Source organism: Streptomyces griseorubiginosus, from assembly GCF_017614965.1.
GTDB classification, from domain to species: Bacteria; Actinomycetota; Actinomycetes; order Streptomycetales; family Streptomycetaceae; genus Streptomyces; species Streptomyces griseorubiginosus_B.
Genome location: NZ_WVUG01000024.1, coordinates 1 through 52607 on the forward strand (window position 1 = coordinate 1; position 52607 = coordinate 52607).

At 72.5% G+C, this 52607-nt stretch carries 55 protein-coding genes and 1 pseudogene; 23 read left to right on the plus strand and 33 right to left on the minus strand.

Annotation, left to right across the window (positions count from 1 at the left end):
- Both GRC12_RS07335 and GRC12_RS07340 read right to left on the minus strand, forming a co-directional pair.
- Positions 1-194 (minus strand): annotated as a pseudogene (locus tag GRC12_RS07335) (flavoprotein); the annotation flags it as partial.
- Between the two features lie 41 nt (positions 195-235).
- Positions 236-697: a nuclear transport factor 2 family protein gene (locus tag GRC12_RS07340; protein ID WP_208778273.1), complete on the minus strand. Its 462-nt coding sequence runs from the start codon at positions 695-697 to the stop codon at positions 236-238.
- 134 nt (positions 698-831) lie between these two features.
- Here GRC12_RS07340 and GRC12_RS07345 point away from each other — a divergent pair, with 134 nt between their 5' ends.
- Positions 832-1383: a TetR/AcrR family transcriptional regulator gene (locus tag GRC12_RS07345; RefSeq protein ID WP_208778275.1), complete on the plus strand. Its 552-nt coding sequence runs from the start codon at positions 832-834 to the stop codon at positions 1381-1383.
- Positions 1384-1386: 3 nt separating this feature from the next.
- Here GRC12_RS07345 and GRC12_RS07350 read toward each other — a convergent pair whose 3' ends face one another.
- From GRC12_RS07350 to GRC12_RS07360, 3 genes are all read right to left on the minus strand, one after another.
- Positions 1387-1593, minus strand: coding sequence for a ferredoxin (locus tag GRC12_RS07350; protein WP_208778277.1), 207 nt, complete (start codon positions 1591-1593; stop codon positions 1387-1389).
- A gap of 13 nt (positions 1594-1606) precedes the next feature.
- Positions 1607-2806 carry a cytochrome P450 gene (locus tag GRC12_RS07355; RefSeq protein WP_208778278.1) on the minus strand — a complete coding sequence of 400 codons (1200 nt, stop codon included), beginning with the start codon at positions 2804-2806 and terminating at the stop codon, positions 1607-1609.
- A 165-nt stretch (positions 2807-2971) separates the two neighbouring features.
- Positions 2972-3313, minus strand: a complete 342-nt coding sequence (locus GRC12_RS07360; protein WP_244372241.1) for a nuclear transport factor 2 family protein — start codon at positions 3311-3313, stop codon at positions 2972-2974.
- A gap of 122 nt (positions 3314-3435) precedes the next feature.
- On the opposite strand from GRC12_RS07360, the gene GRC12_RS07365 reads away from it, so the two are divergent.
- The gene (locus tag GRC12_RS07365) at positions 3436-3888 is read left to right on the plus strand and encodes a nitroreductase family deazaflavin-dependent oxidoreductase (RefSeq protein WP_208778279.1); all 453 of its coding nucleotides are present in this window, start codon (positions 3436-3438) and stop codon (positions 3886-3888) included.
- A 102-nt stretch (positions 3889-3990) separates the two neighbouring features.
- On the opposite strand, the gene GRC12_RS07370 is transcribed toward GRC12_RS07365, so the two are convergent.
- Complete coding sequence (locus GRC12_RS07370) at positions 3991-4959, minus strand: cation diffusion facilitator family transporter (RefSeq protein WP_308286491.1); 969 nt, start codon at positions 4957-4959, stop codon at positions 3991-3993.
- Positions 4960-5057: 98 nt separating this feature from the next.
- Between GRC12_RS07370 and GRC12_RS07375 the strand changes: the two genes are divergently transcribed.
- Both GRC12_RS07375 and GRC12_RS07380 read left to right on the plus strand, forming a co-directional pair.
- Positions 5058-6068, plus strand: coding sequence for a glutathione S-transferase family protein (locus GRC12_RS07375; protein ID WP_208778281.1), 1011 nt, complete (start codon positions 5058-5060; stop codon positions 6066-6068).
- 17 nt (positions 6069-6085) lie between these two features.
- A complete protein-coding gene (locus GRC12_RS07380; protein WP_208778283.1) occupies positions 6086-6388 on the plus strand; it encodes a DUF4235 domain-containing protein in 303 nt (100 codons plus the stop codon).
- 15 nt (positions 6389-6403) lie between these two features.
- Here GRC12_RS07380 and GRC12_RS07385 read toward each other — a convergent pair whose 3' ends face one another.
- Both GRC12_RS07385 and GRC12_RS07390 read right to left on the minus strand, forming a co-directional pair.
- The gene (locus tag GRC12_RS07385; protein WP_208778285.1) at positions 6404-6796 is read right to left on the minus strand and encodes a VOC family protein; all 393 of its coding nucleotides are present in this window, start codon (positions 6794-6796) and stop codon (positions 6404-6406) included.
- Between the two features lie 80 nt (positions 6797-6876).
- The gene (locus GRC12_RS07390) at positions 6877-7341 is read right to left on the minus strand and encodes a pyridoxamine 5'-phosphate oxidase family protein (RefSeq protein WP_208778287.1); all 465 of its coding nucleotides are present in this window, start codon (positions 7339-7341) and stop codon (positions 6877-6879) included.
- Positions 7342-7781: 440 nt separating this feature from the next.
- Between GRC12_RS07390 and GRC12_RS07395 the strand changes: the two genes are divergently transcribed.
- Genes GRC12_RS07395 through GRC12_RS07405 form a run of 3 tightly spaced genes read left to right on the plus strand, consistent with a single transcriptional unit; the run spans position 7782 to position 9986 of the window.
- Positions 7782-9017, plus strand: a complete 1236-nt coding sequence (locus tag GRC12_RS07395; RefSeq protein WP_208778289.1) for a PucR family transcriptional regulator — start codon at positions 7782-7784, stop codon at positions 9015-9017.
- A 46-nt stretch (positions 9018-9063) separates the two neighbouring features.
- A complete protein-coding gene (locus GRC12_RS07400) occupies positions 9064-9426 on the plus strand; it encodes a DUF1304 domain-containing protein (protein ID WP_208778290.1) in 363 nt (120 codons plus the stop codon).
- The gene (locus GRC12_RS07405) at positions 9423-9986 is read left to right on the plus strand and encodes a TetR/AcrR family transcriptional regulator (RefSeq protein ID WP_208778293.1); all 564 of its coding nucleotides are present in this window, start codon (positions 9423-9425) and stop codon (positions 9984-9986) included. Before GRC12_RS07400 ends, GRC12_RS07405 begins: the two co-directional genes overlap by 4 nt.
- Before the next feature lie 51 nt (positions 9987-10037).
- Here the strand turns inward: GRC12_RS07405 and GRC12_RS07410 are convergent, their stop codons facing one another.
- Entirely contained in the window at positions 10038-11000 is a 963-nt protein-coding gene (locus GRC12_RS07410; RefSeq protein ID WP_208778296.1) for a GlxA family transcriptional regulator, read from the minus strand.
- 71 nt (positions 11001-11071) lie between these two features.
- On the opposite strand from GRC12_RS07410, the gene GRC12_RS07415 reads away from it, so the two are divergent.
- Complete coding sequence (locus GRC12_RS07415) at positions 11072-12022, plus strand: NADP-dependent oxidoreductase (RefSeq protein WP_208778298.1); 951 nt, start codon at positions 11072-11074, stop codon at positions 12020-12022.
- Between the two features lie 100 nt (positions 12023-12122).
- On the opposite strand, the gene GRC12_RS07420 is transcribed toward GRC12_RS07415, so the two are convergent.
- Both GRC12_RS07420 and GRC12_RS07425 read right to left on the minus strand, forming a co-directional pair.
- Complete coding sequence (locus GRC12_RS07420) at positions 12123-13229, minus strand: NAD(P)-dependent alcohol dehydrogenase (RefSeq protein WP_208778300.1); 1107 nt, start codon at positions 13227-13229, stop codon at positions 12123-12125.
- 39 nt (positions 13230-13268) lie between these two features.
- A complete protein-coding gene (locus tag GRC12_RS07425) occupies positions 13269-14723 on the minus strand; it encodes an aldehyde dehydrogenase family protein (protein WP_208778303.1) in 1455 nt (484 codons plus the stop codon).
- 103 nt (positions 14724-14826) lie between these two features.
- Here GRC12_RS07425 and GRC12_RS07430 point away from each other — a divergent pair, with 103 nt between their 5' ends.
- Both GRC12_RS07430 and GRC12_RS07435 read left to right on the plus strand, forming a co-directional pair.
- Positions 14827-15264 carry a MarR family winged helix-turn-helix transcriptional regulator gene (locus GRC12_RS07430; RefSeq protein WP_208778305.1) on the plus strand — a complete coding sequence of 146 codons (438 nt, stop codon included), beginning with the start codon at positions 14827-14829 and terminating at the stop codon, positions 15262-15264.
- 159 nt (positions 15265-15423) lie between these two features.
- Positions 15424-15804: an anti-sigma factor antagonist gene (locus GRC12_RS07435; protein ID WP_208778308.1), complete on the plus strand. Its 381-nt coding sequence runs from the start codon at positions 15424-15426 to the stop codon at positions 15802-15804.
- A 63-nt stretch (positions 15805-15867) separates the two neighbouring features.
- Here the strand turns inward: GRC12_RS07435 and GRC12_RS07440 are convergent, their stop codons facing one another.
- Positions 15868-16821, minus strand: coding sequence for a ribose-phosphate diphosphokinase (locus GRC12_RS07440; protein ID WP_208778310.1), 954 nt, complete (start codon positions 16819-16821; stop codon positions 15868-15870).
- Between the two features lie 208 nt (positions 16822-17029).
- On the opposite strand from GRC12_RS07440, the gene otr(A) reads away from it, so the two are divergent.
- Positions 17030-18892, plus strand: a complete 1863-nt coding sequence (otr(A), locus tag GRC12_RS07445; RefSeq protein ID WP_208778312.1) for a tetracycline resistance ribosomal protection protein Otr(A) — start codon at positions 17030-17032, stop codon at positions 18890-18892.
- Between the two features lie 327 nt (positions 18893-19219).
- Here the strand turns inward: otr(A) and GRC12_RS07450 are convergent, their stop codons facing one another.
- Complete coding sequence (locus GRC12_RS07450; protein WP_208778314.1) at positions 19220-20410, minus strand: cytochrome P450; 1191 nt, start codon at positions 20408-20410, stop codon at positions 19220-19222.
- 148 nt (positions 20411-20558) lie between these two features.
- Here GRC12_RS07450 and GRC12_RS07455 point away from each other — a divergent pair, with 148 nt between their 5' ends.
- Entirely contained in the window at positions 20559-21221 is a 663-nt protein-coding gene (locus GRC12_RS07455) for a DUF4230 domain-containing protein (RefSeq protein WP_208778316.1), read from the plus strand.
- Here the strand turns inward: GRC12_RS07455 and GRC12_RS07460 are convergent, their stop codons facing one another.
- The 6 genes from GRC12_RS07460 to GRC12_RS07485 are packed head-to-tail and all read right to left on the minus strand — an operon-like array spanning position 21222 to position 24959.
- Positions 21222-22982: a complex I subunit 5 family protein gene (locus GRC12_RS07460; RefSeq protein ID WP_208778317.1), complete on the minus strand. Its 1761-nt coding sequence runs from the start codon at positions 22980-22982 to the stop codon at positions 21222-21224.
- On the minus strand, positions 22982-23329 hold the full coding sequence (locus GRC12_RS07465; RefSeq protein ID WP_208778378.1) for a sodium:proton antiporter: 348 nt from the start codon (positions 23327-23329) through the stop codon (positions 22982-22984). The genes GRC12_RS07460 and GRC12_RS07465 overlap by 1 nt, the downstream gene beginning before the upstream one ends.
- 8 nt (positions 23330-23337) lie before the next feature.
- Complete coding sequence (locus tag GRC12_RS07470; RefSeq protein ID WP_208778320.1) at positions 23338-24078, minus strand: MnhB domain-containing protein; 741 nt, start codon at positions 24076-24078, stop codon at positions 23338-23340.
- On the minus strand, positions 24075-24335 hold the full coding sequence (locus GRC12_RS07475) for a Na(+)/H(+) antiporter subunit B (RefSeq protein WP_208778322.1): 261 nt from the start codon (positions 24333-24335) through the stop codon (positions 24075-24077). The genes GRC12_RS07470 and GRC12_RS07475 overlap by 4 nt, the downstream gene beginning before the upstream one ends.
- Complete coding sequence (locus GRC12_RS07480; protein ID WP_208778324.1) at positions 24328-24780, minus strand: monovalent cation/H+ antiporter complex subunit F; 453 nt, start codon at positions 24778-24780, stop codon at positions 24328-24330. The genes GRC12_RS07475 and GRC12_RS07480 overlap by 8 nt, the downstream gene beginning before the upstream one ends.
- On the minus strand, positions 24777-24959 hold the full coding sequence (locus GRC12_RS07485) for a hypothetical protein (protein ID WP_208778326.1): 183 nt from the start codon (positions 24957-24959) through the stop codon (positions 24777-24779). The genes GRC12_RS07480 and GRC12_RS07485 overlap by 4 nt, the downstream gene beginning before the upstream one ends.
- Before the next feature lie 246 nt (positions 24960-25205).
- Here GRC12_RS07485 and GRC12_RS07490 point away from each other — a divergent pair, with 246 nt between their 5' ends.
- Together GRC12_RS07490 and GRC12_RS07495 are read left to right on the plus strand one after the other, a co-directional pair.
- Positions 25206-25889: a VanZ family protein gene (locus GRC12_RS07490; RefSeq protein ID WP_244372236.1), complete on the plus strand. Its 684-nt coding sequence runs from the start codon at positions 25206-25208 to the stop codon at positions 25887-25889.
- Between the two features lie 139 nt (positions 25890-26028).
- Positions 26029-27255: an RICIN domain-containing protein gene (locus GRC12_RS07495; RefSeq protein ID WP_208778328.1), complete on the plus strand. Its 1227-nt coding sequence runs from the start codon at positions 26029-26031 to the stop codon at positions 27253-27255.
- A 9-nt stretch (positions 27256-27264) separates the two neighbouring features.
- Here the strand turns inward: GRC12_RS07495 and GRC12_RS07500 are convergent, their stop codons facing one another.
- The 3 genes from GRC12_RS07500 to GRC12_RS07510 are packed head-to-tail and all read right to left on the minus strand — an operon-like array spanning position 27265 to position 29384.
- Positions 27265-27510 (minus strand): hypothetical protein, encoded by a 246-nt coding sequence (locus GRC12_RS07500; RefSeq protein WP_208778330.1) that lies wholly within the window; start codon positions 27508-27510, stop codon positions 27265-27267.
- Between the two features lie 37 nt (positions 27511-27547).
- Positions 27548-28570, minus strand: a complete 1023-nt coding sequence (locus tag GRC12_RS07505; protein WP_208778332.1) for a DNA topoisomerase IB — start codon at positions 28568-28570, stop codon at positions 27548-27550.
- A 10-nt stretch (positions 28571-28580) separates the two neighbouring features.
- Entirely contained in the window at positions 28581-29384 is an 804-nt protein-coding gene (locus tag GRC12_RS07510; RefSeq protein WP_208778334.1) for an SDR family oxidoreductase, read from the minus strand.
- A gap of 100 nt (positions 29385-29484) precedes the next feature.
- On the opposite strand from GRC12_RS07510, the gene GRC12_RS07515 reads away from it, so the two are divergent.
- The 4 genes from GRC12_RS07515 to GRC12_RS07530 all read left to right on the plus strand — a co-directional run bounded on the left by GRC12_RS07515 (position 29485) and on the right by GRC12_RS07530 (position 33725).
- Entirely contained in the window at positions 29485-30525 is a 1041-nt protein-coding gene (locus tag GRC12_RS07515) for a PHP domain-containing protein (RefSeq protein ID WP_208778336.1), read from the plus strand.
- A gap of 37 nt (positions 30526-30562) precedes the next feature.
- Positions 30563-31219: an HAD family hydrolase gene (locus GRC12_RS07520; protein WP_208778338.1), complete on the plus strand. Its 657-nt coding sequence runs from the start codon at positions 30563-30565 to the stop codon at positions 31217-31219.
- Between the two features lie 91 nt (positions 31220-31310).
- Positions 31311-32474 carry an FUSC family protein gene (locus tag GRC12_RS07525; RefSeq protein ID WP_208778341.1) on the plus strand — a complete coding sequence of 388 codons (1164 nt, stop codon included), beginning with the start codon at positions 31311-31313 and terminating at the stop codon, positions 32472-32474.
- A 285-nt stretch (positions 32475-32759) separates the two neighbouring features.
- On the plus strand, positions 32760-33725 hold the full coding sequence (locus tag GRC12_RS07530) for an SDR family NAD(P)-dependent oxidoreductase (RefSeq protein ID WP_208778343.1): 966 nt from the start codon (positions 32760-32762) through the stop codon (positions 33723-33725).
- Between the two features lie 33 nt (positions 33726-33758).
- On the opposite strand, the gene GRC12_RS07535 is transcribed toward GRC12_RS07530, so the two are convergent.
- A complete protein-coding gene (locus GRC12_RS07535) occupies positions 33759-34589 on the minus strand; it encodes an alpha/beta fold hydrolase (RefSeq protein ID WP_208778345.1) in 831 nt (276 codons plus the stop codon).
- A gap of 138 nt (positions 34590-34727) precedes the next feature.
- On the opposite strand from GRC12_RS07535, the gene GRC12_RS07540 reads away from it, so the two are divergent.
- Complete coding sequence (locus GRC12_RS07540) at positions 34728-35756, plus strand: SDR family oxidoreductase (protein ID WP_208778346.1); 1029 nt, start codon at positions 34728-34730, stop codon at positions 35754-35756.
- A 39-nt stretch (positions 35757-35795) separates the two neighbouring features.
- On the opposite strand, the gene nrfD is transcribed toward GRC12_RS07540, so the two are convergent.
- The 7 genes from nrfD to GRC12_RS07575 form a co-directional block, all read right to left on the minus strand.
- The gene (gene nrfD / locus GRC12_RS07545; protein WP_439959872.1) at positions 35796-36692 is read right to left on the minus strand and encodes an NrfD/PsrC family molybdoenzyme membrane anchor subunit; all 897 of its coding nucleotides are present in this window, start codon (positions 36690-36692) and stop codon (positions 35796-35798) included.
- Between the two features lie 56 nt (positions 36693-36748).
- Positions 36749-37591 carry a 4Fe-4S dicluster domain-containing protein gene (locus tag GRC12_RS07550; protein WP_208778350.1) on the minus strand — a complete coding sequence of 281 codons (843 nt, stop codon included), beginning with the start codon at positions 37589-37591 and terminating at the stop codon, positions 36749-36751.
- A complete protein-coding gene (gene fdh / locus GRC12_RS07555) occupies positions 37588-40833 on the minus strand; it encodes a formate dehydrogenase (RefSeq protein ID WP_208778352.1) in 3246 nt (1081 codons plus the stop codon). The genes GRC12_RS07550 and fdh overlap by 4 nt, the downstream gene beginning before the upstream one ends.
- A gap of 18 nt (positions 40834-40851) precedes the next feature.
- Positions 40852-41079, minus strand: a complete 228-nt coding sequence (locus tag GRC12_RS07560; protein WP_208778354.1) for a hypothetical protein — start codon at positions 41077-41079, stop codon at positions 40852-40854.
- A gap of 106 nt (positions 41080-41185) precedes the next feature.
- Positions 41186-42475: an ROK family transcriptional regulator gene (locus GRC12_RS07565; protein WP_208778356.1), complete on the minus strand. Its 1290-nt coding sequence runs from the start codon at positions 42473-42475 to the stop codon at positions 41186-41188.
- 116 nt (positions 42476-42591) lie between these two features.
- Positions 42592-43563 (minus strand): phosphotransferase family protein, encoded by a 972-nt coding sequence (locus GRC12_RS07570; RefSeq protein WP_208778358.1) that lies wholly within the window; start codon positions 43561-43563, stop codon positions 42592-42594.
- Between the two features lie 352 nt (positions 43564-43915).
- The gene (locus GRC12_RS07575) at positions 43916-44956 is read right to left on the minus strand and encodes a LacI family DNA-binding transcriptional regulator (protein WP_308286492.1); all 1041 of its coding nucleotides are present in this window, start codon (positions 44954-44956) and stop codon (positions 43916-43918) included.
- Between the two features lie 135 nt (positions 44957-45091).
- Here GRC12_RS07575 and GRC12_RS07580 point away from each other — a divergent pair, with 135 nt between their 5' ends.
- The gene (locus GRC12_RS07580; protein ID WP_208778361.1) at positions 45092-46756 is read left to right on the plus strand and encodes a glycoside hydrolase family 13 protein; all 1665 of its coding nucleotides are present in this window, start codon (positions 45092-45094) and stop codon (positions 46754-46756) included.
- A 66-nt stretch (positions 46757-46822) separates the two neighbouring features.
- Here GRC12_RS07580 and GRC12_RS07585 read toward each other — a convergent pair whose 3' ends face one another.
- Together GRC12_RS07585 and GRC12_RS07590 are read right to left on the minus strand one after the other, a co-directional pair.
- Positions 46823-47701 carry a DUF3626 domain-containing protein gene (locus tag GRC12_RS07585; protein ID WP_208778364.1) on the minus strand — a complete coding sequence of 293 codons (879 nt, stop codon included), beginning with the start codon at positions 47699-47701 and terminating at the stop codon, positions 46823-46825.
- 40 nt (positions 47702-47741) lie between these two features.
- Entirely contained in the window at positions 47742-48740 is a 999-nt protein-coding gene (locus GRC12_RS07590) for a quinone oxidoreductase family protein (protein ID WP_208778365.1), read from the minus strand.
- A gap of 139 nt (positions 48741-48879) precedes the next feature.
- Between GRC12_RS07590 and GRC12_RS07595 the strand changes: the two genes are divergently transcribed.
- Positions 48880-49464, plus strand: coding sequence for a CGNR zinc finger domain-containing protein (locus GRC12_RS07595; RefSeq protein WP_208778367.1), 585 nt, complete (start codon positions 48880-48882; stop codon positions 49462-49464).
- Positions 49465-49474: 10 nt separating this feature from the next.
- Here the strand turns inward: GRC12_RS07595 and GRC12_RS07600 are convergent, their stop codons facing one another.
- On the minus strand, positions 49475-50068 hold the full coding sequence (locus GRC12_RS07600) for a TIGR03086 family metal-binding protein (RefSeq protein ID WP_208778368.1): 594 nt from the start codon (positions 50066-50068) through the stop codon (positions 49475-49477).
- A gap of 139 nt (positions 50069-50207) precedes the next feature.
- Here GRC12_RS07600 and GRC12_RS07605 point away from each other — a divergent pair, with 139 nt between their 5' ends.
- Together GRC12_RS07605 and GRC12_RS07610 are read left to right on the plus strand one after the other, a co-directional pair.
- On the plus strand, positions 50208-51479 hold the full coding sequence (locus GRC12_RS07605) for an FUSC family protein (protein ID WP_208778370.1): 1272 nt from the start codon (positions 50208-50210) through the stop codon (positions 51477-51479).
- A 27-nt stretch (positions 51480-51506) separates the two neighbouring features.
- Positions 51507-52535, plus strand: coding sequence for a hypothetical protein (locus GRC12_RS07610; protein WP_208778372.1), 1029 nt, complete (start codon positions 51507-51509; stop codon positions 52533-52535).
- Positions 52536-52607 lie beyond the last annotated feature (72 nt).

The window sequence follows — 52607 nt, forward strand, 5'->3', positions numbered from 1 at the left end:
GAGCGTACGGGACGGCCGGTGCGCGCCTCGACGGCCGCGGTGTCGAAGAAGCCGTTCATGGCGACCGGGGTGGCGATGACGCCGACCTCCCAGTCCCGTTCCTGTGCGGCGGTGATCAGCCTGCCCACGTCCGCGGCGACCCCGGCGGCACAGACGACGACGTAGAGGAAGGGCTTCCCGGCCTGTTCGGTCATCCCGAGACCCTACTGAACGGGGGCCCTGCTGAACGGAATCCCTACTGGAGCGGGAAGGTCTCCCCGCGTTCGGCCTCGGGGCGCGGGCCGTGGATGCGGCGGTCCTTCTCCTCGATGGGCACGTCGTTGATGCTTGCCTCGCGCCGGGTCATCAGGCCGTGCTCGTCGAACTCCCAGAGTTCGTTGCCGTAGGAGCGCCACCACTGGCCGCCGGCGTCCCGGCACTCGTACTGGAAGCGGACGGCGATGCGGTTGCCGTCGAAGGCCCACAGGTCCTTGCGCAGGGCGTAGTCCAGTTCGCGCTCCCACTTCGCGGTGAGGAAGCCGACGATCTCGGCGCGTCCGGTGACGAAGGTGTCGCGGTTGCGCCAGACCGAGTCCTGCGAGTAGGCGAGCGCCACCTTGTGCGGGTCGCGGGTGTTCCAGGCGTCCTCGGCGGCCTGGACCTTCTGCGCCGCGGTCTCGCGGGTGAAAGGGGGCAGGGGCGGGCGGTCGGCGGCCATGGGTTCCTCCTCGGCGGATGGACGGGCAGCGGCGGAGAACGAGCGTTCTCCGGCTCGGCTGCTACCGTAGGAGAACGCTCGTTCTCACGTCAAGGAACGCCGCGCACGAGGAGGTCGTACACCGCATGGCCGTCATGGACAGCGCAGTCGCCCGGGAGCAGGCGCTGGACGCCGCCGAGGAGTTGTTCTACGGGCGGGGCGTCCAGGCCGTCGGCATGGACGACATCCGGGGCGCCTCCGGGGTCTCCCTCAAGCGGCTCTACCAGCTGTTCCCGGCGAAGGAGCAGTTGGTGGAGGCGTATCTGGAGCGGCGGGACGTGCGCTGGCGGAATCGGCTGGCCGCGTTCGTGGCGCGGCGCGAGGATCCCCGGGAGCGGATCCTCGCGGTGTTCGACTGGCTGGAGGAGTGGTTCGGCGAGGACGGCTTCCGCGGGTGCGCGTGGATCAACTCCTACGGCGAGCTGGGCGCCACGTCGCCCCGGGTGGCGGCCCAGGTGCGGGCGCACAAGGATGCCTTCCGGGCCTATCTCGCCGGGCTGGTGGCGGACGCGGGGCTGCCCGGCGCGCTGGCCGGGCAGCTGTTCCTGCTGGCGGAGGGCGCCATGGTCACCGCGGGCATCACCGGGCAGACCGGGCCCGCACGCGAGGCCCGTGAGGCCGCGCGGCTGCTGGTGCGGGCCGGCTGAGCCTCACCCCTCGGCCACGGTGATCGCGCTCACCGGGCAGGCGCGGGCGGCCTCCCGGACCATCGGGTCGCCGCCGCCGTCCTCGCGGCCCGGCAGCAGTGTGCTGAAGCCGTCGTCGTCCTGGGTGAAGACCTTCGGGGCGGCGAGGGCGCACTGGCCGGCGCCGATGCAGACGTCCCTGTCGATCTCGATACGGGTGTCGGTGTGCATGGCCTTGAGCCTCTTACCAGGTCCCGGGGAGTTCCAGCATCCCCTGGATGGTGTCGCCGGGCTTGAAGGGGATCTCCTCGGGCGGGGCGGCCAGGCGCAGTCCGGGCAGCCGGTCGAAGAGGGTGTGCAGGGCGATCTCCAGCTCGGCCCGGGCCAGGTTCTGGCCGAGGCACTGGTGGATGCCGAAGCCGAAGGCGACGTGGTGACGGGCGGGACGGTGCCAGTCGAGGGTGTCGGGGGCGGGGTAGACGTCCACGTCGCGGTTGATGACCGAGGTGGAGAAGACCACGCCGTCACCGGCCCGGATGGTCGTGGAGCCGGCCTCGATGTCCTCCGTGGCCCTGCGCAGCAGCCCGTCCGCGATGGACAGCAGGCGCAGCAACTCCTCGACGGCGTCCGGGAGCAGTCCCGGGTCGGCCCGCAACTCGGCCAGTCGCCCCGGGTGTTGGAGGAGGGTGAAGGTGCCCAGCGAGATCATGTTGGCGGTCGTCTCATGGCCCGCGACCAACAGGATGGTCGCGAACGAGATGACTCCCCGGCGGTCCAGCACGCCCTCGCGCAGCTGCCCGTGGACGAGTTGGTCCAGCACCCCGTCGCCGGGCTCGGACTGCTTCTGCTTGCGGTCGATCAACTCATCGAAGTAGCCGTCCAGTTGATCGCGCGCGTCCTGGACGTCCGTGACCGCGGGGCCACGCAGCAGCCGCCGTGACTGCGCCTCGAAGAAGTCGTGGTCCTCGTACGGGACGCCGAGCAGTTCGCAGATCACCATCGACGGCACGGGCAGCGCGAAGGCGCTCACCAGCTCGGCGGGCGGCCCCTTCTCGGTCATCGCGTCCAGCAGCCCGTCGACGATCCGCTGGATCCGCGGCCGCAGTTCGGCGGCGCGCCGGAGGGTGAAGCTGGGCACCATCATGCGCCGCTGGGCATGGTGCTCGGGGTCGTCGACGCCGAGCAGCGCGACCCTCCGGTTCTTCACCGCCGCGAAGCGCTCGGTGGGCGCCGGGAAGCCGGGATGGCTGCGGTCGGTCGACAGGCGGGGGTCGGCGAGCAGTTGGCGGGCCAGGGCGTGTCCGGTCACCAGCCAGGCGGGACGGCCGTCGTAGAGGGTGACGCGGGCGAGCGGGCGGGCGGCACGCAGGGCGTCGTAGCCGGTGGGCGGGTGGTAGGGACAGGTCCGGTCCTGGGGGAAGGCCACAGGTTCCGTTTCCGTCATGGAAGACCTCGCAGACGATGAGTGCGTCGTGCAGATCCTCATTAGATGCCCGGGGCATCCATGGGGCGACGAACAGTTCGGCCAGATCGGTGACGCGGGGATTCTGGCCGAGGACGCTCGCTCGGGCTCCGGCGGCCCGGCCGCGCTCGGGGACCGGTGGGCTCCTCAGCCGAACGCCCGGCTGACGGCGAGGCCGTCCTCGTGGACGTGGTGACGGGTGATACGGCCGTGCGCCGCCGTGAGGTGCAGCGCGAACCTGGCCTGATAGGGGCGTCCGGTGGGCCTAGCGGTCTGCCGGATCCCGCCGAGTACGACGGCGTGCTCGCCGTCGACCGGGATCCGCTCGATCCGCGTCGCCGCGCGCTCCGGGACGTGCTGGGCGGCCAGTTCCCGGTGATGGGCGGCGGCCTCGGCGCGGGTGGCGCGGTGGCGGATCCAGGGCGTGGCGGCGCGGCCGTGCTCGTCCTCCGGCCGGTTCACCAGCCAGTCGACGTCGGGAGCGTACAGCCCGTGACCGGCGGGGCCATGGTGTGGTTCCGCGGGCGGTGCGATAGGGATGAACCATACGGGCACCTGTGTTGAAGCACAGTGCCAGTCGAGCACCAGAACACGACGATGGGACGGATGCCATGCCTCTCGAGGGTGAGTACGTACCGAGTCCGGAGCAGTGGGTTCGCGATCAGGTGGAGCTGTACGAGAGCTCCGGTGGCACGAAGGGCACGACGCTGATGGACACCGGGATGCCCGTCATCGTGCTGACCACCCGCGGCGCGAAGAGCGGCAAGATCCGCAAGACGCCGTTGATGCGTGTCGAGCACGACGGGCGGTACGCGGTGGTGGCCTCCAAGGGCGGTGCTCCCGAACACCCCGTCTGGTACCACAACGTCAAGGGCGATCCCCATGTCGAGCTCCAGGACGGGCCGGTGAAGCGTGACTACACGGCCCGCGAGGTGACCGGCGCGGAGAAGGACGAGTGGTGGGAGCGCGCGGTCGCGGCCTATCCGCCGTACGCCGACTACCAGAAGAACACCGACCGGGAGATCCCTGTGTTCGTGCTCGAACCGCGCGACGCGAACGGATGACGCGGGCCCGGCCCGGTCGCTGGTGAACCGGGCCGGGAGAAAATCTCGGGGAATTTATCCGGGAGAAGACGCATGGTCCGGTGAGTGCCGGGCACGCGTGCGTCAGGCCCCGCCGCGTTCCCCCGTCGCGGCGGGGCTCTCCCATGCCTCCTCGGCCGGCCGGTCGGTGATGTCGAGGAAGATCTGGTCGGCCTCCGGCACGCTGCTCGCCACGGACCGCTTGATGCGTACGGCGACCTCCTCCACCCGCTCGCTGTCCAGCCCGGGCACCAGGTCGACCCGGGCGGCGACGAGGGCCTTGTCGAGGCCGGTCTTCATGGTGAACAGCGCCTCCACGCTGTCGATCTCGGGCTGTGCCTCCAGCACCTCCCGGATCCGGTCGGCCGACTCCGGGTCGGCGGCCTCCCCGATCAGCTGGTCGCGTGCCTCACGGCCCAGGTGGTAGGCGACGTACACGAGCAGCGCGCCGATCAGGATCGAGGCCGACGCCTCCCAGACCACCTGCCCGGTGACCATGTGCAGCGCCATGCCGACGGCGGCCACCGTCACACCGAGCACCGCCGTGCCGTCCTCGGCGACCACCGTGCGCAGCGCCGGGTCGCGCAGCCCGCCCTTGCCGCCCTGTCGGCGCACCTGGTGCAGGGCCCGCAGCAGGGAGGCGCTCTCCGCGAGGAAGGCGACGCCGAGCACGACGAGGCCCGCCACATAGCCGCTGATCTTCTCCTCGGCGCCGTTGCGGAGTGCCTCGACGCCCTGGAAGAAGGAGAAGCAGCCGCCCATCACGAAGATGCCGACGGCCGCCAGAAGGGACCAGAAGAAGCGCTCCTTGCCGTAGCCGAAGGGGTGGCGCCGGTCGGCCGGCCTTCTGCTGCGGCGCAGCGCGGCCAGCAGGAAGACCTCGTTGAGGCTGTCCGCCACCGAGTGCGCCGCCTCCGACAGCAGAGCCGGCGATCCGGCGATCAGGCCGCCCGCCGCCTTGGCCGCCGCGATCACGAGGTTGGCCGCGAGCGCCACGAGTACCGTGACGCGTGTCCTTCGATCCGCCTGGTTGTCCGAGGATGTCCTACTCACCTTCGCCGACTGCCCCTGACGGTTGGGATCACACCGTGCGGGCGGCCGAATTCGGGGAACGCGGTTGTCAGAGCACCGGCGCAGTGGGAGGAGGAGGCATGGGTGGGGGCAATGAGGCGTACGGCACGAAGCCCTTCAAGCGGTCCAAGAGCCATTTCACGGACCGGATCACCGCGGACGGCCGGGACGGCTGGCCCGTGGAGGCGGGGCGTTACCGGCTGGTGGTCAGCCGTGCCTGTCCGTGGGCGAGCCGTGCGGTGATCTCGCGCCGGCTGCTGGGTCTGGAGGGCGCGCTGTCGATGGGCATCGCCGACCCGATCCAGGACGACCGCAGCTGGCGCTTCACCCTCGACCCCGACGGACGTGACCCCGTCCTCGGCATCCACTTCCTCAGCGAGGCCTACGACCGGCGGGAGAGCGGCTACCCGGGCGGGGTCAGCGTGCCCGCGATCGTCGACGTACCCAGCGGGAAGCTGGTGACCAACGACTACCAGCAGCTCACCCTGGATCTCGCCACCGAGTGGACGGCCCTGCACCGCCCCGGCGCGCCCGACCTGTATCCGCAGGCCCTGCGCGACGAGATCGACACGGTGATGGCGGACGTCTACGAGGACGTCAACAACGGTGTGTACCGGGCCGGTTTCGCCACCGACCAGGAGGAGTACGAGGCCGCCTGCGCCGGGGTGTTCCGGCGGCTGGAGCTGCTGGTGCCGCGGCTGGAGCGGCAGCGCTATCTGGTCGGGGACACGATCACCGAGGCGGACATCCGGCTGTTCACCACGCTGGTGCGGTTCGACGCCGTCTACCACGGCCACTTCAAGTGCAACCGCTGGAAGCTCACGGAGAATCCGGTGCTGTGGGCCTACGCCCGCGACCTCTACCAGACGCCCGGCTTCGGTGACACCGTCGACTTCGATCACATCAAACGCCACTACTACCAGGTGCACACCGGTATCAACCCGAACCGGATCGTGCCCTTGGGCCCGGACCCGTCCGGCTGGCTGACGGCCCATCACCGCGAGGAGCTGGGCGGCCGGCCGTTCGGTGACGGCACGCCGCCGGGACCCGTGCCGGCAAACGAGCGGGTCGCTGCGACCGGGCGCCCCTGACGACGAAGGAGTAGGACATGGCCAAGAAGAAGAAACTGAAACTGCCCCTCGCCTACAAGCCGCTCGGTTTCGCGCTCGGCTGGGTGAGCGGATCCCTCGCGGGGCTCGCCTTCCGCAAGACGTGGATGGCGATCCGGCACGAGGAGGACGCGCCCGACGCGCTGGACAAGGACCGCGGCTGGGGGGAGATCCTGCTGGCCGCCGCGGTGCAGGGCGCGATCTTCGCGGTGGTGCGCAGTGCGGTGGACCGCGGCGGGGCCAAGGCCATCGAGCGCTCGACGGGCGTCTGGCCGGCCGCCGAGGACGGCGGCCGGGACTGACGCGGCCCCTGTGCCTCAGCCCTGCTTCGGGGCTGTCGGCGTGGTGCGGCGCAGGGTGAAGGAGTGGCCGGCCGGGTCGGCGTACCCGCGTTCCTCGTACGGCCCGGCGGCGTCCTTGGTCTCCAGCGGGCGCCCGCCGAGCTCCACCACCTTGCGCTCGGCGGCGTCCAGGTCCGTCACGACGAAGTCGAGATGGGCCTGGAGCGAGTTCTCCGGGCGCGGCCAGCTCGGCGGTGTGGCGTTCACATCGCGGCGGAAGGCCAGCCGGGAGCCGTCGGCGCTCCTGATCTCCACGCGGTTGGCGGTCGCGTCCGTCTCCTCCGCCTCCAGCAGTTCCTTGTAGAACACGGCGAGCTTCTCGGGCTCGGCACAGTCGAGCACCACGTAACCCGCTTCGACCAGTGGCATGTCTCCTCCGAAGGGTCCCGGGCGCGGGGCAGGTCGTGTCCCGCCGCCCTCACCCTCTCGGATATCCCGCGCCCGCCGATTCAGTCGGCGACCAGCCACTCCCCGTCCCGCATCACCTCCCGTCCCTGGAGCTCGTCGGCCTCCCGCCAGGCCTGGATGCGGCTCGGCCGGACGCGGAAGTACAGGTAGGGCGTGGAGAGTTGCCGCGGGTCGAAGCCCGTCCTGGCGGCGAAGAGGTCGCCCTCCTCCGGGCTCAACTCGGCCTGGGACACGGTCAGGACGGTGCCCTCGACCATCACGACGTCCCGGGTGGGTCCGATCCCGAGGCGCGCGGTGCCGGTCGCCCGCAGGTTGCGGCCGGTGGGGCTCGCGGCGGGGGTCGCGAACAGCAGGCTCTCGCCGTCCCAGCGGTAGGAGAGCGGTACGAGGTACGGCGCTCCCCCGTCGGCGCCGGCGCTGGCGACCCAGGCGTCGACGTCGTTCTCCAGCCGGTGCAGGGTGTCCTTCTTGCGCTGCTCGGGGGTGCGTGGGGCGGGTGCGGTCATGGTGCGGGGCCTCCTCGCGGTCCTGGTCACCTGGCCAGTGTGGTCGGAGATCGTCTCCGGCGCCTTTCTTTCCGCGAGCCGGGCCGCCGCCGCGTCCAGCACCCGGCGGCACGCTGCAGGAGGGGGCGATGCAGTTCGCCGGACGGCTCGCCCCGCCGGCCACCGCGGCCGACCGGCTGGCGGCGCTGCTGCACGGCGCGACGGTAATCATCCAGCCGTTGTGGGCCGCGCACGAACCGCAGATGGAGGAGCTGACCATCCCCTTCCCCCGACGCCGACGGCGCACCGGCGTTCCTGCCCGCCGAACGGCTCTCCCTCAAGTGATCCCTTCGCCGGGCCGCCGGAGGTGCCGGCCTGTTGTCGCCGGCCGACAATCCGCGGGTCCACGACTGTGCGCCGGTGATAAGCCCCGCCGTATTACCGGCGGGTATCGTCGCCGGATGCCGAAGAGAGCCGCTGTGACCGAGGACGATCCGGGCGGCCCGTTCAACGCCCTGCCACCGGACCTGCACCGCCATCTCAGACCCTTCTTCGCCGACATCACGGAGGAGGTCGTACGGGCGATCCAGACCGAGATCCCCGAGTACGCGCGGCCCGCCGACGACACGTATCTGCAGGGGGTGCACCGGGGTGTGGACCACGCGCTGCGGGGGCTGCTGGAGCGGATGGCCGAGCCGGACACGGACTGGGAGCCGGTGAAGGCGACGTACCGGCGCATCGGTCGCGGGGAGGCGGAGGAGGGCCGCAGCCTCGACTCGTTCCAGTGGGCGCTGCGCCTCGGCGCCCGGGTCACCTGGCGGCGGGTGAACGCGCTGGTCGACGCGGACCTGCTGCCGCGCAACGTACTGGCGGCGTTCGGCGAGGCGCTGTTCCTGCACCTGGACGAGATGGCGGCCGCGACCACGGCGGGGTACACGGAGGCGCGGCTGCGCGAGGCCGGCGAGCTGCAGCAGCGCCGGTCGCGGCTGGTCGACCTGCTCACGGCCGATCCCCCGGCCTCCGCCGAGGCCATCGCGGAACTGGCGCACGGCGCGCGCTGGCCGGTGCCGCGGGCGCTGGCCGTCGTCGCGGTCGACCAGGGGCCGCGGCGCGGCCGGCAGCCCATCGTGGCGCCGGAGTTCCTGTCCCGCTTCGATGTCAGTCCGGCCGTGGTGGTGGTGCCGGATCCGGAGGGCCCGGGCCGGGCGCGGGCGGTGGCCGCGGCCCTGCACGGGCTGCGGGCTGCTATGGGGCCGACGGTTGCCCTGCACGAGGGTGCGCGGTCGCTGCGCTGGGCCGCCCAGGCGCTCGACCTGGTCCGCCGTGGTGTGCTCACCGACGAGGGGATGGTGCGCTGCCAGGACCACCTGGCGACCCTGCTGCTCCTGCGCGACGACACCCTGATCGACGCCCTGGCCGCGCAGCGGCTGCGGCCGCTGGGCCGCGTCCGCCCGCCGCAGCGCGAGCGTCTCGCCGAGACCCTGCTCAGCTGGCTGCAGTGCGGGCACAACGCGAGCGAGGTCGCGGTGCGGCTGGCCGTGCACCCGCAGACGGTGCGCTATCGGATGCGGCAGCTGGACGATCTCTTCGGCGCCCAACTGCACGACACGGCGGCCCAGTTCGAGATGCAGCTGGCCCTGCGGGCACTGGAGCTGCGCGGGGGCACCGTCACTTCCTGGACGGATGTCCAGCTATAGTGGACACCTGTCCAGGAAGTTGGTTCGGAGAACTCGGAGCCCGGCAATGCAGACGGTCGCGAACGTGCTGGTCGGCCTGGTGGCCGCCCTGCACGCCTACATCCTCGTGTTGGAGATGTTCCTCTGGCAGAAGAAGCCCGGCCGGGCCCTGCACGGGTTCGACCGGGAGATGGCGCGGGCGACCGCTCCGATGGCCGCCAACCAGGGCCTCTACAACGGCTTTCTGGCCGCCGGGCTGGTCTGGGGCCTGATCGCGGCGGACCCGACGGGTTACCGTGCCCAGGTGTTCTTCCTCTCCTGCGTCGTGGTCGCGGGCGTCTTCGGCGCCGTCACGGCCAACCGCCGCATCCTGTTCGCCCAGGCCCTGCCCGGCGCGCTCGCCCTGGCCGCCGTGCTGATCGCACGGTGACCCGGCCGGCGCCCGAGGACCCGCGGGCCGCGCGCACCCGGGCGCGGCTGCGCCAGGCCCTGCTCGCGGAGTGCGCCGAACGCCCGCTCGCGGAGGTGGGGGTGGCGGCGCTGGTGCGGAGGGCCGGGGTCGGCCGGGCGACGTTCTACGTCCACTACGCCGACCTGGAGGCCCTGGCGGTCGACGCCTGCGCGGATGTCGTACGGGAGGCCGTGGAGGCGCTGCACTCCTGGGCGGGCCGCCCCGACCCGGTCCACGCGCCGCCCGCGCTCGGGGAGTTCTTCGCCTCGCTCACCCCGCACGCCGGTCTGTACCGCGAGTTGCTGACCCCGGGCGGCGGCGGTCCGCTGGGCCGGGTGCTCCACCGGGATCTGCGCGCCTTCAGCCTGCGCGAGCGTGAACGCGCGGGCGCGGCGGACGCCCCGCTGGTCGCCTCGGCGGTGGCCGCCACCTTCGCCGGGGTACTGGCGGACTGGCTGCACGGCCTGTTGGACGCGGACGCGGCTGCGATCGCCGATCAGGTGTGGCAGCTGCTGGTGGCGCTGCACGCCAGCCGCTGAGCGCCGAGCCGGAAGCACCGCGATGTGACGATCGGCTGTCACCCGACCTGCTCAGCCGACGGCCGCCGCCTGGAACGTGCGCCGGTACGCCTGTGGCGACACCCCGATCGCGGCGTGCAGATGCTGGCGCAGGGAGGCACCGGTGGCGAAGCCGACCTGGCCGGCGATCTGGTCGACGGGCAGATCGCTGGACTCCAGCAGGTGCCGGGCGCGGGCGACGCGCTGCTGGATCAGCCACCGGCCCGGGCTCAGGCCCACCTCGTCGTTGAAGCGGCGGGCGAAGGTGCGCAGGCTCATCCGGGCGTGCGCGGCGAGGTCCGCCAGGGTGAGCGGTTCGTCGAGGTGCTCCAGGGCCCACGCGCGCGTGGCGGCCGTGCTCGCGGCGCCGCTTTCCGGCACCGGCTGCTCGATGTACTGGGCCTGGCCGCCGTCCCGGAACGGGGGGACGACACAGCGCCGGGCCACGGCGTTCGCCAGTTCGCTGCCGTGGTCGGTGCGCACGATGTGCAGACAGACGTCGACACCGGAGGCGGCACCGGCCGAGGTGAGGATGCGGCCGTCGTGCACGAAGAGGACGTCGGGGTCGAGGTCGATGTGCGGATAGCGGCGCCGGAAGGCGTCGGTGACCTGCCAGTGCGTGGTGGCCCTGCGGCCGTCGAGCAGGCCGGCCGCGGCGAGCACGAAGGCGGCGGTGCAGATGGAGACGATCCGGGCGTCCGGGCGGATCCGGGCGAGCGCGGCGGCGACCTCGGCGGGCAGCTCCGCGGGGATGTGCGAGGGCGTCATGGAGGCGACCACGACCGTGTCGGCCGTGGCCAGGATCTCGGGTCCGTGCTGCACGCCGATGGTGAAGTCGGCGCAGCTGCGCACCGGTTGGCCGTCGACGCTGCACGTCAGCACCTCGTACCGGCCGTCGGCCGCGCCGAAGATCCGGCTGGGGATGCCCAGCTCGAAGGGGTACACACCGTCCAGGGCCAGCACCACGACCCGTTCCACCCGCCGCTGATCACTCATGGCACGATCCTATCGAAGGTTGGCAATCGTGCCATTTTCCTGGCGGGCGGACCCCGGCAGGCTGGTTCACCATGAGCGATGTGAAGACGATGCGAGCCATCAGCCAGGACGTCCTCGGCGGTCCCGAGGTCCTCAGGGAAGTGGAGTTGGAGCGGCCCGAGCCGCGTACGAACGAGGTGCTGGTGCGCGTGCGCGCGGCCGGCGTCAACCCGACCGACTGGAAGCACCGCGCGACCGGCGGGTTCCTGGGCGAACCGCCCTTCGTCCTGGGCTGGGACGTGTCCGGCGTGGTCGAGGCGGTCGGGGTGGGCGTGGCCCGCTTCCAGCCCGGCGACGAGGTCTTCGGCATGCTGTCGTACCCGTTCGGCCACGGCTCGCACGCCGAGTACGTCACCGGTCCGGCCCGCTGGTTCGCGCACAAGCCGGCCTCGATCGACCACGTCCAGGCGGGTGCGCTGCCGCTGGTGTCGCTGACCGCATGGCAGGCGCTGGTGGAGTACGCGGAGGTACGACCGGGGCAGCGGGTGCTGATCCACGCGGCGGCCGGCGGGGTCGGACATGTGGCGGCGCAGATCGCCAAGGCGCGCGGCGCGTACGTGATCGGCACGGCCAGCGCGGGCAAGCACGAGTTCCTGCGCGGCATCGGTGTCGACGAGGCGATCGACTACCGGGAGACGGACTTCGCCGAGGTCGTGAAGGACGTGGACGTCGTCCTGGACACGATCGGCGGCGACACCTCGACGCGTTCACTGCGCGTGCTGCGCCCGGGCGGCATCGTGGTGTCGATCCTGCCGGTGGGTTCGAGCGACTTCCACGAGGAGGCCGAGCGGCTCGGTGTCCGGGCGCTGCGGATGCTGGTGGACGCCTCGCACAGCGGTATGGCGGCGATCGCGGCACTGGTGGAGGCGGGGAAGTTGAGCGCCACGATCGCCGGCACCTTCCCGCTGGCCGATGCCGCCGAGGCACACAGGCTCGGCGACACCGGCCGGACCACGGGGAAGCTGGTCCTGACGGTCGACTGAGTCGGACCATCGGGACGGCCGGACGTCAGCTCGGTCGGACCATCGGGACGGTCGGACGTCAGCTCGGTCGGACCATCGGTGCGGTCGTAGGTCAGCTCGGTCAGAACGTCAGCACGGGCTTGATCGCCTTGCCCGCGCCCATGTCCCGCACCGCCTGGTCGATGTCCGCGAACGGATACGTGCTGATCAGGCGGTGCAGCGGCAGCCGGCCCTCCTTGACCAGGCGCACCAGGGAGGGGATGAAGGACTGGGTCTCGGCGTCGCCGAGGGTGAGGCCGACGACCTGCTTGCCGCCCAGCAGCCCGTTGACGTCCAGGGCGACCTCGGTGCCGAAGGGCGGGGCGCCCACGACGACCAGGGTGCCGCGGGCGGCGAGCGCGTCGACGCCCTGGCGCAGGACGGCGACGTTGCCGGTGGTCTCCACGATGCCGTCGGCGCCTTGTCCGCCGGTGATCTCGGCGAGTGCTTCGCCGAGGTCGCTCTCGCCGGCGTTCACGGTGTGCGTGGCACCCAACTCCTTGGCCAGGGACAGCCGTTCGCCGACCCGGTCGACGGCGACGATCCGCGTGGCGGGGGTGAGGGCGGCGGCCATGACGGCGGACAGGCCGACGGCGCCGGCGCCGAGGACGACGATCGTGCTGCCGGTCACCGGCTTGAGCACGTTCCAGACCGCGCCGACTCCGGTCTGCACACCGCAGCCGAGCGGGGCGATCGACTCCAGCGGGACGTCCGCGTCGACCTTGACGAGGCTGCGCTCGTCCACCAGCGCGCGTTCCGCGAAGGAGGACTGGCCGAAGAAGTGGCCGCCCAGCGGCTCCCCGCCCCGGCTGATGGTGCTGCTGCCGTCGGCGCGGCGGCCGCCGATCAGGTTCAGCGGCAGCCAGGTCGCGCAGTACGCGGGGTGGCCGCCGTTGCAGTTGCGGCACTCACCACAGGAGGTGAAGGAGAGCACCACGTGGTCGCCGGGCGCCACACCGGTGACCGCGGAGCCGACGGCCTCGACGACGCCGGCGCCCTCGTGGCCGAGGACCCCGGGCAGCGGGAAGGGCAGGCCGCCGCTCGCGACGCCGAGGTCGGTGTGGCACAGGCCGGTCGCCACCATGCGGACCAGTGCCTCGTGCGGCCCGGGCTCCTCGAGCTCGACCTCGGAGAGGGTGAACGGTGCTCCGCCGGACTCGACGACCGCGGCGCGGGTGGAGATGGACATCGTACGGACTCCCTTTGCTTTCAGGCGCGTTCGGCGGACTCAGTCGAGCGAGACGACGACGGACTTGACCTTGGTGTAGGCGTCGAGGGCCTCGGGGCCGTACTCGCGGCCGTAGCCGGAGTCCTTCACTCCGCCGAAGGGCACCGCGGGGTCGAGCATCGCCCAGTCGTTGATCCAGACGATGCCCGCCTGGAGGCGGCCGGCGATACGGTGTGCGCGGGCGAGGTTCTGCGTCTGGATGCCCGAGGCCAGGCCGTAGGGCGTGGAGTTGGCGAGCTCGACCGCCTCGTCCTCGGTGTCGAAGGGCTGCACGGTCAGGACGGGGCCGAAGATCTCCTCCTGGACCACGCGGGAGTCGTTCGACAGGTCGGCGACGACGGTCGGCTTGTAGTAGTAGCCGCCGTAGAGGTCGAGGCGCTCGCCGCCGCAGACGATGCGGCCGCCCTCCTTGCGCGCGAGGTCGATGTACTCCTCGACCTTCTTCAGGTGCTTCTCCCCCGCCATCGGTCCGACGACGGTCTCGGGCTGCCGGGGGTCGCCGACCGGGACGCCGGGCACGGCGTCGGCGAGGATGCCGAGCAGGGTGGCGTACACCGGGCGGGAGACGAGCAGGCGCGGGCCGCCCATACAGAACTGGCCGGTGTTGAAGACGAACGCCTTGATGATCGCGCCGACCGCCTTCTCCAGGTCGGCGTCCTCGAAGACGATGTGGGCCGCGTTGCCGCCGAGTTCCATGGTCACGGGCTTGAGTGCCTCGCCGGCCACGCTCGCGACGTGCCGGCCGATGGCGGTGGAGCCGGTGAAGGCGACCTTGTCGACCCCGCGGTGGCGCAGCAGCGCCTCACCGGCGACCGGTCCGGCACCGGTGACGACGTTGACCACGCCGTCGGGGACGCCCGCCTTCTGCAGCAGCCGGGCCATGTACAGGGCGCTGAGCGGGGTCTCGTCGGCCGGCTTGTGGACCACGGTGTTGCCTGCGGCGAGCGCGGGGCCGAGCTTCGAACCGGCGAGGATCAGCGGGAAGTTGAAGGGGGTGATCGCGGCGACCACTCCGATCGGCTCGCGCCTGGTGTACGCGAGGGCGTTCATGGGGGTGTCGCGCACGGAGCCGTCCAGCGAGTGGGCCAGGGCGGCGAAGTGCTCGTAGTCGTTGGCCGCGTTGGTGATGTCGACGGCGTGGCACAGCGAGATGGGCTTGCCGACGTCCAGGCTCTCCAGCCGGGCGAGTTCGTCGGCGTTCTCGCGGATCAGGTCGGCCACCCGGTGCAGGATCCGGCCGCGCTCACGGCCGCTCAGCCCGGACCAGGTACCGCCGTCGAAGGCCTCGCGGGCCGCCCGTACGGCCGCGTCCACGTCGGCGGCGCCCGCCTCCGCGACGGTGGTGACGACCGCGCCCCGGGACGGGTCGACCACCTCGGTGCGCGCTCCGTCGGCGGCCTCGCGCCACTGCCCCCCGATGAACAGCCGTCCGGGTTCGATCTCGAAGGTGGTCATCACCACTCCTCAGCCTCTTCGCCAAGATTTCAACAAACAGGATTCCTGTTGGTTCGCAGTTTCATTACAGACAGGTTTCCTGTCAATGCTCTAGGCTGGATTCATGCTCGACACCCAGGCTACGAAGACTTCTCCGTCCCTGCTCTACATGGTCAAGCAGGTGGAGCTCGTGGTGCGCTCCCATCTGGACGAGCTGGTCAAGCCGTCCGGGATCACCGCACTGCAGTACACCGCGCTGACCGTCCTGGAGCGGCACGACGGGCTGTCCGCCGCACAGCTTGCCCGGGACTCGTTCGTCACCGCGCAGTCCATCGCGGACCTCGTGCGGTCCCTGGAGAACCGCGGCCTCGTGCGCCGGGAGCGCAACCCCCACAACCGCCGCGAACTGCTGATCCTGCTGACCGATGCCGGGCGCGAGCTGCTCGCCCAACACGCGGCTCCCGTAAGAGAGTTGGAGGAGCGGATGGTCCAGGAACTCACGGCACACCAGACCGAGCAGTTCCGCCAGGCACTGTCCAAGGCGTGGCACGCCCTGTCCTAGGCGTACGCCGGCGCAATCCTTCCTCGCAATTCGAAGACATATGTCAATCGAACATGCTCAAATTCACTCGTTCGAGGGTAACTTGCAGGGCGGGGAAGGGATGTGCGCCCGCTCGGTACCCGGGGGCACGACCAGGAGCAGGTTGGAGGCGAGGTCGTCGTGCAGCAGGAGCCTGCGCCGCTCACCCGGCATCTGCGCGTCCACCAGGACCGGGGCCACACGGTGCTGGAGTTCCGGGGTGAGATCGACATCGCCGCCGCGACGGAGCTCGCCCCGTACCTGGACGAGATGACGGCGCAGCCCGCGGCCCGGCTGGTCATCGACCTCCGCCGGACCGAGTTCTTCGACTGCTCCGGACTGCGTCTGCTCTACCGGGCCCGCAGCCGCTGTCTGGACCACGACGGCGAGCTGCGGCTCGTGTGCAACCACCCGCTCACCCTGCGGATCATGCGCGTCACCGGCCTGTCCCGGCTGCTGCCCGCCCATCCGACCCTGGACGCGGCCCTGGGGCAGCCGGAGGCAACGTCCGGGACCTTATGAGGCTCTCTGCCACCCCTCCTGCGCATCCCTGTGATGCCGAGCGTTGCTCCCGTCACCTCATGTCTATTCGTTCCGCGCCGCGTCGAACAGGGCGCTGACGGACTCGCCGTTGTGAATGCGCCGTACGGCCTCGGCGAGCGCGGGGGCGACGGTCAGGATCCGCAGTTTCTCGGTGCGCTCCTCCTCCGGGACCGGCACCGTGTTGGTGCACACGATCTCCAGGACGTCCGGCTGCTCCCCGATCCGCTTCAGCGCACCGGCCGCGAACAGTCCGTGGGTGCAGGCGACCCGGATCGAACGCGGTCCCAACTCCCTTAGCCGCTCCAGGAGTTCGAGGACGGTACTGCCCTTGGCGATCTCGTCGTCCAGGATGATCACGTCCCGGTCGGTGACCTCGCCGATCACCGAGCTGATGGTGACCCGGTCGTCCGCGTACCGCTGCTTGGCGCCGGCGGCGACCTGGGCGCCGAGCATCCGGGCGAAGGCGGCGGCCTCCTTGGCGTTGCCGAGGTCGGGCGAGACGACGGTGGTGCAGGTCAGGTCGTACCGCCGGAAGTACGCGGCGAGCTCGCGCCGGGCGTGCAGATGGTCGACCGGAACGGAGAAGAAGCCGTGGACCTGCGGCGAGTGCAGGGTCATGGTCAGGACACGGCTCGCGCCCGCCGCCACCATCAGGTCGGCGACCAGCCGGCCGCCGAGGGAGATGCGCGGCGCGTCCTTCTTGTCGGAGCGGGCGTAGGAGTAGTGCGGCATGACGACGCTGATCCGGGCCGCCGAGGCCCCGCGCGCGGCGTCGCACATCAGCAGCAGCTCGACGAGGTTCTCCTGGACCGGCTTGACCAGCGGCTGGATCAGGAAGACGTCGCGCTCGCGGCAGTTGGCCTGCAGCTGCACCTCCAGGCAGTCGTTGGCGAAGCGGCTGACCCGGGTGGGGCTGAGCGGCACGCCCAGATGCGCGCACACCTCGGCGGCGAGCTCGGGGTGGGCGCTGCCGCTGAACACGGAGATGTCTCGCACGATCCGCTCCTCGCATGATCATGACGGGGGGACGGCTTCATGCTACGGGCCCGCTGTCGGGCCGGATATTCGGTTGCGGACCGCCCCCGGCCGCGCGCCATGATGGCGCCGTCCGTGTTCTCTCACGTCAGGATTCCTCGCATGCGCCGACTCCTCGGAATCAACCAGCGCCCCCACCGGCCCACGGTTCTCGAGGACTCGACCCCGCATGCACACCCTGAACATCGGAATTCTGGCCCACGTCGACGCCGGTAAGACCAGCCTGACCGAGCGGCTGCTGTTCGACCACGGAGCGATCGACCGGCTCGGCAGCGTCGACGCGGGTGACACCCGTACGGACGACGGGGAGATCGAGCGGCAGCGTGGCATCACCATCCGCTCCGCGGTCGCCGCGTTCACCGTCGGTGACACCCAGGTCAACCTGATCGACACACCCGGTCACTCCGACTTCATCGCCGAGGTCGAGCGTGCCCTGGAGGTCCTCGACGGCGCGGTGCTGCTGCTGTCCGCCGTGGAGGGCGTGCAGGCGCAGACGCGGGTGCTGATGAGGACACTGCGGCGGCTGCGGCTGCCCACCCTGGTCTTCGTCAACAAGATCGACCGGGCGGGTGCCCGCGGTGAGGGCCTGCTCGCCGACATCCGCAGCAGGCTGACGCCGTACGTCGCCCCGCTCACGGACGTGACGGGCATCGGCACCCCCGACGCGCGCGTGACACCCCGCCCGGCCGCGGATCAGCGGCTGGCCGAGGGGCTCGCCGAGGTCGACCCGGGCATCCTCGCGGCGCTCGTCGACGGCCCCGAGCCGACCGCCGACGACCTCTCCAAGGCCCTCGCGGCGCACACGGCCGCCGGCTCCTTCCACCCCGTCCTGTTCGGCTCGGCGCTCGGCGGTCAGGGCGTCGCCGGTCTCGTGGACACGGTGATCCGCCTGATCCCCCCGGCCCCCACGTCCGGTGGCGCCGGACCACGCGGCACGGTGTTCGCCGTACGGCCCGGACCGGGCGGCGAGCGGACGGCGTACCTGCGGTTGTACGACGGTGAGGTGGCTCGGCGCCAGCGGCTGACGTTCCTGCGGCGCGAGGCCGACGGCCGGACCACCGAGGTCGCCGCTCGGGCCCACCGCCTGGGCGTCGTCGGCCGGGAGGGGCCCCTGACCGCCGGGAACATCGCGGCGATCGGCGGGCTGGGTGGCGTGCGGGTGGGTGACCGCCTCGGTGAACGCAGCGACCGCGCGCCGCAGTTCGCGCCCCCGACACTGGAGACCGTGGCCCGTGCCCGCCGCCCGGAGCAGGCGGCGCGGCTCCGTGAGGCGCTCCTGGCCCTCGCCGACCAGGACCCGCTGATCCACGCCCGGCCGGCGCCCGGGGGAGTCACCGCGCTGCTGCTGTACGGCGAGGTCCAGATGGAGGTGATCGCGGCGACACTGGCCCAGGACTTCGGCGTCGAGGCGGACTTCGAGCCGGGCCGGGTGCGGTTCCTGGAGCGGCCGCGGGGCGTGGGCGAGGCCTGCGCGGAGATGCCGTGGCATCTGGGCACCCGTTACTGGGCGACGATCGGGCTGCGGGTGGCGCCGGGAGCGCGGGACTCCGGCGGGGTGTTCACGTACGAGACGGAACTGGGCGCACTCCCCCGCGCCTTCCACCAGGCCATCGAGGACGCGGTGCACGCCGGCATGCTGACCGGGCTGTCGGGCGCCCCGGTCACCGACTACCGCGTCACGCTGATCCGCTCCGGCTACTGCTCGCCGATCAGCACGGCGGCCGATTTCCGGGGTCTCACCCCGGTGGTGCTGCGCCGCGCGCTTCAGCAGGCGCGGACGCGGCTGTACGAGCCGTACCACGCGTTCGAGACGGAGATTCCGCTCGACGCCCTGGCCCCGGTGACCGCCGAACTCGCCTCACGCGGCGCGGAGTTCACCGGGACCACGCCCGGCTCGTCGTCCTGGCTGATCACCGGCGAGCTGCCGGCCCGCCGGGTACGCGAGATCGAGCTGCGCCTGCCCGGCCTCACCCACGGCGAGGGCGTGTGGTGGTCCCGCCCGTCGAGCGACAGGGAGCTGCGGCCGCACTAGCCCCTTTCGGCCGCGCCCGTCGTCCGCCCGGTGGGGGGCCGCCCAAGCGCTCCGCTGGATGTGCCGCGCTGTGCCGTCGGTCGTCCGCGGCGCCGTCGTGGCCGGTCGCGCAGTTCCCCGCGCCCCTTCGGGGGCGTTACCGAACCGCCGCGGACTTCGGCCCCGGAGAGGGCATGCCGCCAGGCACCGGCCACCTGAGCGGACATGGTGACGACGGCGGATGTGCTGCCCGGCCGGCTTACGGAACCGGGGCGGCGCGGTGGCCGGGGGCCTGGCCGGAGCGGTCAGGGCCGGGGCGGTCGCGCCGGATCACTCCCCCGAGCCGCTTCACCACGACACCGGCAGGGTGCGTGGGCTCCGGGTCATCTGGCCCTCGCGCCAGTCGATCGTCTCCGGGGTGAACTCGGCGCGCAGGCCGGGGAAGCGGGAGGCGAGGCGGTGCAGGGCGAGGCCGAGTTCCAGGCGGGCGAGCCAGGCGCCGAGGCAGTGGTGGGGGCCGGCGCCGAAGACGACGGTGGGCGCGGGCAGCGGGGTGAAGGGATCCGGCGGGCCGGGCGGGAACACGGCGGTGTCGCGGCTGGCGGAGTTGGTCTGTACGGCGACCACGCTGCCCGCCGGGATGCGGACACCGCCGACCTCGGTGTCCTCGACGGCCCGCCGGAGCAGCCCGGGCAGGACGCGGCCCTCGCTGAGCGGGACGGCGCGCAGCAACTGCTCGGCGGCTGTGGCGGCCGTCTCCTCGCCTGCGGCGAGACCGGCGTAGGCGTCCCGTCCGTCGGTGAGGAGGTAGACGACGAGGTTGCCGAGTGCCGTCATGGTCGTCTCGTGCCCGGCCACCACCAGACCGCAGACCAGCCGCACGAGCTGCCGTTCGTCGATGCCGAGGGCGTCGCCCGCCGCCACGACACCGCTGACCAGGTCGTCGCCGGGTGCCTTGCGCCGTTCGGCGATCAGTTGGGCGCCGAACTCCGCGAACTCCGACATGGCGGCCACGACCTCCTCCCGCGTGTGCGCGCCCCCGGAGAGGGCGTGGTCGGCCCAGTGCCGGATGCGCTCGCGGTCGAGGTGGTCGAGGCCCATCAGCCGGCAGATCACCGAGACGGGCAGCGGACGGGTGAACCCCTCGACGATGTCGGCCGGCCGCTCCCCGGCGGCGAAATCGTCGAGGAGGGTGTCGACGACCGAGGCCACCCAGGGCCGCCAGCGGGCGATCGCGCGGGGCGTGAACGCCCGCTGCACGGTGCCGCGCAGCCGCTGGTGCGGTTCGCCGTCGAGGTTGACCATCCCGTCCGGGTCCCCCAGCAGGTTCGGCACGACGAGCAGCGGCGGCGCGTCGTCGGCGTGCAGCGAACGCCTGTCGAAGCGGTGGTCCATGAGGACCTGGCGGACGTCGGCGTAGCGGGTCACGAGCCAGACCGGGGTACCGGTGGCCAGCGCGGTGCGCCGGGGCGGACCGGCCTCGGGGAGGTCGATGCGGTGCATGGGGCAGCGGGAGAGGGATGTGCTGTCTGTACTCATCCGGGACTCCAGGGGTGCCGGTACGGACAGTTCTCCCACGCTAGTGCGCCCTGTCCGCCCCCCACCAGATATCGATCGGCCAACGACACGGTCTGCCAAGGGATTTGGCGGGCATCCGTGGAAGTAGTCAGGAAGGAGGACCGCGGCCATGACGACTCCCATCAGGCGCGTGTCCAGGCGCATGCCCGGCTGGGCGAAGGCGGTGAGCGCCGTCGTGCTGGTGCTCGTGGTGTTCTTCGCCGGGATCCGGCTGAGTGTGCTGCCCGGTCTCAAGGACCTGTTCGGGACGCAGACGCACGACCGCACCGGTCCCGCGCTGCTGCAGTCCATTCAGGACATGAGCCGTTACGACGCCGCCTCCGGCAACTTCCAGGTCGTGGTGGACCTGGAGAAGGACACCAAGTACCTGCCCGACGCGATCCGCGGCAGCCGCACCCTGTACGTCGGGGCGGGCACCGTCGACGCCTATGTCGACCTGGGCAAGGTCGGCAAGGACGACGTGACGGTCAACGGCGACCGTACGTCCGCCACCATCCGGTTGCCGCACGCGGCGCTCGGCAAGCCGGCCCTCGACCCCGACCGCTCCTACGCCGTCTCCAAGCAGCGCGGTCTGCTGGACCGCCTCGGCGACTTCTTCTCGGACAACCCCAACGGTGAGCAGGCGGTGCAGAAGCTCGCGGTGAAGCACATCGGCGAGGCCGCCAAGGACAGCGGGCTGACCAAGCGTGCCGAGACCAACACCGTCGACATGCTCCAGGGGCTGCTGCACTCGCTCGGCTTCAAGGAGGTGCACGTCTCCTACCAGAGCTGATCAGCCGCCCAGCACTCCCGGCAGCGCCAGCGCGCCGAGCAGTGCGGCCCCGACCAGCACCCATGCCACGTAGTCCCCGACGTGCCCGGACTGCAGGCGCCGCAGCGGCAGCGCCCAGTCCGGGCACGTCAGCAGTGTCGGGCGGACGGCGGCGAGGGCGGCGAGGCCCACCGCGAGCCCGGTCGACAGCAGACCGAGCAGCACACCCGGTCCCGTCCATTCCACGGAGCCGATCACCCCGCCGGACCCGGCCTCGTTCACCGAGCGCGCCACGACGTCGCCGAATCCGGGGCCCACGCCCACGGCGAGCGCCGCGGCCAGCAGCACGGCCGGCACCGCCGTCATCGTGTCCGGGATCCGCCGGATGCGGTGTCCCGTCTCCGGTTGTTCGCCCGAGCCGGTCGTCTCGAAGTCGCCCTGGTCCGGCGGCGTGGGGCCGAGGCCGAGGAACACCCCGGCGGCGACGCGCAGTACGGCCGCGGCGGTCACCGCGCTCCCCGCGACGTACAGCACGGTCAGCGGGCCGCCCCCCGCCTCCTCGGCGACCGACTTGCCGAGCGCGGTGCCGAACGGCGGCAGCCCCGCGAGGGCGAGGCCCCCGAGGGCGTACATCGCGGCCACCCCGCGCAACGAGCGGGCGCGCCCGTGCAGGGCGTGCTCGTCGACGCTGCCGTAGCGGTCGAGGAGGATGCCGGTGAGGGCGAACAGGGCGGCCTTCACGCCGGCGTGTCCGAGGACGTACAGCGCGACCCCGTCGTCCGCCTCGGGGGTCAGCACACCGATGCCGATGAGGAAGAGCCCGGTGTGGGCGACCGTCGAGTAGGCGAGCAGCCGTTTGATGTGCCGCTGGTACCAGCACATCACCGTGCCGATCACCACCGTGAGCACGCCGAGCGCCACCAGAGCGCGCCGCAGGTCGTGGGGCGGGACGCCGCCGGGGCCGGCGAAGACGGTGCCGTACACACGCCAGACGCCGTAGGCGCCGAGTTCGACCATGACACCGGACAGCAGCATGCACACGGGGGTGGGGGCGACGGCGTGCGCGTCCGGCAGCCAGAAGTGGAAGGGGACGGCGGCCGCCTTGACCAGCAGACCGGTCAGGACGAGGACGAAGCCCGCGAGGGTGAGCGCGTCCGGCGCGCCGTGCGCGTCGAGACCGCGCCCGATCTGCGTCAGGGCCAGTTCGCCGGTGCGCGCGTACAGCAGCCCGATGCCCATCAGCATGGCGTACGCGCCGAGGGAGTTGACGACGGCGAAACTCAGCGCGCCCTGCACGGGCCTGGCCTCCTCGACCCGGGTACCGGTCAGCGCGTAGGCGACGACGCTCATCAGCTCGAACCAGACGAACATGTTGAACAGGTCGCCGGCGATCGCGAACCCGCACATGCCGCCCTGGAACAGCAGCATCAGCGCCGGGAAGGAGCCCGCGTGGCGGCGGGGCGGTTCGTCGAAGTAGTGCCAGGAGTAGACCAGCGCCGCCAGGGTCAGCAGCGAGGCGAGCGCGGCCATGCCGAGGCCGGGTCCGTCGCCGGTCAGGACGATGCCGACGCTGTGGCCTTCGACGGGCGTCCAGCCGCCCACCCATTCGGTCATCGGCGGCGAGGAGCCGAGCAGCAGCACGACGGCGAGTGCGGCCGTGGCGGCCGACACCGCGCAGCCCGCGGACTCGGCGGCGACCCGGGGCAGCCGGCGTCCGACGGCGACGAGCAGGGCGGCCCCGAGGACGGGGACGGCGACCAGGAGCGGCAGCAGGTCGTTCATCAGCCGCGCAGCTCGGAGAGTTCGTCGGGGTCGACGGTGCCGTGGCGTTTGGCGATCTGGACGACCAGCGCGAGGAGCAGGGCGGTGACGGTGGCGCCGACGACGACGTCGGTGAGGGTCAGCGCCTGGACGACCGGGTCGACGACCGGGCGGGAGCCGGGCTTGATGTCGGAGAAGACGGGGGCGGTGGCCTTGTCCCGGTAGCCGACGGCCAGCAGCAGGACATAGGTGCCGGCCTGGCATACGGACAGACAGCCCACGGCGTGGACGAGGTTGCGGCTGGTGGCCAGGCCGTAGCAGCCGGCCAGGAAGACCCACGCGGCCACCAGGTACGGCAGTACGTCCATCACGGAGCTCATCTCCCGCTCTCCTCCTCGATCTCGACGGCCTGGTCCAGGAAGCGGGCGAGCAGGACGACGACCGCGCAGGCGACCTCCATGCCGATGGCCGCGTTCAGCAGCGGCACGGTGCCGCCGGATGAGAGGGTGTTGAAGGTGCCGTACGGCAGCAGGGTGTTGGCCAGGAAGGCCGTGCCGCCGATGAGGCCCGCGATGCCGGTGACGACGTAGGCGGAGGAGGCCAGCGCGTCGCCGACCTCGTATCTGCCGACGGGGCGGACGCGTTCCAGGGCGGCGTAGTCGGCGCCGAGGTAGAGCAGGTGCAGGGCGGTCGCGGCGACGACCCCGCCCTGGAAGCCGCCGCCGGGGCTGAGCTGGCCGTGGGCGACGATGTAGAGGCCGGTCAGCAGGGCGACGGGCAGGACGAGGAGGGCGTAGCGGCGCACCGGCCGGGCCACGTCGGCGGGTTCGGGGCGGGCGCGCCGCTCGTCCTGGGTCTGGCGCAGCAGGACCACGCAGCCCAGGACGGCCGCGAAGAGGATGGTCATCTCGCCGAGGGTGTCGAAGGCGCGCTGGTCGAAGTTGACGGAGGAGATGGTGTTGGCGGTGCGCCGGGCCAGGGAGGCGTGGACCGCGCGGTCGCCATAGGGGTGCCGGTCGCCGCCGAAGTGCGGCAGTCTCAGACAGGCGGCGACCAGCAGGACGGCCAGGCCCGCGCCGCCGGTCAGCAGGACCCACAGTCGGGCGCGCCGGGTCACCGCTCGCCCTCCTTCTCCCGGCCGCGCCGTCTGATCTTGCGGACGGCGAGCATCAGCAGCAGCGGGGTGAGGGCGGAACCCACGGCGAGCTGGGACAGGCCGACGTCCGGTGCCTGCAGGACGGTGAACAGCACGGCGAGGACGACGCCGAGGACGGCCAGGACGAGGGCCTGGCGCATCGGGTCGCGGGTCGCCACGGCCACCGTGGCGGACGCCGCGACGAGCAGCAGCGCGACGACGATCACCGCGTCAGCCACCGCGGACCCCCCGGAAGCCGCCGGACAGGGCACGCGAGGCGATGACGTTACCGCTGATCAGCAGGGCGCCGACGACCAGCAGTTTGACCATCGCCCGGCTGGGTCCGGTCGCCACGCACAGGGCGGTCACCGCGGCCGCGCCGAGGCCGGCGACCGTCCAGGTCAGGCCCCAGGCGCGCGGCGGGTCCTCGGCCAGCTCGTCGGCGAGCAGCCGAGCGAAGACCAGGGTGCCGACCGGGCCGAGCAGGGCGAGGACCAGACCGAGGTCGACGTACGACGGCCGGCCGTAGGCCTGGGACAGCAGCAGCAGGCCCGGGCAGGCGAGGGCGGTGGACAGGTTCTGCGCCACGACGCGGCGGCGCAGCGGGCCGGTGGCGACGCCCCACAGGGCCGCGCCCAGGCCGCCGGCGAGAGAGACGGTGGCGGCGAGCAGCCAGCCGTTCACGATCCGGTCACCGCCCGTCGCGCGGCCCGTGCGGCGAGGGCGCCGACGAGGGCCGAGGCCGCGCCGACCGCGAGTTCGAGGGTGTCGACGGTGCTGATGAGGACCAGCCACAGCAGGGCGAGCGCGACCCACCAGCCCATCAGTTCGGCCGCCGCGAGGAGCGCGGTCCGCGGGGTCATGCGCCACCTCCTCGGGCTCCGCTCGCACGCCGTCGCGGCGAGAGGTCCGGTCCGTCCTTCCGCGGCATCCAAGCATCGCGGCGGGCGCCGCGGGGGGCGGCGCGCTCGGCTCACCGCCCGGTTGCCCCGACAGCGGGAAGAAAAACCGCGCGGGCGCACCACGCCCGAACCGGGCACGGCGGCATCGTCGGCGGATGTGGGGGTAACCGCCTTTCGACACAGGGAAGTTGAAGACTGGAGGACCGGATGGCCCGTGCAGCCTTGCGCCCACGTTCCGCATGGCGCCTGGGTGTCGCCAAATCCGACAAGGCCGCGAAGCCCGCGAAGAACGGCAGAGCGGAGAAGGCCGCGAAGCCCGCGAAGAACGGTGCACCGGCCAAGGGCGGCACATTCTGGAGGAGGGCGAGGGCCGAGCCGGCCTCCCGTCCTGAGCCGCGCGAACGGCATGTCCTGCCCCTGCCGATCCGGCTGCTGGCGATGCTGGTCGCCTTCGGGTTCATGGTGGCGTTCGCCGTGGTGCTGGCCAAGCTGACGCTGGAGCCCTCGCCCGCCTCGGCCTCGCTGGTGCACACCAATCTGCATCCGGGCCGCTCGATCCGGGCCTACGTCGAACAGCCGGCGCTGCGCGACGCCGTGAAGCAGATCGGCGGCAACGTTCTGCTGGGCATCCCGTTCGGGGTTCTCATCCCCGTCGTCGCGCCGCGAGCGCGCGGGCTGCTGCGCGTGCTGCTGCTGACCGCCATGGTCATGCTGCTCGTGGAGTTCGCCCAGGGCGCGCTGGTCGACGGACGCGCCTTCGACATCGACGACGTCATCCTCAACACGAGCGGCGCGCTGATCGGCTGGATCGTCCTGGGGCGGCGGATGGGCAGGGTGCACGCACGGGAACGGGTCCCGCGCCGGTCCGCCAAGGGGACAAAGAGCGCTTAGCCGGGCACCTCAACCCCTGGTCCGTACCAAGGTATTGACGCTCCCCTTATCTCACTCCTTAAATCAAGAGGCGACGCCTTCACCCCCCACCTCGGCCGGGCGCATCCCTGCGCCTGGCCGCCGTATGGAAGGAAGTGCCGTGGCCTCCCCACGACTGCTGCGCACATGTCTGTTCGCCGCCCTGTCCGCCGTGCTGGTCGCGTCCGCCGCGACCGGTGCGGCGCACGCGGATCCGCCCAGGGCCGCCGCCGCCGTGGCCTTTTCCGACACCTTCGACGGGCCCGCCGGGGCCGCCGTCGACCCCTCCAAGTGGCAGACCGAGACCGGCGACAACGTCAACAACCACGAGCGGCAGTACTACACCCCCGGCACCCGCAACGCCGCCCTGGACGGCCAGGGCCATCTGGTGATCACCGCCCGGCGCGAGAACCCGGCCAACTACCAGTGCTGGTACGGCACCTGCCAGTACACCTCGGCCCGGCTCAACACCTCCGGCAGCTTCACCGCCCAGTACGGGCACGTCGAGGCACGGATGAAGATTCCGCGCGGGCAGGGCATGTGGCCCGCGTTCTGGATGCTGGGCACGCCGGTGAACTGGCCGGACTCGGGCGAGATCGACGTCATGGAGAACGTCGGCTTCGAGCCCTCCACCGTGCACGGCACCATCCACGGTCCCGGCTATTCCGGCTCGGGCGGCATCGGCGCCGCCTACTCCCTGCCGGGCGGGCAGGCCTTCGCGGACGCCTTCCACACCTTCGCCGTCGACTGGGCACCCGACTCGATCACCTGGTCCGTGGACGGCACCGTCTACCAGCGGCGCACTCCCGCCGATCTCGGCGGCAGGACCTGGGTGTTCAACAAGCCGTTCTTCCTGATCCTGAACCTGGCCGTGGGCGGCTACTGGCCGGGCGACCCGGACGGCTCGACCTCCTTCCCGCAAGCGCTGGTGGTCGACTCGGTGTCGGTCACGACCGGCGACACCCCGACGGGGACGGCGATCCGGGGACTGGCCGGCAAGTGCGTGGACGTCGCCGGCGCGAACCCCGCCAACGGCACACCCGTTCAGCTCTACGACTGCAACGGCACCGCCGCGCAGCAGTGGACCGTCGGCTCCGACGGCACCGTCCGCGCGCTCGGCAAGTGCCTGGACATCACCGGCAACGGAACCGCGGACGGCTCGACCGTCCAGCTGTGGGACTGCACCGGCGGCCCCAACCAGAAGTGGACCGTCACCGGGGCGCACGACATCGTCAACCCGCAGGCGAACAAGTGCCTGGACGTGACCGGCAACGACTCCGCCAACGGCACTCGACTGCAGATCTGGACGTGCACGGGCGGCGCCAACCAGAAGTGGACGGTCGGCTGAGCCGTCCGCTCAGTGCTTCGTCCAGGTGTACTTGTCGCCTCCCACCCAGCGGATCAGGTCCGGGTCGTCGAGGTCGTGGATGGGGATGCCGTACGAGGCGGCGGCCTCCAGTACGTCCGTGACGGCCCGGGCCTCGCCGATGACCTGACCGTCGATCTCCACGATCCGGAAGGGGGCCTCGCCCGGCCTGCCCGGGCACACCCCGAGCACCAGAACCCGTGGATGGGGTATGTGCGGAACTCCTTGTTCGGTCATGCCATAGAGCGTAGAACGCGAGGAGGACGGCGACCCGTCAACGCCCGCTCTCCAGCAGATCCAGCACCGCCCGCTCGACGGCGCCCTGCGTGGCCGGACGGCCGAATTCGCCGTGCTCGCCCAGCCGGGTGAGCACGGCGGCGATCGTGACGTCCTGCTCGAACAGCTCGAACACCTTTGGGTCGATGTAGGAGGCCCGGCACACGGCGGGCGTGTTGCCCAGGTAGTGGCTGACCTCGCGGACCGCGCGGGCGATCTGCCGGCGCCGGGCCGCGGGCGTGGCACGGGCCCGCGCGGTGGGGACGGACAGCGCGACGGCGGCGAGGACCGTGGCGTGCCAGGTGCGGAAGTCCTTCGCGGTGATCTCCGTCCCGGACAGCCGCCGCAGCGCCTCGTTCAGGTCGTCGCCGTGCAGCTCGTGCCAGGCGCCCCGGTCCCGGTACACGAACAGCCGCTCCTCAGGACGCCGGCGCCGCGCCAGGGACCGTACGACGGCGTGCGCCTGCTCGTCGACGAGCGCCCGTACGAGCTCGACGCCCCCCTTGGCCGGGTAACTGAACTCGATCTCACCACGACGGCAGGTGACGTGCTCGCGCAGCATGGTCGTCAGGCCGTAGGTCTCGCTCTGCCTGGTGTGCCGGTCGCTGCCGATGCGGAAGAAGCCCAGGTCCAGCAGGCGCACGGCGCAGGCGGTGACCCGGGCCCTGTTCAGTCCGCGTCCGGCGAGGTCGATCGCCACCTTGGCGCGCAGTTCGGGCAGGGTACGGGCGACCTCGCGGACGTGTTCGTGCTTGGCCTGCTCCTGCTGCGCGCGGAACCGCTCGTGGTAGAGGTACTGGCGGCGTCCGGCGTCGTCGGTGCCGACGGCCTGCAGATGCCCGTTGGGCCAGGGGCAGATCCACACGTCCCGCCAGGCCGGCGGGATGACCAGGCCGCGGATGCGGTCGAGATGGGCGGGGTCCTTCAGGGGCGCGCCGGTCTCGTCCCGGTAGCGGAAGCCGCGCCCGCAGCGGACGCGGCTGAAGCCGGGACGGTCGCAGTGGCTGGTGCGCAGTCTCACGGCCGCCCGCTCAGGGCCGCCGCCAGTCGTCACTGCCGAGATGCGAGCCCGCCTGCGGGCCCATCCGCAGCATGCCGCCGTCCACGCTCCAGGACGCGCCGGTGACGTATGCGGCGTCGGGGCTCGCGAGGAAGGCGATGACGGCGGCCACCTCGCGGGCGTCACCGGGCCGGCCGAGCGGTATGCCCGGACGGGGCTCGGTGTGCACGTCGCCGTCCTCCTGGCCGGTCATCGGTGTGGCGATCTCACCCGGCGCGACGGCGTTGACGGTGATGCCGTACTCGGCGAGTTCCAGGGCCATCACCTGGGTGAGCAGTCCGAGACCGCCCTTGGCCGCGCAGTACGGGGCCGCGCCGACCCTCGGCTGGTGCTCGTGGACGGAGGTGACGTTGACGATGCGGCCGCCGTCGCCCTGCCGGATCATGTGCCGAGCCGCCCGCTGCCCGCACAGGAACGGGCCGACCAGATCGACGTCGAGGACCTCGCGCACGGTGTCGAGGTCCAGATCGAGGAACGGGGTCATGGTGCCCGTACCGGAGTTGTTGACCAGGACGTCGAGGCGGCCGAGCCGTTCGCACAGCTCGTCGACCGTGTCGGCGGCCTCGGGCAGGCCGGTCAGGTCCAGGTGGGCCACCTCGGCCCGCCGCCCGTGGGCGCGCACCTCGTCGGCCGTCTCCTCGGCGCCCTTGCGGTCGGTGTTCCAGGTGATGCCGACGTCCATGCCCGCCTCGGCCAGCCGGACGGCCGTGGCGCGGCCGATCCCCGAGTCGGAGCCGGTGACCACGGCCACCTTGCCGGAAGCTGATGGGGACATCGCCGACCTCCTGAGCGTCGCCGAGGGTGGGGCATCGCAGTACCCCGGGTGAGCGGGCACAAACCGTGCGGGATCCGTGCGGCCGGGGAACCCTGGAGCCATGGACCCCGTCGAGGCACTGGACCGGATCGCCTTCCTGCTGGAGCGGTCCCTGGCGCCGACCTACCGTGTCCGCGCCTTCCGTACGGCCTCCCGCGTGCTGGCGAAGCTGCCCGCGGACGAGGTGCGCGACCGGGCCGCCGCCGGCTCGCTGGAGTCACTGAAGGGGGTCGGACCGAAGACGGCCCAGGTCGTCCAGGAGGCACTGGCCGGGCAGGTGCCCGGCTATCTGCGCAAGCTGGAGGACGAGGCCGGGGCGGCGGACGAGGACCGGGCGGGCGCGGAGCTGCGGGCGCGGCTGCGCGGGGACTGCCATCTGCACTCGGACTGGTCGGACGGCGGCAGCCCGATCGAGGAGATGGGACGGGCCGCCGCGGCGCTCGGGCACGAGTGGGCGGCCCTGACCGACCATTCGCCGCGGCTGACGGTGGCGCGCGGGCTGTCGCCGCAGCGGCTGAGGGAGCAACTGGACGTGGTGGCGCGGCTGAACGAGACCTGGGCGCCCTTCCGGCTGCTGACCGGCATCGAGTGCGACATCCTCGAGGACGGCTCGCTGGACCAGGAACCCGAACTCCTCGAGCGGCTGGACGTGGTCGTGGTGTCGGTGCACTCCAAGCTGCGCATGGACGCCCGCTCGATGACCCGGCGCATGGTGGCCGCCGTCCACGACGAGCACTCCGACGTGCTCGGGCACTGCACCGGCAGGCTGGTGACCGGGCGGGGGCGACCCGAGTCGGAGTTCGACGCGGACGAGGTGTTCGCCGCGTGCGCCGAGACGGGCACCGCCCTGGAGATCAACAGCCGGCCCGAGCGGCTGGACCCGCCCCGGCGGCTGCTGCGCCGCGCGGTTCAGGCGGGCGTGCTCTTCTCGATCGACACCGACGCGCACGCGCCCGGCCAGCTGGACTGGCAGATCCTCGGCTGCGCCCGCGCCGAGGAGTGCGGGGTGCCGCCCGAGCGGGTGGTGAACACCTGGGCGCTCGGCGACCTGCTCGCCTGGACCCGCGGGCGGCGCACGCCGGCGGGCGTGTCGGGCCCGTGACGTGGTACCCGAGCGGAGAGCGAGCAAGGGAGAGCGCATGGAACGGGCGGCCGTGTTCGACGTCGACGGAACCCTCGTGGACACCAACCACCTGCACGTGACGACCTGGTGGGAGGCGTTCCGGCAGGCGGGCCACCAGGTGCCCATGCACGCCATCCACCGGTCCGTGGGCCTGCCCTCGGCGGATCTGATCGCCCGGGTGCTGGGCGACGAGCGGGACAAGGACCGGGACGGCGAGCTGAGCGCCGCGCACAAGACGCTGTACGCGCAGTATTTCGACCGGCTGCCCGCGCTGGAGGACGCCGGCCGGCTGCTGCGACGGCTCCATCACGACGGCTGGCGGGTGGTGCTGGCCACCTCCGCGAGCGGTCCGGAACTGTCCGCGCTGCGGCGCGCGCTCTCCGCCGACGAGGCGATCCACGCCACGGCCAGCGCCGACGACGTCGAGGAGGGCAAGCCGGCCCCCGAGCCCGTCGAACACGCCCTGGAGCTCGCCGGGGTGCCCGCCGAACGGGCGGTCTTCGTCGGCGACACCGTGTGGGACATGCGCGCGGCCTGCCGGGCCGGCGTGCGCCGCGTCGGCGTGCTGTGCGGCGGAATCCCGCGCCACGACCTGGAGGAGGCGGGCGCCGAGGCGGTGTACGACGATCCCGCGCACCTCCTGGCCGACCTGGACGGCAGCCCGCTGGCCTGAGTGCGGCCCGCGGTCCCGCTCCCGCTCCGCGTGCGGCACGTCACCGCGCCCGGCCTGCTGTGGTCCGCCGATCTTCGGTTACCCGCACCGGATGACGCGAGTGACCGAAGCGGTACGACGATCAGCACAGGGCGGGCAGTGGACCGGCGTCGGACGGAACGTGCGGGCGGCCTGGCGCTCGCCGGGCCGGGAGCGGGATCTGGTCGTGCAGTCGCTGAAGGCCGCGGGGGCGGCGGTGCTGGCGTGGTTCGTGGCGAGCGACGGCATGGACGACCCGATGGCCCTGATGGCTCCCTGGGTGGCGCTGGTCCTGGTGCAGGCCACCGTGTACAGCTCCCTGCGGCGCGCGGCGCAGCAGTTCGCGGCGATCTGCACCGGCACGGTCTTCGCCTCGCTCGCCCAGGCGGTCACCGGGAACACGCTGGGCGCGCTGGCGCTGTGCCTGCCGGTGCTCATGCTGCTGTCCAACTGGTCCCGCTTCGGCGACCAGGGCATCTACGGCGCCACCACCGCGGTGTTCACACTCGCCGCCGGCAGCGTCACCGCGGCCACGGTCGGGCACCGGGTGGGGCAGGCGGCGCTCGGCGCGGTGATCGGGATCGCCGTCAACGCGCTGGTGCTGCCGCCGATCCATCTCCGGGACGTCCGGGAGAACCTCGCGGCCCTCGCCGAGGAGGCGGGGGACGTGCTGCGGACGGTCGCCGACGACATGCGGCACGAGCGCTGGGACGCGGCGACCGTGGCCGGCTGGAAGCACGGCGCCGCCCGGCTCGAACACCGGCTGGAGGCGGTGCGCTCGGCCCGCCGCTGGAGCCGGGAGAGCCTGCGCCTGACCAGCAGGCCGCTGCGCAGGCTGCGCCGACTGCCCTCGGACATACCGCCCGACAGCGAGGACGAGCGCTGGAGCCGGATCACCGGACACGTGGCGACACTCACCCGCACCCTCGCGGTCGCCGCCGAGGACGAACGGACGCCCACGGCGCCCGACGCCCCGGTGCTGCACACCTACGGGCGGCTGCTGGAGCTGATCGCGCGGGCCTGCCACGCGCAGGGGCGCCGGCTGCTCGACGGGCCCGGCGAGGAGGAGGTCGACGAGCGGGTCGAGGACACCCGGCGCGAACTGCACCGGCGGTTGCAGGAGGGGCTGCGGGAGCAGGCCGGATTCGGGGCGGACCGTACGACGGTCCTCGGGTCGCTGCTGCTGCAGGCGGAGAACCTGTGGGCGGACACCGTTCCGGCCGCCGCGCGCGGGTGACGCAGATCACCGCGAAAGGATCCCAACGGCGGAACACCACACGGTAGTTCGCCGTTGAACAAGCCGTGGGTGCGGATGGGACAGTGTCCCCGGGCCTCACCATTCGCCCACAGGGACGATCGTTCGGCTGAAGCCCTGTGGAGCCCTTCGCCGAGAGGCGACCGCCATCCGCGCCCACCCTTCGACGGCCCCGACCGAGATTCCCCCGTCCGGTCGGGGCCCTTCCGCGTCCGGCCCCGGTCCCGGCTTGACTTCGAGCGCACTTCACTTCGTAGCGTTCACGGCATGACCACTGCACAGCACAAGATCGGATCCGGTTTCGGCGCGACCAGCACCGCCGACGACGTCCTGCGGGGCATCGATCTCACGGGGAGGCTCGCGCTGGTCACCGGCGGCTACTCGGGGCTCGGCCTGGAGACGACCCGGGCGCTGACCAGGGCGGGCGCCCATGTCGTCGTCCCGGCGCGGCGCCGGGCGACCGCCGAGGAGGCGCTGGCCGGTGTGACCGGCGTCGAGGTGGACGAGCTGGACCTCGGGGACCTGGAGAGCGTGGGTGCCTTCGCCGACCGTTTCCTGGCCTCCGGACGGCCCGTCGACATCGTGATCAACAGCGCCGGGATCATGGCGTGCCCGGAGACACGGGTGGGGCCGGGCTGGGAGGCGCAGTTCGCCACCAACCACCTCGGTCACTTCGCCCTCGTCAACCGGCTGTGGCCGGCGATCGCGGCGGGCGGCGCCCGCGTCGTCTCCGTCTCCTCCCGCGCCCACCACTTCTCCGGCATGCGCTGGGACGACGTGCAGTGGACGAGCGGCTACGACAAGTGGGCGGCCTACGGCCAGGCCAAGACCGCGAACGTCCTCTTCGCCGTCCACCTCGACCGGCTGGCCCGTGACGCCGGTGTCCGCGCCTTCTCCCTGCACCCCGGCGGCATCCTCACGCCCCTCCAACGGCACATCCCGAAGGAGGAGATGATCGAACGCGGCTGGATCGACGCGGACGGCAACGTCCTGAACCCGCAGGGCTTCAAGACCCCGGAACAGGGCGCCGCCACCCAGGTGTGGGCGGCGACCTCCCCCCAACTGGACGGCCTGGGCGGCGTCTACCTGGAGGACTGCGAGATCGCCGAGATCGCCCCGCCGGACGAGTCGACCACCGACGGCGTCAAGGAGTGGGCGATCGACCCGGACCAGGCAGCCCGTCTGTGGGACCTGTCGGCACAGCTGACAGGCGTGAACGCCTTCCCCGCCTAGCGGAAGAAGCGGCGCCGGTGGCCGGGGCCGGACTCAGTCCGTGATGAACTCCCGCAGATCCGTGGTGAGTTGGTCGGCGTGGGTGGCGAAGAGGCCGTGGCCGGCGTTCTCGTAGACCTTGAGGGTGGCCTCGGGAAGGAGGCCGGCGGCTCGGTGGGCCGTCGTCTCCAGGGGGGCCGAGGTGTCGTGGGTGCCGTGGATCACCAGGGCCGGCAGGTCGAGCTTGGGGAGTTCGGCGGTGACGTCGACGACGGCGATCAGCGCCTGGACCGCGGCCGTGGAGCGAGGCGTGGAGATCAGGGCGCGGTCGACGATGTGGTCCCGGTACGCCGGGGACACGTCGTTGCCGGGGCGGTCGACGGCGAAGAAGGCGTCGACGCCGTCACGGAAGAACGCCGCCCGGTCGCGCCGGCAGACCTCGTTCGCGGCCAGCACCACGTCCTGGTCCACGCCGTCCGGGTTGTCGGCGGTGCGCACCACGCCCGGCGCGATCCCGGCGACGAAGGCGACCCGGGCCACCCGCTCGGTGCCGTGCCGGGTGAGGCAGCGGGTGATCTCGACGCTGCCCATCGAGTGACCGATCAGGACCGCCTCCCGCAGGTCCAGGTGGTCCAGGAGCCCGTGCAGGTCGTCGGCGAGGGTGTCGAGGTCGAACCCGCCCCACACGTCGTCGGAGCGGCCGTGCCCCCGGCGGTCCAGGCCCACGCAGCGCAGGCCCTCCTCGGCGAGCCGGGGCATCTGGAACTCCCACATCTCCGAGCCCAGGTAGGCGCTGTTGACGAAGACGGCCACGGGACCGTCGGCCGGTCCGTAGTCGACGTAGTGCAGCCGCGTACCGTCGGCGGGGCTGGCGAAGTACGGCATGGGACGTCCTCCTGGGATCCGGTGCGGTGGGTACGTCCCTCATGCTTCCGCGCGGCACCGAGCGGGTCGATTACCTCCGACGTCATGAACCCCGCACGGGCCGGGTACTCGGTCCCTCCCCCGGGAAGGGAGTCGATCGTGAGCGGCACGACGGGCAGCAGGATCGTGGTCACGGGCGCCACCGGCAACGTCGGTACCAGCGTGGTGCGCGCCCTGGCCGAGGAATCGGACGTCGGCTCCTTGCTGGGGCTGGCCCGGCGGATACCCGAGTGGTCCCCGCCGCGGACGGACTGGTCCCCGGTCGACCTGGCGTCGGAGCGCACGGATCTGGCCAACGTGTTCGCGGACGCCGACGCGGTGGTGCATCTGGCCTGGGCCTTCCAGCCCACGCATGATCCGGCCGTGACGTGGCGGACCAATGTCCTCGGCAGTATCCGGGTGTTCGAGGCGGTGGCGAGGGCGGGGGTGCCGACGCTGGTGCACGCCTCGTCGGTCGGGGCGTACTCGCCGGGGCCGAAGGGACGCGCGGTGGACGAGTCATGGCCGACGCACGGCTGGCCGGATGCGGCGTACTGCCGGGAGAAGGCGTATCTGGAGCGCGCCCTGGACACCTTCGAGCGGGAGCATCCCGAGGTGCGGGTGGTGCGGATGCGGCCGGCGTTCCTGTTCAAGCGGGAGTCGGCGAGCGAGCAACGCCGGATCTTCGGCGGACGGTTCCTGCCGGGGCCGCTGGCGCGTCCGGAGATGCTGCCGTTCCTCCCGGACATCCCGGGGCTGCGGGTGCAGGCACTGCACACCGACGACGCGGCCCGGGCGTACCTCCTCGCGCTCGCCGGGGAGGTCCGCGGCGCCTTCAACCTGGCCGCCGAGCCGCCGGTCGACGCGGAGATGCTGGGCGAGATGCTGGGCTCACGCCCGGTGCGGCTCCCCCGCGCCGCGGCCCGCAGGGCGATCGCCGCCGCCTGGGGACTTCACCTGCTGCCCGCCTCGCCCCACCTCTTCGACGCGGTCCTGCGGCTGCCGCTGATGGACTGCACCCGCGCCCACACTGAGCTGGGCTGGCAGCCCGAGCACACGGCGACGGAGGTCCTGGAGGAGTTCCTGCAGGGCCTGCAGCACGGGTCGGGAGCCGACACGGAGCCGCTGCGCGGACGCAAGGTCGGATGAGGCCCAGGATCCACAGCCCAAGGGGTGTGAGCCGAGGGCTCACACCCCGTCTTCGTCCAGCCTCTCCCGCTGGGGCACCACCGTGTACTTGGGGTCCTTCGCCGAGGCCACGCCCGCCGCGAACACGCCGAAGCGGGTGCAGGCCGAGCCGGCGAGGAGGGCCAGACCCGAGGCGATCGCCGGACCGCGGCGGCCGCCCAGGGCCACCGCGCCCAGCCCGCCTGCCGCCGTCAGCACCCGGGCCGCCCGCAGCAGGTTTCCGGCCCGGCCCTCCTTCCAGGTCTCCGCGACCATCCCCAGCCGCCGCTCCGCGGCCGTCTCCACCGCCGCGTCGGCCAGCGCGGCCAGCCCCGCGGCGCAGCGCGCCGGCGCGTTCTCGCCGGTGGGACCGACCGCCATAGCCATCCCGGCCGCCGCGGCCGTCGCGGAGGCACCGAAGAGGTACGGCAGCTCACGATGGGCCCCGTGCCAGGCCGGTACGGCGGTGTCCGCAGCCAGCACCCCGGTGTACGTGGCCACGGCGGGCCCCAGCAGTGCCGCGACTCCGGTTGCCGCGCCCCCGAGCCGCGGCAGCCGGCCGGTCACGGCGCTCGCCGCCGCCGCGCCCGCCGCCGGTCCGTAGACCGACAGCAGCCAGGACCCCACGCTCATGGGCGAGGTCGGCTTGAACACCCGCAGCATGTTCGCGAACCGGCCGGGCCGGCCCAGGTCATGGATCAGCGCGGCCGCGGACAGCGAGATCGCGCCGAGCGAGGACACCTTCAGCGCCGTGGCGGTCGTCGTACGGCCGGTCAGGTGCGCGCCCGCCGCGAGCACCGACCCGGCGCCCGCGAGCCCGCCCAGGAAGAAGTACCCGGCGATGTCGGGGGCGGCCCAGGACGGCGCCTTGATGACGGGACGGCCGTAGTACGACTGGAATTCCGCGGGTGGCACCATCGCCTGCTCGCCCCGCCGGCGCCTGCGCCCCGAGCGCTGCGGGCGTTGCGAAACGGTCATCGCCGGCCCCTTCCCGCGAGCGCGAAGCAGGCCGCGACCCCGCCCAGCAGGGACAGGGCGGCCGCGCCCGCGTGCTTCCACATGGCCGGCAGGTCCCGGGTGGTGACGACCGGGTCCGGCGGCAGCCCGTACACCTCCGGCTGGTCCAGCAGCAGGAAGAACGCGCCGTCGCCGCCCACGCCGTCGTCGGGGTCGTCGCCGTAGAGCCGGGCCTCGGTGACGCCGGCCTCGTGCAGCTGGTCGACGCGCAGCGCGGCCCGCTCGCGCAGTTCGTCCAGCGGGCCGAACTGGATGGACTCGGTGGGGCAGGCCTTGGCGCAGGCCGGTTCCTGTCCCGCGCCAAGGCGGTCGTAGCACATCGTGCACTTGAACGCCCGGCCGTCGTGCGGGCGTTGCTCGATGACGCCGTACGGGCAGGCCGGCACGCAGTAGCCGCAGCCGTTGCAGATGTCCTCCTGCACGACGACGGTGCCGAACTCGGTGCGGAACAGCGAGCCCGTGGGGCACACGTCGAGGCAGGCGGCGTGGGTGCAGTGCTTGCACACGTCGGAGGACATCAGCCAGCGCAGTTCGTCCGAGCCGTCGACGGCCGTCTCCTGGGCACTCGCCCCGCCCTCGACGACGGGCAGTTCGGTACGGCCGTCGGGGCGCGGCTGCTCGATGAAGGCGACGTGCCGCCAGGTGGAGGCGCCGAGCGCCTGAGTGTTGTCGTAGGACATGCCGGTCAGGGACAGGCCGTCCTCGGGGATGGCGTTCCACTCCTTGCAGGCCACCTCGCAGGCCTTGCAGCCGATGCAGACGGAGGTGTCGGTGAAGAACCCGACGCGTTCCTCGCTCACTTGCGCACCTCCGTCCCGGTGGTCCCGGTGATGCTGGCCCGCCGCCGGTACTCGGCCACCAGCTTCGGCAGGTCCGGTCCGCGCGGGCGGCGGCCGGGGAGGATGTCGGCGGACAGCGCCTTGTCCTCCTGGATGTGGGCGTTGGGGTCGAGGGAGATGGAGGTCAGCTCGTTGGCCGCGTCGCCCGGGGAGACACCGTTGGGTCCCCAGTGGAAGGGCAGGCCGATCTGGTGGACCGTGCGGCCCTGCACCCGCAGCGGGCGGATCCGCTCCGTCACCAGCACCCGCGCCTCCACGGCGTTGCGGGCGGTGACGACGGTGGCCCAGCCGCCGTTCTCCAGGCCGCGCTCGCGGGCCAGTTGGGGCGAGACCTCGCAGAAGAACTCCGGCTGAAGTTCGGACAGGTACTCGGACCAGCGGCTCATGCCGCCCGCCGTGAAGTGCTCGGTCAGCCGGTGCGTGGTGACGACGTACGGGAAGACGTCGGCGCCCTTCTCGTCGCCGCTGGGGTGGTAGCGGTTGCCCTCGCGGGGCATCAGCTGGCGCACGGGGCTGCGCGGGGTCGTCGGGTACAGGGCGTTGGGGAAGGGCGAGTCCTGGGGCTCGTAGTGGGTCGGCAGCGGACCGTCCTCGAGGCCCGCCGGGGTGTAGAGCCAGCCCTTGCCGTCGGCCTGCATGATGAACGGGTCGTCGCCGCGCAGCGCGTCGGGGCCCTCGGCGTCCTCGTCGGGGATGTGGTCGGGGGCGCGGTCGGGCACGAAGTCCGGGACGTCGTGGCCGGTCCACTTCCCGGCCTCCGCGTCCCACCAGACGTACTTCTTGCGTTCGCTCCACGGGGTGCCGTCGGGGGCGGCGGAGGCGCGGTTGTAGAGGATGCGCCGGTTGGCGGGCCAGGCCCAGGCCCATTCGGCGGCCACCCAGTCCTGCTCCGAGCCGGGCTTCTTGCGCGCGGACTGGTTGACGCCGTCGGCGTAGACACCGCAGTAGATCCAGCAGCCGCAGCGGGTGGAGCCGTCGTCCTTCAGCTCGGTGTAGGCGCTGAGCGGGCTGTTGTCGGGACCGTGGCCGCTGATCTCGGCGAGGACGGCGTCGGCGACCGGTTCCTCCAGCTCGCCGGTGACCGGGTAGTCCCAGGCGAGGTCCTGGATCGGGCGGTCCATGGGGTCGGTGGAGCCGGCCAGCCGTTCCTTGATGCGGCGCCCCAGGTGGTACATGAACCACAGGTCGCTGCGCGCGTCGCCCTCCGGTTCGACTGCCGCGTAGTGCCACTGCACCCAGCGGTTGGTGTTGGTGAAGGAGCCGGACTTCTCGGTGTGGGCGGCGGCCGGGAAGAAGAACACCTCGGTGCCGATGTCCTCGGTGCGCAGCTCGCCGCTCTCGATCTCGGGACCGTCCTTCCACCAGGTCGCCGACTCGATGAGGGAGAAGTCGCGCACGACCAGCCACTCCAGGTTGGCCATGCCCAGGCGTTGCAGCCGGGTGTTGGCGGAGCCGACGGCCGGGTTCTCGCCGAGCAGGAAGTAGCCCTTGCAGTCGCCGTCGAGCTGGGCCATCACCGTGTCGTAGGTGGAGTGCGAGCCGGTCAGGCGCGGCAGGTGGTCGAAGCAGAAGTCGTTCTCCGGGGTGGCGGCGTCGCCGTAGTAGGCCTTGAGCAGGCTGACGAGGTAGGCCCGGATCTCCGACCAGAAGCCCTTCAGCGTGCGGGTCGTCTCGATGAAGTTGTCGAGGTTCATGTCCTCGTGCGCGTGCGGCATCGGGATGTAGCCGGGCAGCAGGTTGAACAGGGTCGGGATGTCGCTGGAGCCCTGGATGGAGGCGTGGCCGCGCAGCGCCTGGATGCCCCCGCCGGGGCGGCCGATGTTGCCGAGCAGCAGCTGCAGGACGCACGCGGCGCGGATGAACTGGGAGCCGGTGGTGTGCTGGGTCCAGCCGACGGCGTAGCAGAAGGCGCTGGTGCGCTCGGGTCCGGAGTTGCGGGTCAGCTCGTCGCACACGCGCAGGAAGGTCTCGCGGGGGATGCCGCAGACGTCCTCGACCATCTCGGGGGTGTAGCGGGCGTAGTGGCGCTTGAGGACCTGGTAGACGCAGCGCGGGTGCTGGAGGGTCTCGTCGGTGGGGGCGCGGTGCCCGGTGCGGGCGCCGCCGGAGCCGTGCGCCTCGGCGCCGGCGGCCTTGCGGGTGCGCTCCTCGTACAGCTCGTCGGCCTCGCCCGCGGGCTGCTGGATCTCCACGCCCTCGTACTGCCAGGTGGTGGGGTCGTAGTGGGCCTTCTCCGCGTCGAGTCCGGAGAACACGCCGTCGAGGTCCTCGGTGTCCTGGAAGTCCTCGCTGACCAGGGTGGCGGCGTTGGTGTACTTCAGGACGTACTCGCGGAAGTCCTTCTCCTCGGTCAGGACGTGGTTGATGATCCCGCCGAGGAAGGCGATGTCGGTGCCGGCGCGGATCGGGACGTAGAGGTCGGCGAGGGCGCTGGTGCGGTTGTAGCGGGGGTCGACGTCGATGATGCGGGCGCCGCGCTTCTTGGCCTCCATCACCCACTGGAAGCCGACCGGGTGGCACTCGGCGAAGTTGGAGCCCTCGATGACGATGCAGTCGGAGTGCTGCAGGTCCTGCATGAAGGTGGTGGCGCCGCCGCGGCCGAAGCTGGTGCCGAGTCCGGCGACCGTCGCGCTGTGACAGACCCGGGCCTGGTTCTCCACCTGGACCACGCCGAGGCCGGTCAGCAGCTTCTTGATGAGGTAGTTCTCCTCGTTGTCCAGCGTCGCGCCGCCGAGGCTGGCGATGCCCATGGTGCGGGCGGTGCGCATCCCCTCGCGCTCCCACTCCCAGGTCTCGCGCCGGGTGCGGATGACCCGCTCGGCGACCATGTCCATCGCCGTGTCCAGGTCGAGGGTCTCCCAGTCGCCGGAGTACGGACGGCGGTACAGCACCTGGTGCTCACGAGCCGGTCCGGTGGTCAGCTGGAGCGTGGCCGAGCCTTTGGGGCACAGACGGCCGCGGCTGACCGGGGAGTCGGGGTCGCCCTCGATCTGGACGACCTTCTCGTCCTTCACGTAGACCTGCTGGCCGCAGCCGACCGCGCAGTAGGGGCAGACGGACTGCACGACCCGGTCCGCGCGGTCGGTGCGCGGGCGCAGGCTCTCGGTGTACGGCGATTTCGCGGCGGCACCCCGACCCGTGCGGTCGGTGCCGGTGAGCTGTCGGTAGACGGGCCAGGAGCGGACCCGGTCGCCCATACCCATGATGGCTCCCTGTCACGGTCAGGCGGAGGACTCGTCCGGCGCGGGATGTTCGGGGTGGACGGTGGCCGAGCGGGGGCCGTCCTGGCGTCCCGTCCCGGCCTCGTCGGTGTCGGGCGTGTCCGACTCGTTCTCCGCGTCGGCCGGCAGCGGAATGTCCAGGGGATCCTCACCCTCACGCACCTGCTGGTCCGGCAGATCCCTCGGCACGGGCTCGCCGCCCTGGCCTGTGTCACGCCGATCGGCCACGGCGTACTCCCTTCACCTCGTCGGGCGAGACGCGAGTACCTCCGGGCGCGACGCGCGAAACGTCCGTGTGCGCGGATGACTGCCGTGACCGGCGCGTCGCTGCGCCTCAGTGGGGAGCGCGCTCCTCCAGCGCCGTCCGCCAGGCCGGGACCGGCCCCTCGGGAGCGGGTTCCAGGCGCCGCCCGCCACGGGCGAAGAAGTCGGCGAGCGGCAGGATCGCCGCACCGACGGTGACCGCGTCCGGACCGAGCCGGCCCAGGTCGATCGTGACCTTCTCGGCCGGGTGCCGCAGCGCGTACGAGGCCGCGTGCCGGCGTACCGCGGGCAGGAACCGCGTACCGAGCTGGAGCCCCGCCCAGCCGCCGATGAGGATCCGCTCGGGCTGGAAGAGGTTGATCAGGTCGGACAGTCCGGCGCCCAGGTACTCGGCCGTCTCCTCCAGTACGGCCAGAGCGACCGGGTCGGCCGTGCCACCCTCGGCCGGGTACGCGGCGGCCAGCATCGCGGTCAGCGCCGTCTCCTCGTCGGTGCCCTCCGGGGGCCGTCCGCCCTCCTCGCGCCAGCGTTCCAGCAGGGACTCCGCCCCGGCGTAGGCCTCCAGGCAGCCGAGCGCGCCGCACCGGCAGCGGCGCCCCCTGACCCGTACCGTCAGATGCCCCCACTCGACGGCCCGGCCGTGCTCCACCTCCGGGGTGACCAGACAGGCGCCGACGCCGGAGCCGAACAGGACGACGATCGCGTTGTGGGCCCCGCGTCCGGCGCCGAACCACATCTCGGCCTGGCCGAGGGTCTTGGCGCCGTTGTCGATGAAGCAGCGGACGGTGTCCGGGAGCCCGGACGTCGAGCGGAGCAGCGCCTCCAGCGGGACCGCGTCCCAGCCGATGGTCTGCCCGTGCACGACGGCGCCGCGGTCGGAGGTGTGCTCGACGATGCCGGGGACGCCGATGCCGACGCCCAGCAGCCGGCCGGTGTCGACTCCGGTGCCGGCGAGCACCTCGGCGATTCCGTCGCGGATGTGGCCGACGATGACCTCGACCTCGTACCGCTGCTGGGTGAGGGGCCGCTCGGCGCGGGCGAGTTCGGTGAGGGTGAGGTCGAACAGCTCGACGCGGACGCGGGTCTCGCCGACGTCGACGCCGATCATGTGGCCGGCGCCGGGTGCCACGCGCAGCAGGGTGCGGGGGCGGCCGCCGTCGGAGTCGACGCTGCCGGCCTCCTCGACCAGCCCGTCGGCGACCAGGTCCGCGACGACGTTGCTCACCGAGCCGGAGCTCAGTCCGGTGACCGGGCCGAGCTCGAAGCGGCTGAGCGGTCCGTCGAAGTAGAGCCGCTGCAGCACGGCCGTGCGGTTGGCCCGCCTGAGGTCCCGTACCGTACGCCCGTTCCGCCCTGCCATGTGGCTCCTTCCGAACCCTGTCCGAGCTGCAACATACCTCCGCGGGCGGGCCCGGCGCGACATTCCTCCAACCCTTAGTTCACGCTGTGAGCTAAGAGACGGTGCTCTGCGGCGGGCTATGCGGCGGAGCTGGAGGCCAGATCCTCGATCTCGTCCAGGGCCGCGACGAGTTCGGGGGCGACCCGTTCCTGCCGCCACTCCTCGTGCTCCAGTCCGCGCGGGACGACCTCCGTCAGCATGATCAGGTAGAGGTAGGCCCGGTAGAGGGCGAGCCGCAGCAGGGCCCCCCGGTCGAACTCCGTGCGGCCGCCGGCCTCGCGGTAGCCCGCCAGGAACGCCTCGTCCTTCCTGATGTCGCCGAGCAGCGCCAGGGAGACGAAGTCGGCCAGCGGGTCGCCCCAGAACATGCGCTCGCCGTCGATCAGCCCGCCGATACGGGGCTCCCGCGCCGAGCGGTCGAGCAGGATGTTGCCCTGCCACAGGTCGAAGTGGACGAGGCGCGGGACGGTGACCGCGTCGAGCGCGCCGTAGGCGGGGCGGACGGTCCGGGCCACCTCGTCGACGGGGCGGGGCAGCCGGGCCCGGTACTCGCGGGCGTCGTCCAGGACGGCGTCCAGCATTCCGGCGAACGCCGTGCGCCAGTCGGCGACGAGCGGACCGAGCGCCCCGGACGGATACCCGAACCCCGGCCCGGTCACCCGGTGCAGCCGCGCCACCTGGCGTCCCAACTCGGTCCGCAGCGGCGGCCGTTCGGCCGGCGGCAGCGAGTCGTCCCAGGGATCGCCGGGGCACGCGGTCATCAGCAGGACCTCACGCTCGGCGTCGAGCGCGACCACTCGCGGTGCGGGCACGTCGGCCTGCTCGGCGCCCCGGTAGAACTCCGCCTCCGCGACGAGCAACCTTCGCTCGTGGCGCAGGCCCGGGGTGTCCGGCGCGACCTTGAGCACATAGCGGACACCGTCGGTGAGCCGCAGCTCCTCGACGGTGTTGTAGGTGCCGCCGCTCAGGGGCCGCAGCCGGGCGAGTCGGTCGGGCGGGATGTCCGCGCCCGCCAGGATGCCTCGGGCCCGCTCCCAGGAGTCCACCACCGTGCGCCCACCTCTCCCCTGCCGATCACGTCATCGACGTAACGCCCGTCCGCGACGAGTGCGTCGATCCACTCCTCGGCCGCCTCCGTGTCCGCGCCCGGCGTGCGATCACGGAACAGGGTACGGAACGCCTCCCGCACACCGGGCGCCATTCCCGAACCGTCGCCACGGGCGCACACCCCGGCCCCGGCGGCGAGCAACGCCCGCACCTCGTCGGCGTGCAGGAAGTCGACGTCGGGTCGTTACGGCCGGAATAGCAGAGAACAGGGAGCGAGTCCGGCGCTCGCCGCGGTGCGGTCGGCGACGGCACCCCAAATCATGATCACCGGGGTGGCGTGGTCGGCGATGCGGGTCAGGGCGCGTTCTCCGGCTCGGGCGGGGCGGTGGTTGTGGCCCGGGGGATGAGCCGGGTCGGCAGGACGACGTGCCGGCGGTGGTCGGTGTCGGCCTCGCCGATCAGCTCCAGGGCGAGTTCACCGGCCAGCCGGCCCATCCGTGCCGGGGACTGGGCCACCGTGGTCAGGTCGAGCCAGTCGGCCACCGGCTGGTCGTCGAAGCCGAGGACGGACATCCCCTCCGGCACCGCGATCCGGGCCCTGCGCAGAGTCGCGATCAGGGCGGCGGCGAGTTCGTCCTGCTCGGCGAAGACGGCGGTCGGCGGCTCGCGCAGGCTCAGCAGCTCGCCGAGCGCCTCGGCGACGCCGCGTCCGTCGGCGACCCGGGCCGCCACCACCAGGGAGTCGTCCAGCGGGACACCCGCCTCGGTGAGCGCCTGCTGGTAGCCGAGCACCCGTTCGTGCGAGCTGAAGGCGAACCCGGTGGCGCCCACGGTCTGCATGAAGGCGATCCGGCGGTGACCCAGGTTCAGCAGATGCCGGGTGCCGTTGCGGGCACCGGCCACGTCGTCGACGTACACGCTCGGGCGTCCCTGGGCGTGCTGGCTGACGTAGATCACGGGCATCCCGAGGTCGTCCAGGCGTGTGCTCTCCTCCTCGGTGAGGTCGAAGGAGAACACCAGCAGCGCGTCGGCGTTGCGCCGGGCCGGCAACCGTTCGAAGAACGCGGCCCGTTCGGCGAGGTCGGGTATGACGTAGACGGTCAGCTCCATGTCGGCCGCGCGCAGCAGCGGGCCCAGGCTGGACAGGGCCGAGCCCATGAACCAGGAGTTGAGGGTCGGCACCAGCGCCGCGACCACTCCGGTCCTGCCCGTCACGAGGCTGGAGGCGTGCCGGGAGACGGCGAACTCCAGCTCCCGCGCGGCCCGTTCGACGCGGGCGCGGACCGGCGGCGACACGTTGTCCAGGCCCCGCAGGGTGCGGGAGACGGTGGAGACGGAGACCCCGGCCCGTTCGGCGACGTCGGCCATGGTGGGGTGCCGTCGATCGGCTGGCATGCGCGGACGCTAGCACAGGCGTACGGGAGCCGTGGCAGCGCTGTCACGGCGTTACCGGCACGTAGCGCATTGACGGTGCCACCCTTCAGACCGCAAGCTTGCAAGCGTTGTCACAGGCGAGGAGCGCGCACCCCCATGTCCACCCATCCCGCACCCTGGTGGCGCGACGCCGTCATCTACCAGGTCTACATCCGCAGCTTCGCCGACGGGAACGGCGACGGTGTCGGCGACATCGCCGGCATCCGCTCCCGGCTGCCGTATCTGAAGTGGCTCGGCGTCGACGCCGTCTGGATCAACCCGTGGTACCGGTCCCCGATGGCGGACCACGGTTACGACGTGGCGGACTTCCGTGAGATCGACCCGTTGTTCGGCACGGTCGCCGAGGCGGAGCAGCTCATCGAGGAAGCTCACCGGCACGGGATCCGGGTCATCCCGGACATCGTGCCCAACCACACCTCGGACCGGCACGCCTGGTTCCAGGCGGCGCTGGCGGCCGGTCCGGGCAGCCCGGAGCGGGAGCGCTACGTCTTCCGGCCGGGCCGCGGACCGGACGGTGCCGAGCCGCCCAACGACTGGGTCTCCGCCTTCGGCGGCCCGGCCTGGACCCGCCTGCCCGACGGCGAGTGGTATCTGCACCTGTTCGCCCCGGAGCAGCCGGACCTCAACTGGCGGCACCCGGAGGTCCGCGCGGAGTTCGAGTCGATCCTGCGCTTCTGGTTCTCCCGGGGCGTGGACGGTTTCCGTATCGACGTCGCCCACGGGCTGATCAAGCATCCGGAACTGCCCGACCTGCCGCCGCGCCGGGCGGACGACGGGCCGCGGGAGCACGTCGACCATCCGCACTGGGACCGCGACGAGGTGCACGACATCTACCGGGCCTGGCGCCGGGTGGCCGACGAGTTCCCCGGCGACCGGTCCTTCGTCGCCGAGGCATGGGCGGACACACCGGAGCGGCTGGCCGCCTACGTCCGCCGGGACGGTCTGCACACCGCGTTCAACTTCGACTTCCTGATGTCGAGTTGGGACGCGAAGGACCTGCGCTCCGTCATCGACGACTCCCTCGCGATGCTCGGGGCGGTGGGCGCGCCGGCCACCTGGGTGCTCTCCAACCACGACGTCGTTCGCCATCCCAGCCGCTACGGCCGCAAGGTCGTACGGCGGTGGACGGTGAACGAGCCCTACCGGCCCGAGGGCCCTCTGGACCTGGAGCTGGGCACCCGGCGGGCCCGCGCGGCGGCCCTGCTGATGCTGGCGCTGCCCGGCGGTGCCTACGTCTATCAGGGCGAGGAGCTGGGGCTGCCGGAGGTGGAGGACCTGCCGGAGGCGGTGTTGCAGGACCCCGTCTGGGAGCGGTCCGGGCACACCGACCGGGGCCGCGACGGCTGCCGGGTGCCGATTCCGTGGTCGGGCCGGAGCGCGCCGTACGGTTTCAGCCCGGACGGCGCGCAGGGCGAGCCGTGGCTGCCGCAGCCGGAGGCGTGGGCCGAGCTGAGCGTGGAGAGGCAGAAGGGGGACGAGCGCTCCATGCTGGCGCTGTACCGCGCGGCGCTGCGGCTGCGGCACGAGCATCCCGCGCTCGGCGACGGCGACCTGGAGTGGCTCGACGCGCCCGCCGGAGTGCTGGTCTTCCGCCGGGAACCCGGATTCGTGTGCGCGGTCAACCTCTCCGCCGCCCCCTGCCCGCTGCCCGGGCACGCGTCGGTGCTGCTGGCCAGCGGCCCGGTGGAGGACGGTGTGCTGGCGCCCGACCAGGCTGTCTGGCTCGCCACCGACGCATACACCCCCGAGCCAGCCGCATGACGGTGTAGCGCTGGGTGATCGGGACGCGCACGCGGGCCACGCAGCCCGCGGGCATGCCCGACGCTTTCACCTGCGCTCCGGCGCCCGGCGCGCCGTCCCCGCTCCCTCCGGTGCGCCGAAGCGGGCGAGGGTGTGCCACACCATCTTCAGGTCCTGCGGTTCGTGGCGGCCGGTGCGGGCGGCGTCCCCGATGATCCGTGGATCGACCACGCCGTCCTGGGCGATCCGGGCACCCAGCTCCACGAACTCCCGTCCGCGGTAGTCCGCGTGCTCGCGCAGCTCGGCCACCGTCAGCCGGTAGCCGGGGTGCCACTCGACGGGGCAGGGCAGCAGGCGGGCCGCGGCCTCGACCGGCGTGCCGCGGTAGCTCGCGTCCAGGACCAGGGCCTCCACCTGCCCGGCGAGGGTGACCCCGCCGTGGACCTGGGCCTCGATGTAGTCGTTCAGGGCGTCCTGCTCGTCGGACTCGGCGAGCGCGACGAGGGACATGCCGGCGGCCACCCCGAAGTCGGTCGGCTCGGCCGCGCTGTCGGGATAGCAGAAGGTGGCGCGGGCCAGGGCGTCGCCGGTGAGCCGGAGGTGCGAGGACCCGAACCGTGGGGCGGCGCCGACCACCTGGCGGCGGAAGTTCAGGGCACCGTAGACGGGCCGCTCGTGCGGGTCGGCCGCGTCGTAGGCGCCGCCGAAGATGCGGCTCTCCCAGCGCCAGCGGTCGCCGCCGGGGTGCGCGGTCAGTCCGCCGTTGCTGGTGCCGGTGACGAACTGCGAGTGGTAGGCGCCGTCCTGGGCCAGCGCCCGGAGGATGGGCAGTCCGCCGATCAGCCGGTCGGGATGGAAGTTCAGCGTGATCCGCACGTCGGCACCGACGGCGGGGCCCGTCGAGCGGGAGGCGACATGACGCAGCGCCTGCCGCGCCCGCTCGGACAGGACGTTCGTGAGTTCCACCGCCGGCTCCTCCCCCGGGCCGCCCGTCTTCGGCCGCGGCTCAGAGGTCGGCCACGGCGAGCACGATCTTCCCACGGTTGTCGCGCCGCTCCAGCGATTTATGGGCCGTGCGGGCCTCTTCGAGGGGTACGACGGTCTCGACCGGTACCCGGAACGCCCCGGAGGCCACGCGTTCGGCCAGTTCGCGTAGGTCGGGGCGGGGATCGTAGCCGTGGATCTGAAGGTTGGTGAGCTGGAAGCCGAGGATGGAGACGTTCTTGGGGTAGAAGTCGCGGGTGTCGATGGTGCTGGGCTCCAGGGCCACGTTGGCGAGCGCGACGACCCGGCCGCCGTGTCCGACCTCGCGCAGACTCCGCTCGAACGCCGGGCCGCCGACCGTGTCGAGGACGACGTCGGCACCGCGCCCGTCGGTCAGCCGCAGCACCTCCTCGACCTCCGCCTCCCCGGAGTGGGCCGATGTGTCGACGACGTCGTGGGCGCCGAACTCCCCCGCCCAGGCGGCCTTTTCGGCCGACCCGGCGAGCGCGATGACCCGCGCGCCGGTCTCGGCGGCGATCTGCACGGCCGCGCTGCCGACCCCGCTCGCGGCGGCCTTCACCACCACCGTGTCGTCCTTGCCGGCCCGGGCGAGCCGCCGCAGGCAGTACCAGGCCGACAGACAGGCGACGGGCAGCGCGGCCGCCTCGACCAGTCCCACACCCTCGGGCAGGGCGGTGACCTGGGTGGCGGGCACGACGGCCAGCTCGGCGTAGAAACCGGGGGCGTTGACGCCGTCCAGCGCCATGACCCGTTGTCCCACCGCGAGTTCGGTCGCCCCTTCGCCCACCGCCGCGACGACACCCGCCGCCTCAACGCCCGGGATCAGCGGCGGCCGGCCGGCCCGGTGGTACTTGCCCGCCCTGATCAGCGCGTCCGCACGGTTCACCCCCGCGGCCGCGACCCGCAACAGGACCTCACCGGGACCCGCCACCGGGTCGGGCACCTCGACCGGCACCAGCACCTCGGGCCCGCCGAACTCGTCGATCCGTACCGCACGCATACCGCACCTGCTTCCTGTCGCAGCCGCACACCCGACTGACACCGGTTGAAGTGGTGTCACTCTCCGACACCCGTTCAACCGGTGTCAAGAGGTTCAGTCGGTGATGCCGACACCTCATGAACCGGTGTACGCTCAGCTCATGACCGGCATCTCGCCCGCCGACCCGGCGCTCGCGTTCCCCTTCATCGGCGGCCGCCCCTGCCTGGACTTCGTGGCGACGCTGGGCCGTCGGCACGCCACCCCGCTGGAGCGGCTCCCGGATCCGGCCGCGCTGGCCCGCTGGTTCGCCGAGGCGGGGCTGGCCGTGGATGACGAGCCGGCTCGCGTCACCGCCCGGGAGCTGGCGGACGCCCGCGTCCTGCGCGAGGCGCTGTACCGGGTCGTACGAGGCGCGATGGCCGGGCAGCGGCCCGAGGCCGCGGACGTCGAACTGGTCAACGCGGCGGCGGCCCGCCCCGACCTGGCGCCCCAGCTGGGCACCCAGCCCTGGTCGGCGCGGCAGCCGGTCCGGGCGGCGCTGGCGACGGTGGCCCGGGACGCCGTACTCCTGGTGCGCGGTCCCCTGCTGGAGCGGGTCAAGAAGTGCGAGAACCCGGACTGTTCCCTGCTCTTCCTCGACGACTCCCAGGCGCGACGACGCCGTTGGTGCTCCATGGAGCGGTGCGGCAACCTCGCGAAGGTGGCCGGCTACCGCTCCCGCAGCCGGGCCGCCCCCGCGCGGTGAAGGCCGGCCGTCAGGAGGAAGCGGGCGTCCAGTGCGGATCGCGGCCGAGGAAGGCCAGCAGGGACTCGGCCCTGTCGTAGTCCGGCGCGACCGTGAGGGCGGGCGCGAACACCCGGTACGCGTCGCGCAGCCGATCGACGAGGTGGTCCGCGGCCGGCCGGATCCCCTCCGCCAGTTCCGCGCTCAGCGGCCGGTCCTGGCCGGTGGCGACGGCGATGTCCCAGGCGTGGACAGCCGCGTCCATGGCGGCCGCCCCGGCGGCGAGCGGAAGGGGCAGCGGGCCCAGGGGCGTCGGCACCTGGCCGGCGTCGTACGGCAATCCGGCGTAGGCGTCGGCCACCTGACGCAACGCCTTGTCGAGTTCGCCCGCCGGGTCACCGTCGAGGGCGTCCGCGGGGTGGAAGGGGTCCGAGTCGGGCCGGCCGCCGGTGATCGCCAGGCCGTAACCCTGCTGGTCGATGCGCGCGTGGTTGAGGACCTGCCGGACGGTCCACTCGCCGCACGGCGTCGCCGCTCCCCAGGCCGACACCGGCACCCCGGCGACCACCTCACCGAGATAGGCGTGCGCGCGTGTGAGAACCTCGAAACCCCGGGTGTCCGCCATCACCGTTCTCCCCTCTTGCCGTCCTTCGACCGTTGCCAACAATCTAGGTTTCCTTGCGGACAGTTACGGTCCGCAAGGAGCACGAGCGCCAAGGAAAGCCGAGCAAGCCAAGCAAGCCAAGGAAGAGGATCAGCGCCAGGTGCCAGATGTACGTGCGTGGACGGCGCCGCTCGTCGAGTTCGTGAAGCGGCGACGGGACCCCGTGGTGGTGCAGACACTGCGGTCGGCCGTCGCGGCGACGGTCGCCTACGTCGTCGCCCTGCGCCTGAGTCCCGAGGCCGCACCGCTGACCGCGCCGCTCACCGCGCTGCTGGTCGTCCAGGTCACCCTGTACGCCACCCTCACCAACGGCATCCGCCGGGTCAACGCCGTCGTGGCCGGTGTCCTGGTAGCGATCGCGTTCAGCCTGCTGGTGGGCCTGACGTGGTGGAGTCTCGCGCTGCTGATCGTGGCCTCGCTCGCGGTCGGACGACTGGTCCGCGTCGACGAGTACGTCCCCGAGGTCGCGATCAGCGCGATGCTGGTGCTCGGCGTCACCACCGTCGGCGACACCGCCTGGGCCCGGATCGTCGAGACGCTGATCGGCGCGGTCGTCGGAATGGCCTGCAATCTGCTGCTGGCACCGCCGGTGTGGGTGGACGAAGCCGGCGAGTCGATCGAGGGGCTGGCCCGCAGGGTGCGGCGCCTGATGCTGCGGATGGGTGAGGAGGCCGCGGGCCGTACTCCGGTCGAGCACGCGACCGAGCGACTGTACGAGGCACGCCGGCTCGACCACGACATCGTCGAGGTGGACGCGGCCCTCCGACAGGCCGAGGACAGTCTGCGGCTCAACCCACGCGTGCGTGAGGGCCTGCTGCACCGGGTGGTGCTGCGCACGGGGCTGGACACGCTGGAGATCTGCACGGTCGTCCTGCGGGTGCTGGCGCGCACGCTCACCGACCTCGCCAAGCAGCGCGATCCGGAGCCGCTGTTCGCGCCGGAGACGGGGGCCGCGGTGGAACGGCTGCTGTCCGAGATCGCGGACGCGGTGGTCAGTTTCGCGGTCCTGGTCACCACCAGCGTGAGCGTCAGCGCCGAGTCGGCCGAGGCCCGGCTGACCGCCGAGCTGCGGCAGGCCGCGGCCACCCGGGACAAGCTCGCCCAGCTGCTCCTCGAGGAGGTGCAGCGCGACGCCCGCACCTGGCAGCTCTACGGCGCCGTGCTGACCGAGGTCAACCGGATCCTGGACGAGATGGACACCGAGCACCGCTCCCGCCGGCTGCTGGAGGAGCTGGACCGCACCTCCCGTGAACAGCGCGAGCGTATGCCGCGGCTGACCCGGCTGCGGGAGAGCCTGCGCGACAGCGGGCGGCTGCGCGTGCCGGAAGTGCTGCGCCGGAACCGCGGCGAGGACGCCCGTCGTTCTAGGTGACATGACCGGATACGAGGGGGCGGGCGGATGAGCGGCGAGGCCGTACGGATCGACGGGGACGTACTGCGGCTGCCGGGCGGGGCGGCGGTGCGGTTCATGCGCACACTGCGGCTGCCCGAGACGGGCACCCATCCGCTGCCGCCGGGGCTCGGTCAGTTCCCGGTGCGCCGGATCTCCGACTACCCCGACACGGTGCCCGAGCAGTGGCGCGCGCGGGGCGGTGTGATGCTGCCGGTGTATCTGCGCGAGGCGATGTGGCTGAGCTTCTACGGCACCGCCGAGCCGGCCGCCCTGCAGGTCGGGGTGGGCAAGGTGTGCGCGGTCTCGGGCGAGCCGTGGAGCGACCGGCTGTCCCGGAACCCGCAGAACTACCTCGTGCTGCCGCGCCAGCCCTGGCTGGACGGCATCAACTCCGGCAAGGGCACGGTCCGGCAGTTCGTGGCCGTGCCGCTGGGCCTCGGGGCGACGGTCGAGGGCCAGGTCACCGGCGAGGAGGTGTGGGGCGGCGTACAGCTGCAGTCCTTCCCGCTGAGCGGGCCGAAGCTCGCCGAGTGGCGGGATGCGGAGCGGCGCCGGGCGCGGGCGTCGCACAGGAAGACGGCGTTGGCAGGCTACGGTGCGGCGATGCCGATGGCGGCGGCGCCGCCTCCCGCCCCGGGCGCGGCCCCGGCCGCCGCGGCGATGGGGCTGGGCGTCGGTGGCTCGATGCGGCAGGAGGTCTACGAGGACGACCGGCCGCTGTCGGACTGGGCCGAGGAGCCGGCGGGGCGCGTGTTCGTGCACCTGGTGACGCCGCCGGAGTGGCGCCGTATCACCGGCGAGGCGCCTCCGCCGTCGCCGGTGGACCGCGCGGCCTACACCCGCGCGGGCCTGCCCTGGTTCGACTACTACGACCAGGACGCGGCCGATCTCGCTCCGACGGACACGCTGGAGGCGGTGAAGCCGGTCGGCGACTGGATCGGCGACGACCACGAGCCCTGGCAGCCCCCGACACCGCACCAGGTGCAGCAGTTGGGTGACGCACCGGGCAAGCCGGTTCAGGACGGCGACTGGTAGGACACCGTCCCGTCTCGGCGACGGCGGGCGCGCCGGCCGCGACCAGGCGGCTACCACCCGCCCCACCCCGAC

Coding starts and splice junctions, on each gene's coding strand:
- GRC12_RS07340 (WP_208778273.1), bottom strand. CDS start 697: ATGGCCGCCGACCGCCCGCCCCTGCCCCCTTTCACCCGCGAGACCGCG.
- GRC12_RS07345 (WP_208778275.1), top strand. CDS start 832: ATGGACAGCGCAGTCGCCCGGGAGCAGGCGCTGGACGCCGCCGAGGAG.
- GRC12_RS07350 (WP_208778277.1), bottom strand. CDS start 1,593: ATGCACACCGACACCCGTATCGAGATCGACAGGGACGTCTGCATCGGC.
- GRC12_RS07355 (WP_208778278.1), bottom strand. CDS start 2,806: ATGACGGAAACGGAACCTGTGGCCTTCCCCCAGGACCGGACCTGTCCC.
- GRC12_RS07365 (WP_208778279.1), top strand. CDS start 3,436: ATGCCTCTCGAGGGTGAGTACGTACCGAGTCCGGAGCAGTGGGTTCGC.
- GRC12_RS07375 (WP_208778281.1), top strand. CDS start 5,058: ATGGGTGGGGGCAATGAGGCGTACGGCACGAAGCCCTTCAAGCGGTCC.
- GRC12_RS07380 (WP_208778283.1), top strand. CDS start 6,086: ATGGCCAAGAAGAAGAAACTGAAACTGCCCCTCGCCTACAAGCCGCTC.
- GRC12_RS07385 (WP_208778285.1), bottom strand. CDS start 6,796: ATGCCACTGGTCGAAGCGGGTTACGTGGTGCTCGACTGTGCCGAGCCC.
- GRC12_RS07390 (WP_208778287.1), bottom strand. CDS start 7,341: ATGACCGCACCCGCCCCACGCACCCCCGAGCAGCGCAAGAAGGACACC.
- GRC12_RS07395 (WP_208778289.1), top strand. CDS start 7,782: ATGCCGAAGAGAGCCGCTGTGACCGAGGACGATCCGGGCGGCCCGTTC.
- GRC12_RS07400 (WP_208778290.1), top strand. CDS start 9,064: ATGCAGACGGTCGCGAACGTGCTGGTCGGCCTGGTGGCCGCCCTGCAC.
- GRC12_RS07410 (WP_208778296.1), bottom strand. CDS start 11,000: ATGAGTGATCAGCGGCGGGTGGAACGGGTCGTGGTGCTGGCCCTGGAC.
- GRC12_RS07415 (WP_208778298.1), top strand. CDS start 11,072: ATGAGCGATGTGAAGACGATGCGAGCCATCAGCCAGGACGTCCTCGGC.
- GRC12_RS07420 (WP_208778300.1), bottom strand. CDS start 13,229: ATGTCCATCTCCACCCGCGCCGCGGTCGTCGAGTCCGGCGGAGCACCG.
- GRC12_RS07425 (WP_208778303.1), bottom strand. CDS start 14,723: ATGACCACCTTCGAGATCGAACCCGGACGGCTGTTCATCGGGGGGCAG.
- GRC12_RS07430 (WP_208778305.1), top strand. CDS start 14,827: ATGCTCGACACCCAGGCTACGAAGACTTCTCCGTCCCTGCTCTACATG.
- GRC12_RS07450 (WP_208778314.1), bottom strand. CDS start 20,410: ATGAGTACAGACAGCACATCCCTCTCCCGCTGCCCCATGCACCGCATC.
- GRC12_RS07455 (WP_208778316.1), top strand. CDS start 20,559: ATGACGACTCCCATCAGGCGCGTGTCCAGGCGCATGCCCGGCTGGGCG.
- GRC12_RS07460 (WP_208778317.1), bottom strand. CDS start 22,982: ATGAACGACCTGCTGCCGCTCCTGGTCGCCGTCCCCGTCCTCGGGGCC.
- GRC12_RS07465 (WP_208778378.1), bottom strand. CDS start 23,329: ATGGACGTACTGCCGTACCTGGTGGCCGCGTGGGTCTTCCTGGCCGGC.
- GRC12_RS07485 (WP_208778326.1), bottom strand. CDS start 24,959: ATGACCCCGCGGACCGCGCTCCTCGCGGCGGCCGAACTGATGGGCTGG.
- GRC12_RS07490 (WP_244372236.1), top strand. CDS start 25,206: ATGGCCCGTGCAGCCTTGCGCCCACGTTCCGCATGGCGCCTGGGTGTC.
- GRC12_RS07500 (WP_208778330.1), bottom strand. CDS start 27,510: ATGACCGAACAAGGAGTTCCGCACATACCCCATCCACGGGTTCTGGTG.
- GRC12_RS07510 (WP_208778334.1), bottom strand. CDS start 29,384: ATGTCCCCATCAGCTTCCGGCAAGGTGGCCGTGGTCACCGGCTCCGAC.
- GRC12_RS07515 (WP_208778336.1), top strand. CDS start 29,485: ATGGACCCCGTCGAGGCACTGGACCGGATCGCCTTCCTGCTGGAGCGG.
- GRC12_RS07520 (WP_208778338.1), top strand. CDS start 30,563: ATGGAACGGGCGGCCGTGTTCGACGTCGACGGAACCCTCGTGGACACC.
- GRC12_RS07525 (WP_208778341.1), top strand. CDS start 31,311: ATGACGCGAGTGACCGAAGCGGTACGACGATCAGCACAGGGCGGGCAG.
- GRC12_RS07530 (WP_208778343.1), top strand. CDS start 32,760: ATGACCACTGCACAGCACAAGATCGGATCCGGTTTCGGCGCGACCAGC.
- GRC12_RS07535 (WP_208778345.1), bottom strand. CDS start 34,589: ATGCCGTACTTCGCCAGCCCCGCCGACGGTACGCGGCTGCACTACGTC.
- nrfD (WP_439959872.1), bottom strand. CDS start 36,692: ATGGTGCCACCCGCGGAATTCCAGTCGTACTACGGCCGTCCCGTCATC.
- fdh (WP_208778352.1), bottom strand. CDS start 40,833: ATGGGTATGGGCGACCGGGTCCGCTCCTGGCCCGTCTACCGACAGCTC.
- GRC12_RS07565 (WP_208778356.1), bottom strand. CDS start 42,475: ATGGCAGGGCGGAACGGGCGTACGGTACGGGACCTCAGGCGGGCCAAC.
- GRC12_RS07575 (WP_308286492.1), bottom strand. CDS start 44,956: ATGCCAGCCGATCGACGGCACCCCACCATGGCCGACGTCGCCGAACGG.
- GRC12_RS07580 (WP_208778361.1), top strand. CDS start 45,092: ATGTCCACCCATCCCGCACCCTGGTGGCGCGACGCCGTCATCTACCAG.
- GRC12_RS07590 (WP_208778365.1), bottom strand. CDS start 48,740: ATGCGTGCGGTACGGATCGACGAGTTCGGCGGGCCCGAGGTGCTGGTG.
- GRC12_RS07595 (WP_208778367.1), top strand. CDS start 48,880: ATGACCGGCATCTCGCCCGCCGACCCGGCGCTCGCGTTCCCCTTCATC.
- GRC12_RS07600 (WP_208778368.1), bottom strand. CDS start 50,068: ATGGCGGACACCCGGGGTTTCGAGGTTCTCACACGCGCGCACGCCTAT.
- GRC12_RS07610 (WP_208778372.1), top strand. CDS start 51,507: ATGAGCGGCGAGGCCGTACGGATCGACGGGGACGTACTGCGGCTGCCG.